At 36.7% G+C, this 57,671-nt stretch carries 48 protein-coding genes and 2 tRNA genes (1 of these 50 running past the window's edge); 17 read left to right on the top strand and 33 right to left on the bottom strand.

Features of this window, described 5'->3' with window-relative positions; translation table 11 throughout:
- From PVV59_RS07050 to PVV59_RS06995, 12 genes are all read right to left on the bottom strand, one after another.
- Positions 1-1,000, bottom strand: partial view of a DNA polymerase gene (locus PVV59_RS07050; RefSeq protein WP_273755449.1) — the 5' portion only. Its footprint begins 308 nt before the window's first position; 1,000 of the gene's 1,308 nt are visible here — the first part of the coding sequence; its start codon is at positions 998-1,000; the stop codon falls past the left edge of the window.
- Entirely contained in the window at positions 1,000-1,899 is a 900-nt protein-coding gene (locus tag PVV59_RS07045) for a hypothetical protein (protein ID WP_273755448.1), read from the bottom strand. The genes PVV59_RS07050 and PVV59_RS07045 overlap by 1 nt, the downstream gene beginning before the upstream one ends.
- A gap of 222 nt (positions 1,900-2,121) precedes the next feature.
- A complete protein-coding gene (locus PVV59_RS07040) occupies positions 2,122-2,577 on the bottom strand; it encodes a hypothetical protein (RefSeq protein ID WP_273755447.1) in 456 nt (151 codons plus the stop codon).
- A gap of 273 nt (positions 2,578-2,850) precedes the next feature.
- Entirely contained in the window at positions 2,851-3,678 is an 828-nt protein-coding gene (locus PVV59_RS07035) for an aminotransferase class I/II-fold pyridoxal phosphate-dependent enzyme (protein WP_273755446.1), read from the bottom strand.
- Positions 3,679-4,269: 591 nt separating this feature from the next.
- A complete protein-coding gene (locus tag PVV59_RS07030) occupies positions 4,270-5,508 on the bottom strand; it encodes a DUF2087 domain-containing protein (RefSeq protein WP_273755445.1) in 1,239 nt (412 codons plus the stop codon).
- 9 nt (positions 5,509-5,517) lie between these two features.
- The gene (locus PVV59_RS07025; RefSeq protein ID WP_273755444.1) at positions 5,518-5,847 is read right to left on the bottom strand and encodes a hypothetical protein; all 330 of its coding nucleotides are present in this window, start codon (positions 5,845-5,847) and stop codon (positions 5,518-5,520) included.
- Positions 5,848-6,057: 210 nt separating this feature from the next.
- Positions 6,058-7,251, bottom strand: a complete 1,194-nt coding sequence (locus PVV59_RS07020; RefSeq protein ID WP_273755443.1) for an MFS transporter — start codon at positions 7,249-7,251, stop codon at positions 6,058-6,060.
- Positions 7,248-8,261, bottom strand: coding sequence for a hypothetical protein (locus PVV59_RS07015; RefSeq protein WP_273755442.1), 1,014 nt, complete (start codon positions 8,259-8,261; stop codon positions 7,248-7,250). Before PVV59_RS07015 ends, PVV59_RS07020 begins: the two co-directional genes overlap by 4 nt.
- Before the next feature lie 254 nt (positions 8,262-8,515).
- Positions 8,516-8,644 carry a hypothetical protein gene (locus PVV59_RS07010; RefSeq protein WP_273755441.1) on the bottom strand — a complete coding sequence of 43 codons (129 nt, stop codon included), beginning with the start codon at positions 8,642-8,644 and terminating at the stop codon, positions 8,516-8,518.
- A gap of 392 nt (positions 8,645-9,036) precedes the next feature.
- Complete coding sequence (locus PVV59_RS07005; RefSeq protein ID WP_273755440.1) at positions 9,037-10,125, bottom strand: DUF3792 domain-containing protein; 1,089 nt, start codon at positions 10,123-10,125, stop codon at positions 9,037-9,039.
- A 792-nt stretch (positions 10,126-10,917) separates the two neighbouring features.
- Positions 10,918-11,271: a hypothetical protein gene (locus PVV59_RS07000; protein WP_273755439.1), complete on the bottom strand. Its 354-nt coding sequence runs from the start codon at positions 11,269-11,271 to the stop codon at positions 10,918-10,920.
- A complete protein-coding gene (locus tag PVV59_RS06995) occupies positions 11,271-11,609 on the bottom strand; it encodes a phage tail assembly protein (protein ID WP_273755438.1) in 339 nt (112 codons plus the stop codon). The genes PVV59_RS07000 and PVV59_RS06995 overlap by 1 nt, the downstream gene beginning before the upstream one ends.
- A gap of 648 nt (positions 11,610-12,257) precedes the next feature.
- On the opposite strand from PVV59_RS06995, the gene PVV59_RS06990 reads away from it, so the two are divergent.
- From PVV59_RS06990 to PVV59_RS06980, 3 genes are all read left to right on the top strand, one after another.
- The gene (locus tag PVV59_RS06990; protein WP_273755437.1) at positions 12,258-13,454 is read left to right on the top strand and encodes a multidrug effflux MFS transporter; all 1,197 of its coding nucleotides are present in this window, start codon (positions 12,258-12,260) and stop codon (positions 13,452-13,454) included.
- A gap of 252 nt (positions 13,455-13,706) precedes the next feature.
- Positions 13,707-14,438: an alpha/beta fold hydrolase gene (locus PVV59_RS06985; RefSeq protein WP_273755436.1), complete on the top strand. Its 732-nt coding sequence runs from the start codon at positions 13,707-13,709 to the stop codon at positions 14,436-14,438.
- Positions 14,439-15,665: 1,227 nt separating this feature from the next.
- Positions 15,666-16,472, top strand: coding sequence for an N-acetylmuramoyl-L-alanine amidase (locus PVV59_RS06980; protein ID WP_273755435.1), 807 nt, complete (start codon positions 15,666-15,668; stop codon positions 16,470-16,472).
- Positions 16,473-17,758: 1,286 nt separating this feature from the next.
- Here the strand turns inward: PVV59_RS06980 and PVV59_RS06975 are convergent.
- On the bottom strand, positions 17,759-18,973 hold the full coding sequence (locus PVV59_RS06975; RefSeq protein WP_273755434.1) for a porin: 1,215 nt from the start codon (positions 18,971-18,973) through the stop codon (positions 17,759-17,761).
- 311 nt (positions 18,974-19,284) lie between these two features.
- Here PVV59_RS06975 and PVV59_RS06970 point away from each other — a divergent pair.
- Positions 19,285-19,375: transfer RNA gene (locus PVV59_RS06970), tRNA-Ser, on the top strand.
- A gap of 1,526 nt (positions 19,376-20,901) precedes the next feature.
- Here the strand turns inward: PVV59_RS06970 and PVV59_RS06965 are convergent.
- The 3 genes from PVV59_RS06965 to PVV59_RS09880 are packed head-to-tail and all read right to left on the bottom strand — an operon-like array spanning position 20,902 to position 22,987.
- Positions 20,902-22,119, bottom strand: a complete 1,218-nt coding sequence (locus PVV59_RS06965; RefSeq protein WP_273755433.1) for an MFS transporter — start codon at positions 22,117-22,119, stop codon at positions 20,902-20,904.
- Positions 22,120-22,638 (bottom strand): ThiF family adenylyltransferase, encoded by a 519-nt coding sequence (locus tag PVV59_RS06960; protein ID WP_273789665.1) that lies wholly within the window; start codon positions 22,636-22,638, stop codon positions 22,120-22,122.
- A gap of 7 nt (positions 22,639-22,645) precedes the next feature.
- The gene (locus PVV59_RS09880; protein ID WP_342753282.1) at positions 22,646-22,987 is read right to left on the bottom strand and encodes a ThiF family adenylyltransferase; all 342 of its coding nucleotides are present in this window, start codon (positions 22,985-22,987) and stop codon (positions 22,646-22,648) included.
- A 1,055-nt stretch (positions 22,988-24,042) separates the two neighbouring features.
- Here PVV59_RS09880 and PVV59_RS06955 point away from each other — a divergent pair.
- Together PVV59_RS06955 and PVV59_RS06950 are read left to right on the top strand one after the other, a co-directional pair.
- Entirely contained in the window at positions 24,043-24,540 is a 498-nt protein-coding gene (locus tag PVV59_RS06955) for a hypothetical protein (RefSeq protein WP_273755432.1), read from the top strand.
- 659 nt (positions 24,541-25,199) lie between these two features.
- Entirely contained in the window at positions 25,200-25,388 is a 189-nt protein-coding gene (locus tag PVV59_RS06950; RefSeq protein WP_273755431.1) for a hypothetical protein, read from the top strand.
- Positions 25,389-26,095: 707 nt separating this feature from the next.
- On the opposite strand, the gene PVV59_RS06945 is transcribed toward PVV59_RS06950, so the two are convergent.
- The 8 genes from PVV59_RS06945 to rpmH all read right to left on the bottom strand — a co-directional run bounded on the left by PVV59_RS06945 (position 26,096) and on the right by rpmH (position 32,891).
- A tRNA-Leu gene (locus tag PVV59_RS06945) sits at positions 26,096-26,180 on the bottom strand.
- Between the two features lie 114 nt (positions 26,181-26,294).
- A complete protein-coding gene (locus tag PVV59_RS06940; protein ID WP_273755430.1) occupies positions 26,295-26,915 on the bottom strand; it encodes a 2,3-bisphosphoglycerate-dependent phosphoglycerate mutase in 621 nt (206 codons plus the stop codon).
- 28 nt (positions 26,916-26,943) lie between these two features.
- Positions 26,944-27,756: a 4-hydroxy-tetrahydrodipicolinate reductase gene (dapB, locus tag PVV59_RS06935; RefSeq protein ID WP_273755429.1), complete on the bottom strand. Its 813-nt coding sequence runs from the start codon at positions 27,754-27,756 to the stop codon at positions 26,944-26,946.
- Positions 27,757-28,919: 1,163 nt separating this feature from the next.
- On the bottom strand, positions 28,920-29,612 hold the full coding sequence (locus PVV59_RS06930; protein WP_273755428.1) for a glutathione S-transferase family protein: 693 nt from the start codon (positions 29,610-29,612) through the stop codon (positions 28,920-28,922).
- Positions 29,613-29,751: 139 nt separating this feature from the next.
- Positions 29,752-30,396, bottom strand: coding sequence for a ribosome biogenesis GTP-binding protein YihA/YsxC (gene yihA, locus PVV59_RS06925; protein ID WP_273755427.1), 645 nt, complete (start codon positions 30,394-30,396; stop codon positions 29,752-29,754).
- The gene (yidC, locus tag PVV59_RS06920) at positions 30,393-32,255 is read right to left on the bottom strand and encodes a membrane protein insertase YidC (RefSeq protein WP_273755426.1); all 1,863 of its coding nucleotides are present in this window, start codon (positions 32,253-32,255) and stop codon (positions 30,393-30,395) included. Before yidC ends, yihA begins: the two co-directional genes overlap by 4 nt.
- On the bottom strand, positions 32,245-32,637 hold the full coding sequence (gene rnpA / locus PVV59_RS06915; protein ID WP_273755425.1) for a ribonuclease P protein component: 393 nt from the start codon (positions 32,635-32,637) through the stop codon (positions 32,245-32,247). The genes yidC and rnpA overlap by 11 nt, the downstream gene beginning before the upstream one ends.
- A 119-nt stretch (positions 32,638-32,756) precedes the next feature.
- On the bottom strand, positions 32,757-32,891 hold the full coding sequence (rpmH, locus tag PVV59_RS06910; RefSeq protein WP_005864709.1) for a 50S ribosomal protein L34: 135 nt from the start codon (positions 32,889-32,891) through the stop codon (positions 32,757-32,759).
- Between the two features lie 609 nt (positions 32,892-33,500).
- On the opposite strand from rpmH, the gene PVV59_RS06905 reads away from it, so the two are divergent.
- Positions 33,501-34,562, top strand: a complete 1,062-nt coding sequence (locus PVV59_RS06905) for an Mrp/NBP35 family ATP-binding protein (RefSeq protein WP_273755424.1) — start codon at positions 33,501-33,503, stop codon at positions 34,560-34,562.
- A gap of 852 nt (positions 34,563-35,414) precedes the next feature.
- Here the strand turns inward: PVV59_RS06905 and PVV59_RS06900 are convergent.
- The 8 genes from PVV59_RS06900 to PVV59_RS06865 form a co-directional block, all read right to left on the bottom strand.
- A complete protein-coding gene (locus PVV59_RS06900) occupies positions 35,415-36,206 on the bottom strand; it encodes a pyrroline-5-carboxylate reductase (protein WP_273755423.1) in 792 nt (263 codons plus the stop codon).
- A gap of 55 nt (positions 36,207-36,261) precedes the next feature.
- A complete protein-coding gene (locus PVV59_RS06895; RefSeq protein ID WP_144753644.1) occupies positions 36,262-36,507 on the bottom strand; it encodes a hypothetical protein in 246 nt (81 codons plus the stop codon).
- 104 nt (positions 36,508-36,611) lie between these two features.
- Positions 36,612-36,980: a YraN family protein gene (locus PVV59_RS06890; RefSeq protein ID WP_273755454.1), complete on the bottom strand. Its 369-nt coding sequence runs from the start codon at positions 36,978-36,980 to the stop codon at positions 36,612-36,614.
- A 16-nt stretch (positions 36,981-36,996) separates the two neighbouring features.
- Positions 36,997-37,887 carry a 16S rRNA (cytidine(1402)-2'-O)-methyltransferase gene (rsmI, locus tag PVV59_RS06885; RefSeq protein WP_273755422.1) on the bottom strand — a complete coding sequence of 297 codons (891 nt, stop codon included), beginning with the start codon at positions 37,885-37,887 and terminating at the stop codon, positions 36,997-36,999.
- A 295-nt stretch (positions 37,888-38,182) separates the two neighbouring features.
- On the bottom strand, positions 38,183-39,844 hold the full coding sequence (locus PVV59_RS06880) for an electron transfer flavoprotein-ubiquinone oxidoreductase (RefSeq protein ID WP_273755421.1): 1,662 nt from the start codon (positions 39,842-39,844) through the stop codon (positions 38,183-38,185).
- Between the two features lie 3 nt (positions 39,845-39,847).
- Entirely contained in the window at positions 39,848-40,009 is a 162-nt protein-coding gene (locus tag PVV59_RS06875; RefSeq protein ID WP_273755420.1) for a hypothetical protein, read from the bottom strand.
- A 3-nt stretch (positions 40,010-40,012) separates the two neighbouring features.
- On the bottom strand, positions 40,013-40,933 hold the full coding sequence (locus PVV59_RS06870) for an electron transfer flavoprotein subunit alpha/FixB family protein (protein WP_273755419.1): 921 nt from the start codon (positions 40,931-40,933) through the stop codon (positions 40,013-40,015).
- Positions 40,934-40,980: 47 nt separating this feature from the next.
- On the bottom strand, positions 40,981-41,727 hold the full coding sequence (locus PVV59_RS06865; RefSeq protein WP_273755418.1) for an electron transfer flavoprotein subunit beta/FixA family protein: 747 nt from the start codon (positions 41,725-41,727) through the stop codon (positions 40,981-40,983).
- Between the two features lie 538 nt (positions 41,728-42,265).
- On the opposite strand from PVV59_RS06865, the gene PVV59_RS06860 reads away from it, so the two are divergent.
- The 3 genes from PVV59_RS06860 (at position 42,266) to PVV59_RS06850 (ending at position 45,057) form a co-directional block, all read left to right on the top strand.
- Positions 42,266-43,138: a hypothetical protein gene (locus tag PVV59_RS06860; protein WP_273755417.1), complete on the top strand. Its 873-nt coding sequence runs from the start codon at positions 42,266-42,268 to the stop codon at positions 43,136-43,138.
- Positions 43,139-43,318: 180 nt separating this feature from the next.
- Complete coding sequence (locus PVV59_RS06855; RefSeq protein ID WP_273755416.1) at positions 43,319-44,245, top strand: sulfite exporter TauE/SafE family protein; 927 nt, start codon at positions 43,319-43,321, stop codon at positions 44,243-44,245.
- A gap of 2 nt (positions 44,246-44,247) precedes the next feature.
- On the top strand, positions 44,248-45,057 hold the full coding sequence (locus PVV59_RS06850; RefSeq protein ID WP_273755415.1) for a TIGR02186 family protein: 810 nt from the start codon (positions 44,248-44,250) through the stop codon (positions 45,055-45,057).
- Between the two features lie 23 nt (positions 45,058-45,080).
- Here the strand turns inward: PVV59_RS06850 and PVV59_RS06845 are convergent, their stop codons facing one another.
- Positions 45,081-45,362, bottom strand: a complete 282-nt coding sequence (locus tag PVV59_RS06845; RefSeq protein WP_273755414.1) for a DUF6460 domain-containing protein — start codon at positions 45,360-45,362, stop codon at positions 45,081-45,083.
- Between the two features lie 605 nt (positions 45,363-45,967).
- Here PVV59_RS06845 and PVV59_RS06840 point away from each other — a divergent pair.
- The 7 genes from PVV59_RS06840 to PVV59_RS06810 form a co-directional block, all read left to right on the top strand.
- Complete coding sequence (locus tag PVV59_RS06840; protein WP_273755413.1) at positions 45,968-46,315, top strand: hypothetical protein; 348 nt, start codon at positions 45,968-45,970, stop codon at positions 46,313-46,315.
- A gap of 145 nt (positions 46,316-46,460) precedes the next feature.
- Positions 46,461-48,086, top strand: a complete 1,626-nt coding sequence (locus PVV59_RS06835) for an ABC transporter substrate-binding protein (RefSeq protein ID WP_273755412.1) — start codon at positions 46,461-46,463, stop codon at positions 48,084-48,086.
- An 895-nt stretch (positions 48,087-48,981) separates the two neighbouring features.
- Complete coding sequence (locus PVV59_RS06830; RefSeq protein ID WP_273755411.1) at positions 48,982-50,613, top strand: ABC transporter substrate-binding protein; 1,632 nt, start codon at positions 48,982-48,984, stop codon at positions 50,611-50,613.
- A 923-nt stretch (positions 50,614-51,536) separates the two neighbouring features.
- A complete protein-coding gene (locus tag PVV59_RS06825; protein WP_273755410.1) occupies positions 51,537-53,168 on the top strand; it encodes an ABC transporter substrate-binding protein in 1,632 nt (543 codons plus the stop codon).
- Positions 53,169-53,566: 398 nt separating this feature from the next.
- Positions 53,567-54,997 (top strand): exodeoxyribonuclease VII large subunit, encoded by a 1,431-nt coding sequence (xseA, locus tag PVV59_RS06820; RefSeq protein WP_273755409.1) that lies wholly within the window; start codon positions 53,567-53,569, stop codon positions 54,995-54,997.
- Complete coding sequence (locus PVV59_RS06815) at positions 54,975-55,601, top strand: DNA-3-methyladenine glycosylase I (RefSeq protein WP_273755453.1); 627 nt, start codon at positions 54,975-54,977, stop codon at positions 55,599-55,601. Before xseA ends, PVV59_RS06815 begins: the two co-directional genes overlap by 23 nt.
- Before the next feature lie 1,212 nt (positions 55,602-56,813).
- Positions 56,814-57,671 (top strand): ABC transporter substrate-binding protein (locus PVV59_RS06810; RefSeq protein WP_273755408.1); only part of this gene is annotated, 858 nt, incomplete at its 3' end.

Below are 57,671 nucleotides of genomic sequence, written 5' to 3'. Positions count from 1 at the left end.
GTTTGCGGAATTCTATAAAACAGAGTTTTCCTGATATAAAGAAAAATCTTACATCCTGTGCATTCTTTACAAAAGGTATTAAGAAATACCCGGAAGAAGAAGTTGAGATCAGATTTCCTATACTCATGGCATGTTGCAATCCATCTGATTTAATGACACCAAATCCCATTCCTGAGCCTATGGGTTTGAAAATAAAGGATTCATATTCTGATGAAATAAAAGATATGATTGTAGGTACTGTTTGCTTGTGATAGCCACATATCGTGAATGGAAGGACTGGAGCTCCTAGCTTACGTGCTAATGCCATTTGCGCAATTTTATCCCATTCAAGATTTTCTACTCCATAAATGCATTCATTAAGAAGGTGAATACCACTTACCCTAAAATAATTTCTTAATGTGAAACTGATGGCTCTTGCTTGTGGGTTGAGATCTGCTTTGGATAAAATATATGCTGAATAATCTGGATTTAGCGGGACACCTTGATATAAAAAAATAAATTCACCTGTATGATTTGCTTTGATGAGGCAGTCTTCTAACTTTAAAAACTGAAATTCGATGCCTCTTTTATTAAACTCTTCTTTTTTTAAATCAGTGAAAGTTTCCATTATATTTTTTAAAGAAGAAGAAAATAAAGGTAATGAATCTATAAGAGTAATTTTTTTTGTACCAAAAGTTAATACTGATTTTAAAATTTTGTCATTAGGTAAAATAAAATCTTTGAATTCAGGAACAATTGAATTTTTTTCATTAAAATGACACCAAGATCTTATGATCGCATAATCATAACTTAAATTATGCGCATAGAATTTAGTATTTTTTTCTGAACTTTTCATAAAATTTAAAAGCAATTCTACGACATCCCCTTCATTTATTGTATATATTCTATTAAATTTCACTCTTTTTAGATTTACTATTGACACCATATATGGAGTAACAGGTTCTGATATTGTTGCTTCAAAATCAAAAGTGAATATTTTTTCTAAATTTAAAGTTGACATTAATTATCCCAATTATTTTCTCCAATTGAGCTTTTTTTACTAATTTTTTCTTTTAAGGTTTTAACAAATTTAGAAATTTCATTATCATATTCATTAATTTTAAAAACATCATGATACTTTGTCGAAATGATATCTGATAATGCTTGTGATATTGATTTCAACATACTAGGTTTATCTTCTCCAATTATAAAGAGATGATAAAAATCAGTAATTGAATATCCTTTTTTATAAAGATAAAAAGACATATATTGACCTTGTTTTTTAATCCAATTTTCTAATTCTGGTAATCCACTTAATTTTGCAACATCAATAAAAGATTTGTGATATTTAAGACTAAATCCTTTTAAATCACTTTCTTTAAAAAATTTTTTTTTACTTTTAATTTTTTTTATTTTTGATATTGATATTGTTATATCGGATAGATTTTTTTGTACTGGTGTTGGTAATGTATCATATTTTTTATACATATCTTTTTTCTTAATATAATGTCTTTTTAACATATCTGATATTATTTGATCTTTAACTTTAAAAAAGTTTTTAGAAAATCTTACCTTTTCATTTTCTTTTATGATTACATTTCTTTTTAATTTTTTTAGATATTTGTTAAAGATTTCAAGCTGTTTAGGTGTCTCAGGATATGCATTAAATTGAAATGCATTATTTGGTACAATTTCATTAAATTTTAATGCTCTCATAGAAAAATTTTCTTTTTTTTGTTTAAATTTTTTTTCTTCTTGCCATTTCTTTAATTCTCTGCTAATTCTACCAATATTCTTAACTGTAGCAGGTTCACTAGGTATAAAAACATCCATTGTTTCAATACCAAGTGTTGTGTTAAGATGTGAGTTTGCATATTTAATTCGATTTTTTAATTTGGTTAACTCATGTTTTTTTGACATTGCTTCTTACCCAATGTTATATCCCCTGCTTTAAGCCCTCTGTCGTACCAGAGGGCTTTGTTTATTTAATTAAAATTTATATTTTCTTTCTCTATTTTTTTATTTAAAAGATAAATAAATTTTTTTTGATCAAAACATGGAAATATTAAGTTTTTATCAGTTACATAGTAAGTTTCATTTGATTCACAATCTTTAATTTTTAGTGTAATGTAAAATTTAAATTCACTCATTACCTACTCCGTGAATTTTTACTATATAGTAGGATTTATCTTTATTTTTTGCCATTTTTACTGATAATTTTAATCCTCCGTTTTCGCTTGGTGTTCCAAATTTTGAAATAATATCAAAAAAGTTTCGTAATAAAGTTATTGCAGAGGCAAATAATACACGACCATCATCAAGAAAAAAATATGTTGCTGTTTGTAAGGTAGAGTTGTGTAAATTCGGATATCCAACAACTTCATATCCAACAACTGTCATAGGAAAATCGCCTTGATTATTTTTTGACCATTCATCCATTGCAGTTGCTAAAGTAATACTACCTTCTTTTGTAAGGTTATATGCTTCATATTTGTTTAGCTTTACAGAACAAACATCATATGTATATTCTGAATAGGAATATTCTATATTCTGTGCGTTTGCATGTTCTTCTTGCGCAACAATCCAATAAAGTTTCATCGTTAAATCCTTTTCATGACGACATTTGATAGAGAAAAAATATTTTAATTTTTTCATCAATTTTGAGAATGTATGAAGCCTCTAACGATTGATATTGATGGCGGGTAGCATTTCTTTATTATTTTAGTCATGAGCGGATTAAAACGGCCTTTTTGTTTTGCTTGCGTTTGCATGATTTAGAAGAAATCTTTTCAATATGCTTGTTTAAAGGTAGGGGCTTTACTGGTAATCCATTTATGCAATACCTCTGCTTTTTAATAAATCGTGATCGTTTCAGTGAGCAGAGGAGAGCTCTATCAATTCATTCATATTTGCCGCGAATATTTCGAGATCATGTTGAGTATGCGCTGCTGATATTGCCACACGAATAATGCTTTTCTTTTTAGCCACTGTTGGGTACATTGCCGCTGTAACCAAAAAACCGCGCTTTCTTAAATTATATGAGGCTCTTATTGCTTTGTCTTCGGCTCCCATAAAGATGGATCTAATGGGGCTCAGCCTTTCCTGTACCGCAACGTTGGAGACTCTTTGATCAAAATAAGAGATATTTTCGTGCAGTTTACATTGAAGTTGGTTAATTTCTTGTGAAAGATGAATATCTGCAGAAGCAAGGCAAGCTGCTATTCCTGGGAGAGAAGGTGGACCACTGAAAATATAGTTAAGAGCATATTTCTTAATAAAAGATGCAGCTTCTTTGTTGCTAAATGAAGCTGAACCACCATGGGAACCAAATGCTTTTGACAGGGAAGAAATTAAAATAAGATTTTCTTTGTATTCTTCTAGTAAATGCAGTGTATAACCACAGCCATTTTTTCCGATAATTGAGGTACCATGTGCATCATCTGCATAATAGTATCCGTTGTACAGCTTCGCTAATTCTGTTAACTTTCTTATATCGTTTGCTCCTCCCATAGAACCGAGAGAGTCAGATACCAAAACAGGTGTTCTATTTTGTAATTTACTTTCCTGTAGCCTTTTCTTTAGTGCTGTAATATCTTTAAATGAAATTCTTATATAATTGCCAAATTGTTCGAGTATACCACGTAAGATTTGCACTGACGCGTGCGTTTCTTTATCAACAATCCATAAAATTCCATTCATTTTTATAGGATATCCTGGAAGCTCTCCTGAACCTAAGATAGGCATAACCGCAAGATGGGTTGCACCTACGGAATAATATGACAGAATGGGAATCGAGAAAAATGGTATTTAATTTTAACTCACGTTCATCAAATAATATACATTTTGCACGCGTTCGCGCGGCTGCATATTGCACACCAAACTTCTCTATAGAAGATTTTACGGCATCACTTAATGCTGGATGACATTCTAACCCTAGATACGAACACGACATAAAATCAACATAAGTCTTCCCTGACTTAGTAACAACACTGCGCCCTGATGTTCGTGCAACAATCGTCAGGTCATTGAGACCTTGATCCCATATCCTCTCCTGATGGTTTTGACTGTTCCTAATCCTATTTGATAACTAATTGATATTCCGCATTCTTGCTCCTCCCCACTCAATCTCTTACGAAGAGGCTACACTGATTGCTATAGATTGTCATAAATGATTTTATAAGTTTTTTCATGAAATGAGATTTTTTCGTGAGCGGTGATCACTTCTCTTGAAGTGTAGACGAAAAATGATTGAGTTCACTAATTGTCATTCAATTCTCTCTTCTTTTTCAATTACACGCGTTGATATTTGCCACCATGGCGTTGTAAAAATCCCCTCTCAACAAGAGTGCGTCGTAATCTGGCAAAATCTACCGTAAAGAGGTTGCATATGTTGGAAATTTCCCTTTCGCTATAAATTTTTTCCTTTTGAAAGGCTTGGGCAATTTTTTGCAGCATTTCTTCTGTTTCTAAGTGGCGGTCGTTTAAATTTTCTCTCTTGCGCACATTTTTATCTTCTAGTGATTTCCAGAGTGTTCCTTCGGCTAGAAATCCTTCTGTTGTATTTTGAATAAGACCAAGATTCAAAAGACGGTTGATGGATTTATGAATGGTTCTGGCATCACAATCGACAGTTTTTAGGATATCAGAAAGATTTTTTGCACCAAGGATAATGGCAGCGTAAACAGTCCGCAATGTCGGTGAGGTCATGGCAGAGATCAGTGAATTGCGGGTATTGCGTTTGTGAAGAGTTTCTTGTCCCATGGGCAAAAGATCATTGCGAATGGGCAGTTCATTGATTTCTATGAGTTCTGCTTGGAGTGATTGTGCGCGTACAATTTGTTCTGCAGGGGAGCGTTTGCGAATGATACCAAGACCACTTTGGCGATATTTGTGGTTTTCTGGGAGTGTTAAAGCCTCATAAGATCCATCAAGGCGGTAGAGAATTTCCTCCCACAAAGGGGTTCTGACGCGGCGAACGCGTTGTTCACCATTGAGGGCAACCGTTGTTGTCATGGTTGGTTCATGCAGACAGAGATAACCACCAGCGGTGATGTGTTTCCAAAGCGTGGTAACAAATCGCACATCATCTGCGGGCGTTCCAGCATCAATCCAAGCAAAATCTATTGGTCCCCAAGATTTGAGCGTTTCATCATCAAGAGAAAAGAAATTCTCATGGATAAATGTTACCATGTCTTTTTCAATACGCTCGTCTTGGAGCAGTTTTTGCCATGCTTGTTCGGCGGACTGACTGTCTACTGAAAAATCATCAATGGTGATCAATCGTGGTTGATAATTCTCAAGGACTCCTGAAGGGTCAAGTAAAGCTGTACGTTCTTCCCAAGTGGTAGATCTTAAGAGTTCTTTATCCTGTTGCCATGCTTGTTTTGCTTTTTGCAGTGCTTTAGCAATCAAGCATGTGCTATCCCCCGCACCGATTTCAAGGACGGTACGTGGCCTAGCCATTTGAATGAGCGTGTAAAGAAGTTCAATACTGTTTTCTGTTCCCATACCAGGTCTTATCAGGGGCATCTTTTGATCCTATCCTTTTACCAATCGCAGCATTCCTGCTTTGATAAAAAATGTCGCTGTTTGTTCTAGGGGGCGTTGAAGATGTATCTCTGTTGTGGCTTTTTGCAAGAGAGGTTTGGTTTTTATTATTTGTATATCCTTTATCCATTGAACCCGTGATAGGGGGGCTAATTTACGTAGGTAGACAGCGAAAGAATTGATGGCTATGGGCGGCGTTGGTTTTTGCAATTCAAGCGTGTGGATGTTTTCATTCAAGTCATGTTGCATGGTGTCTGCAAGTTGCCATACATAACCGCCTGTTCCATTGTAAAAGTTTAAGCCTATAGGGTCTTGTTGCATGATGTTATCGTTTTTTTACTTTAAAATATCAAGTTTTGGGGAGGGTTGTTAGTTTCTGCTTCATACAGAGTAGTTTATCAAAGTTTCATTGGTTGGTAGGGGTATAGGAGAGATAATGATTTTATCGAGGGGTGATTGAAATTTGATTGGGTGGTGATTGTCATGTCTTTTTGAGTATGGTTTGCTTGGGAGAATAGGTGGCAAAGTCTGTTAGGCATGATCCCCTTCCTTTTTTTGTAGAGCGTTGTTTACGATAAAACCTAATATACCTGCGATCATGGTGGCGATGCCGATAATAAGGAGTGTGTATTGGGTGTGGTGCACTTTTACAAAACCTGCACTGATAAAACCAATGCACACGGCTGTTTGTATGATGAAAATATAGGCGGGCATTTGACTGTTCCGCTGTTCTTTTTGAATGGCTTTCATCATAAAACTTGCCATCAGGGCATTTTGCACACCGTTTGCACCCCCAAGTATGAAAAATGATAGCATCATGAGCCATACAATGTGTGTGAGGGAAAAGCAGAAAATTGCAAAGCCAATGGTTGCAGCAGCCAATGATGCACCAGCGGCATTGCCAAAATGATGAAAAAGGCTAGAGAAGCAGAGTGGACCAACCACTAAGCCTAGGCTTAGCATACTTGTGATCACCCCATAGGTTTGTGCACTAAACTCTAGCTCAGTGCGGATGCGGACAATCGATAAGACGTTGAGAGCAGAGGTGAGGATGATGGTGATGATGAGGGGAGAAAGAGCATAGACAACATTTTTTTTATGCAAGAGACCCGTTAAATCTAGCCCTTTTTTGCTTTGCTGCACTGTGTTTGTTGTTTGCGTATGAATTTTTAAACTTTTAAAAGAGCAGAGAGTGATAAAGGCAGCAAGAAGCACCATGATTGAAAGCGCAAACAATCCTTTTTGTCCGTTTGATAGACCATATAACATGCCACCTAACAGTGGTCCTGCAATATAGCCAAGATTACGGACTGTTTGGATAATGCGGTTGACACGATCTAATTGGTGATCAGTCTTTGCGAAGTCAGGTACAGCAACAAGGATAGCAGACCAAAAGAGTGAACCAGCACAGCCCAGTGTAAAAGAAAGGGCAATATAAAGCCAAAACTGGTTGGCGATTGCAGCTGTGGCTATGAAGAGTGCTTCAAATAATAAAACAACAGTAATTGTGTGCGCTGGCTGGAAGTGATGCAAAAGACGCGGGGCAATGGGTCCTGCGCAAATTCCTCCTGTAAGTCCTGCAAAAAGCAGCATTGAAATAGAAGCTGTGCTTTCTGCTAAGTGTAGAGCAAATGTAACTTGCGCTGTTTCATCAGCAAAGCTGCTAAATCCCAAAACGAGGAAAAGTCCGATTTGGGCGAAAATCATAGATTTTTTCTTTGTCACAATGCTCCCCAAGATGCCAACGCTTTTACAGCTTTTAAAATTTCCTGCTGTGCATATTTATAGGATTTATCATTTAATTTTACTAGATCTAGTTTTTTTCCTGATGAAAGTTGAGAAAGGAAATGCTCTAGATGAGAGCTATATTCAAAGCTTGCACAATGTCCGTTTGCTGCGATGAGCAGTTCTTTTGTTTCAGTTAAGGGTACCCATTGGAGGGTTGCAGGTGGGCGAAGAGTGATTTCACTTTCAATTTCAGAGACGTCAACAAGGGGGCGTCCGACGCATAAACGTGAACTTGTATCGCAAATTAATTGAGAAATCAGCATATGGCGTTTTAAGGTACTATTTGCGATGGCAGAGTTTAGTGCGAAGTGTTGAAAAGCATTATCAGGGTTTAAACTTGCTCTTCCTGATGTGCGGATATCATGCCGTGTTCGATCATCGAAATAGAGTAAATGCGTGACATAATTTCTATGGTGTTGTGCATCGTGTGCTGTTTCCCAAAAAGCGATATTGATATTTACAGCAACCCTTTCTCCCGTTTCAGCGACATGGAAGGCATCATGAGGGAAGTAAGCAACACGATCTGTACGATTTTGCAGTGCAATTGCTGTTGATTTATGCTCTTCATATTCAGGATATTTGAGTCCTTGAAGGTCTTTTCGTGTGTTGGTCCATGCAAACATTGTTTTACCGTCCTGTAGAGTAAAACCAAAATTATGAGCGTGATCCACATGGATCCCAACATGGGTAGAAGAATACCGGCCGATAAAGTAGTCAATATCCACGCGTCCACCAGGTCTAAAACCTAAAGAATGTGCCAATTGATCTGCAAACTGCTTTGCTGCATCCCACAATACAGGAGTCGCAGCATATAAGCCATAATACATTACTGCCCATTCTTGCTTTTCGGCATATTGATCAACGCGAGCAATATATTCTTCTATCGTTCTATCCGTATCTAAAACAAGAAAATTTGGAAGAGGATGTGGACTCCGTACTCCATTCACTACTGTTACGACTTCGGATTTAGGATTAAGAGTTTATGAGGATGTAGAGCGTATTGTCTTAAAGCATCCAATACATCCCTTTCATTGAAAGGGATGTATGAAATTGACAATTCAGACGTTTGCTTAGCCTAAACTTTTTGAGAAAAGCCCTCTGAAAATAATTCAAACATGCACTTAAATATGCTTAATTTTAAAAGTTACATGTATAAATAGATTTGTATCAACAATACATTATCAAAGTTTCAGTGAACCATTCATATTAAGCTATCTTGATAAACTTGAACATCACTGATTTGAGCGTATTTAACGCCTTCCCTTACTGGATTAAGCTCATCAGCAGCTAATTCAATAACATCTTTTACTTCATTAAGTGAAATACTCATATATTTCCCCCCTTATAGTTGATAAAAAACAATGATAACCAAAATAAAAAATTATCATGCTTCTATACCTCGTATGTTTTCTCTTAAATGCCATGTTGATTGAATATATTTCTTATCCTTTTGAAGAGAGACACTTCATGTAATGAAGAGTGCTATGTGTTCTTATTAAAAAGATAGACTGTTCTTTTTGAGTTTTTGATTTGTAGGGGAGATGAACACAATATATTCTCATCATTCATATATTCTGTTTTCAAGTTTGAACTTAGAAAGATGTTGTCTGGATGTAAGGTAGTGTATAGATTTTCATGTATACAAAGAGCTTTTTGAGCAGGTGTAAAAAAAGCTGGACAAAGTGTACAGCTTTTTTAAGTGTTTGTTTTATGGGGTGGCTTTTAAAGCTTGAAAGCATCCTTACGGCTTCTGTAGCCATAATAGCCAAAAACACTGGAAATTATAGCGCCAATCAGGCTGCCTAAAAAGCCCCACCAGCCGATGTTTGAAGCTGTTTTTGTAGCTTTTTGGGCAGTGTTTTTTGCTCCCTTTATGGTACTCTCAAGATTGTCTGAGAGCGTTTCAGCCTGTTCTTCAAGCGCTTTTATCGCTTTTTGCGTTTTTTCCTCTGCCCTTTGATAAACATGAATGGCTTCGTTAGCTGTTGTTTGTGCATTGGCACGTGTCATGCCATCGTGCATAAGGGCATTGATAATATCGTTTTTATTAAACTTTGCAGTAAGGACTTCTAGACGATCAGAAAGGCGATCACCAAGATTTTTCAAGTAGGTGCGATAGTGAGAAGGATCATTTTTAAAAGCTGTTATCGCTGTACCAATATCTTTTAAGGCGCTTTGATAGGATTCTTTTAAGCGTTCAGGATTGAGAGCAGGGATGTCGCTCTTGTTGAGAAGTGTACGCAACTCATTGCCCAGTTTATCAAAATTGATACCATTGTCGCTGTTTTTGACCAAAAACTTTTCCAAGTTTTCGCCATTGAAATTTTCAAGCAGGGGAGCAATCTTTGTTTTGAAGCTGTCCACGGTTTGTTGAAGCGTGGAGCTGTTTTCTAGGGCTGCTTTAGCGCCTATTTTTGCTGTGCTTGAAACCACATGTATGGCTTGAAGGGTCATCAGCAGTGTTATGAGAGCCCAAGTGAGAAAGCCATGCAGTGTTCCTGAGGATTCAGAAAAACGCCCAGCAACAAAACCTCCCAAGGCAAGGCTGATGAGTGTTACGATAAGAGATCCCATGCCAAAAGAGAGGAAAGAGCCTTCAAAAGGGGTTGAAGAAGTGAAATCCATTTGGCCCAAGCCTAATGCTGCCACCAGAAAAGAGAGGCAGATTGATGTGGCAAGAGCTGTCACCAGTCCAGCAAAAATTGCAGACCATGAAATGGGTGGTTGGAAAAAAGGATATTCTGTTTCTAAGGATTGTTCTCCTAGAAAATGCGTATCGAAGGGTGTGTCTTCAGGAATGCGGGTTTCCATGTTTTTATCTCCTTGAATGATGCTGGAGATAGAATGCTTGCTGATCCATTATGTTCCCACAGAGACGGATAGAAGCTAAAATGAATAGAAAAACACTGCAATATTTTATGAGAGGAAAAATGTTGAATGTACAAATTCTAAAGATCTAATTTATGCTTGAGGAAAGATGTGTTCGTGTGATCATTTTATCTCTTATGAGATTTTATGAGACAGCATAATTTTTAATTGCACCTCGTGTTGTGTGGGAGAGAGAAGCTGTTCAAGTTGTTGCTTTTGCTGTAGGCTGTGTGTGGGGGCAATGCTGCAAGATCTCAATTGTCTGCCAAGGTTTTTTTATGCTCTTTGGACCTCTTAGGGTGAAAAAAACGAATTAACCAAAGCAAAAGATTATATATCATCAGAAGATTTATTTGCTTTTGAAGTTTTTGTTTAGAGCTATTCATGGAGTCTTTTGTTGAGCGTCTAAGGTGCAAACAGATTGAACGTTTTTTTACATTATGCTCTGGTTGTGCAAAATGATGACATCAGCTTGTTTTATTAGGGCTCTGTTGGAAAATTTAAAAAGAGTGTTTTTACGATAATGTTTTGATCAACATATAATCAGCAACATCAAGGGGGATATTGATGTTTTAGGCGCATATTATGACGAATAGTATGTTATTGATGATCAATAATATTGATATCCTTCAATTTGAAAAGCTTTTAAAAGCTGAGATAAGTGAAGAAGAGAGAAGATCGTTTGATTGTACGTTTTCCTCCTTGTTTTTTTACTTAGCAATAATGCTCGAAAAACTATTTTAATCTTTTGAGTAAAAACTCCCAACACCAAGAGGGCAGATTCAAAATTTTTGAGGCAATGTCTAACGATTTTAAGATTATATCCAACGTTGATTTTTTTGTTTTGTCTTCACCTTTTTGATAAGATGTAATATGCATAGTTCCTGATGGACTATTTTGTACGAAGGTACCATAATTTATAATGTTTATTTGAATCTGTGTATTAGAAGGGGTACGTGCTGTTATTGGTGTATAGTCGCTAAAGATTTCCTCTTTTATGTCTTTTATATTCTGTGTTTTAAATATATCTTTATAAAAACTGTTTTTGCATTTTTCCGATATGATGTTGTTGAAAATACAGACACTCATTATTTTCCCATGTATATTTTTAGGCTCTTTATTTCATGGTTAAAATTTTTAAGATAGTTTGTGAATGGATTTTTTAAAGCTATTTTCAGATTGTTACTAATGCTGATTATTTTGTCGAACACTTCTTTTAATGAGGAGTCCAAAATATCTTTGATATTTGAAAAGTCGCGCTTATCAAGTTTGTTGATCATATCATAAGACCATCCCGAAAAAGAGGCAATCATTTCTATTGTTTGCTTGATATCTTCCTTTATGCTTATCAATTCTAAATCTTTAACTTTTGTACGCCGTAAACTGATCTCTGTATATGTTTTTCCTTCAACTGTAAGAGGTACCAATAACGGAATAGATTTTATTTTTTATGCACATTTACAGCTCCTATAGGTAAATTAAATAATTTTTAACTATATCATATTTGTCAATAAGTTATACAGTTTTTTGATTTTTTTATCTTAAGTAGAAAGTTTTATGAAATAAGTGTAATATATTGGGTTTTAGGTGTTTTGCAGAAGTCTCATTATACTCTATGAGCTGATAGAGTTAAACTCTTTACAATAATGATTTATGTTGATAGGGACTTTAAATTGTTGCTCTGTTTATACCATAGCGATTTTGGGGAGGAGGCGTCAGAGGTTGTTTTTCTGCTTTGCATTTTATTGATCAACTTTGATGGATCATGTATAAAAAGTGTGATTTCTACTGTGAAGAGGGGTTTTGCTTTTTCTTATGCTATCAATGGAAAAAGCAGCGGAAGATTGTGGCAAAGTGTGTGTAAAGGAAAGATTCTTCATGGATTGAATTTTTGCATGTGAAGCATAGAGAATAGAATTTTATTTATAAAAAAAATAATATAAATTTAATTTCATAAGTTAAGATAATAACACTTTTAATCATTATTATTTATCTATATAAGAAAAAATATCATTATATTTTTATTTTCAATTAAATACTAATTAGTCTCTAACTTTAAAAGTGTTGTTTTATTTATGAATCGTAAATATACATTACCATTTATTATACTTATCGTGTGTTTGTCGACCGGAGGTTTGATTTCTACAGATATTTTTCTTCCGGCACTTGGAGAAATGCGTCAGTATTATCAAGTGACTCAATCTCAAATTCAAAGTGCAGTGGCTGTTTTTTTGTTTGCTTTGGCACTTGGACAGCTCATTTATGGACCATTGAGTGATAATTTTGGGCGTAAAAAAACACTTCTCTTTGGTTTGTTTCTATGGTTGTTTACCACGATAAGTGTAATTTATACGGTTAATATTCACGCTTTTCTTATCTTACGTTTTTTACAAGGTCTTGGAGCTTGTGCCGGAATTGTTTTAAGCCGTGCTATTATCAATGATTTGTTGGATAAAAAAGCAGCAGGAAAACTTTACTTAATTGTTTTTCCCTTTATTGGTATGTCGCCAGCACTTGCACCTTTCATTGGTGGACTTTTGATAGAAATTTTTCATTGGCAAGCTACTTTTATCTTTTTAAGTGGTTTTATATTTTTGACCATTTTGCTCTGTTATTTTGTGCTCACTGAGACCTTGCCTGTTCAAAAACGACAACCTTTTTCTCCGATAGGGTTTATGAAGGTATATTGGGCTGTTCTCAGAAATAAACAATTTATTTTTTATGCACTTATTCCGTGTTTTTCTTACGCGGCCTATTTTGCTTATATTGTAGAATCGCCTTTTTTACTCACGACTTTGGGTTTATCACCGATACATATTAGTTATAGCTATATTGGTGTGTCATTACCCTATATTTTGGGAAATTTTTTGGCGCGGTGGTTTTTTGAACGCGAGTCTATGGAAAAGACTGTGGGGAGAGGGTACGTTATTTTTGTGATAGGCGGTGTGCTTTTTGCTTTGCAAATGTATCTAAGTCCATGGCCCCTTGTGACAAGTTTTATGGCGATTGCTGTTCTTACTTTTGGCAATGGTTTTTTATTACCTTTAGGCACAGCGTTGGCTATTTCCTCACATCCACAAGCGGCGGGGGCGGCTTCTGGTGTTATGGGCTCTTTGCAATTGGGAAGTGCAGCACTCAGTGCGGCGGTTATTGGAAAGATGTCTGGTCATAGCCCGCGGGCTATGGCAACTTTATTAGCAGTGTGTTGCATGATTGGTTTTATCATTTATATTCAAAAAGCGCGTCATTTTATGACCTCAGAAATAAGTTGAGTAAAATGATAGAGAGTATTATGCAGAAATATTTCTGATGATTTACACGATTGGAACTCTGTTATTGAGTGATTTTTTTATTCAGTTGTTTGATCGAGTAGGTAAAATTGATCATAAACTTCGTTTGAATTTAACAAATAAGTTGTTATGGGGGAGACGTAAAGTTTCAACATACCTTTGTATTTTTATGACATTTAAGAGAAAGAATTTTGACTCTAATCCCTATTTAAAAGCAAGAGAAGCGATTGATCAATGAGCTGTCCGGTTGTTATTCTTTCTCCTGTCATGCCCATTTGGGATGAGGGGGCTTTTTGTGCTTCTTTGACAAAGCTTTGCGCGACAAAAGGATTCCAAGTAACACTGCTGGATACACTCTCGCTTTTTCCTAAGAGTTCTCATTTTCTCAATCATTCTGCTGTCGAAACTTTATCTTTTATGATAGGAGAACTCGAAAAATATTTTAAAAAACCTGCGCTGCTAGTAGGATTTTCTATGGCTGGAATGTTGGTACAAATATTGGCATCACGGCTTCCTAATGTTCGGGCTGTACTTGCTGTCAATGCACCTGGCTATCCAGATAAGATTTTGCAACGGCGCCTTGGAGATATTTTGATACACTTAGAAAATAATGATTTGGCGGGAGCTTTGGAAACACTCAATGTTTTTATGCATTCTCATGGCGTAATTAAAAAAAGAGTTGCCTTAGAAATTCCGAAAGATCAAAAAAGCATAGCCATTGAACGGATGACAAGAGGATTTAAACTCTTATTGGCATTGGATGCTAGAGATGAGATTGTTAAATATACGGGCAAGTTTTTAGCGTTGGTGGGTGAAAAATCGCAACTTGCAACGGTTGATAATCAAACAAAAAGTCAATGTGTCAATCATAAATATCGAATAATTTCTAGGGCTGGTACGTGTTTATGGGATGATAATCCTGTTATGACGAATGCAATCGTTAGCGAATGGATGGAGGGATTATGAAAAAGAAAGTTCTTGTGCTCTTGGGTAATGGGCGGGGACCAGAAATCCACGAGGGGCATTGAAGGTTTTAGAGCCCATAAAAGTTGTTCATTGAATTCACTTATGGTGGTATAAGATGGGAATGTTGAAAACATGAAGGGGGGGTGTCTTCCTTAAGCAATTTGGTAAAAAAATTTGGTAAAAATTACTGAATGCGATGCTCTTTTGCTTGCAGTTGTTCCCCGTTAAGGAAACGTAGCAAAAGAGTTTGTCCCTCATTTAAGAGAGCGTCGATTTCTATATCTTTTTCCCGTTCTTCTCTCGTGCTAAAAGTTAAGTCTGTTTGCTGATAAATATTCCGTAAGATACATCATTGGTTTTTAGCGGCCTTTTCATTTTTATGTTATCAAAAAAATATTGAAGGTCTATGTGCTGGATTGGATTTTCGCGGTGTCACTTTTCTAGCGCACAATGTTCCAATAGATTTTGCTCTTTAGATTAAGAGGATGAGATACATGCATCATACGATGTTGTTTTTATCTAGCCATTAATCTCTGCAATTAATCTCTGCTTTTGATGTGAAAATAAATGGTTTTTGATTAATTCAATAGAAGAGGATTTATCTGGTTATTCTATCTAAAATGCAAAAAAAAAGATTAATAGTCATTGTAAATTAAGATGTTATCTTTCATTCGGAGCATATGAAGAAAATTCAGAGATTTTGTGTTCCCCAAGCGTTTTTAATAATCGTTATTTTTTATAAATCAGAAAGAGATATTGTGAAAAGACAGAAAACAGTATCATTGACAGAACAGCTTTATAAATTTTATTGAAAAATATATTCCGTGAAGTGTTGATTGCGAATATGTGCTGTTTAGTTATTTGGTCTTAACTTGCTGTAAAAAATTCATAAAGTGTTTCCTTTATGCTTTTATTTAGATTGCATGATAGTTGAGTGCCCGCTTTGAGAAAATGTTTTCCAATGGGATAGCAGGAACAGTTCTTTTTTCTGTAAGATGTGAAGATTTAAGAAATGATTGTTTAACACTTTTATTTTCTTTTCAATTGATCATTGTGAGAGAATTTTTGTGAAAAATATTTGATACGGTGCGTTTGTTGATGTTGTCGGTAAACAAATTTTTGACGTAATTCATCTTGATAGAAGGTTCGTTGCAATTTTTTCAACGGGTTGTGTCCTCTCTGTTGTGATACATGGTGTTTTTTTAGTGCAAAAAAGAAAGGGCTTTTATGTATCGGATTGATTACAACAGTTATCGTTCTGTTAAGAGTTTTAATCGCCGGGTTCGTTTTCTTGTCATGCATTATACGTCTATTGATTTTAAAGCCTCGGTCATGGCCCTTACAGGGGAAAAGGTTAGTGCACACTATCTTATTCCTGACCCTTCAGAGCAGACATATCGTGAGGCTGGATTTAAGGATATGCGTATTTTTAATCTGGTTGATGAAAACGAGCGTGCGTGGCATGCGGGTGTTAGCGCATGGTCTGGGCATAGTCATCTCAATGATACATCTATTGGGATTGAAATCGTTAATTTAGCAACAGGTTATTCTGAGTCTTCAGACGAGACCGCTGATTTAATGAATCATCATGGTGAGGAATTTAATTTTCCTCCTTATAATCCAATACAAATTGATGCCGTTAAAGAGCTTGCATTGAATATTCTTCAACGGTATCCTGATATTATGCCAACGGATGTTGTGGGGCATAGCGATATTGCTATTGGAAGAAAAAGTGATCCCGGAGCAGCTTTTCCGTGGAAAGAACTTTATAAGGTCGGGATAGGGGCATGGTATGATGATGAGCCCAAAAATCACTATCAAGAACAATTTTCTAAAAGCTTTCCATCTAAGGAGGAGGCTTTGGCAAAGCTGAAATGTTATGGGTATGATATTTCAGCGGCATCTACTGAAATAGGATATAAAAATTTAATTCGAGCTTTTCAACTTCATTTTCGTCAAGAGAACTATGATGGGATTCTTGATGTTGAAACAGCGGCAATTCTTTATGCATTGGTTGATAAATATTTTTCGTGAATTCAGTTCGTTTGAATTAAAAGGTATTTTATGATGACGTGTGAGCGCTTGTTTTTGTTGATTGGTTTCATATAAAAAAGAGTGTTTATCGTTTTGAAAATTGTATGTTGGTATAAGGCGTTTTATGGAAACATAACTCTAAGGAAGACTTTATGGTTTATAGAGATGAAGTTTTACTGTTTCTTTTTCTTATTCCTTTAAAAGCATCCAAAGTTAAGATGTTGTTATAATGGGATCATGCAAGATAGAATGCCTCAAACAAAAAGGACTTCTATTGCGTGTTTACCTGTTTGTTTTAGATTTTTTTTGGTGTGTATCACACACATATTTTATTAACGGTATTCGTAAAGAGTATAGAATTTTCTGTGGAGATATATCGTCTATTGTGCATCATTATTCTTATGCTTAATAAAAGAGAAAGCCGGCACTATTCTACACTTTTCTCCCTTTTAATATTGCACGACAGTCTTTGACATTTGAAATGATTCATAGGTATTTGTCGTTCTTTTTTATTCAGCTTTTATTGCCAATCCTCTTTGTGACGAGTAAGGAAATAATTTTTCTATGACAACATAGAGGAATTGGGAATGAGAGAATCTGATGGTATTCAGCTTTCTTATTCAAGTTGAATAAAGGTAAATTATCATTATAAATCAATATCCTGTCTTGCTTCAATGTTTTATTCTATTATGCTGTAAAATACCATCATTGAAGGTCAAGATACAAGAGATATAAAGAATACAAAATTAAATTGAAGTATTTTAAAAATAAAGATGGGCCAATATTTAGGATGGGACTTGTCTGTAGCCTCTTATACAAATGAATCATAAAGATCCCCTTCAAGTTCCTCCCCAGAGCAATTGAATTATTTACAAACTGATGTTGGTAGGTATTTTTGTGCTTTGAGAGGCGTGAGGTTTCTTGTTCAGTGCAGTTAAACTGAATATTCAGGGTAGAACTTATCTGAGAAGATCATGCCTTAAATTACAAAGGTTAGATTGTAATTTACCAAAAAAAAGATCAATTGGGTAATAAGGCAATCGATGGCACGCTTTAAAGAGCAAGAAAGAAATTGTTTGAATTGATGGCTAACATCCTATGAAGTCGTTTTTATCAAGCTTATAAGGTTAACGTTTTGATAATATTTTTGTAAAATTAAGTCATTTTTGTCAGAAGGATTGAGAAAATAAGTATCCGGAAAGGTTGCTCATGATATTTGATTGCAAAAATAAAAACTGGCAACTTATGTCGCCAGTTTTTCAAATCTGTAGCTTAGCTTAATAAAATTAGAATGAACGCTGTAAACGGATCATACCTTGGAACGCACTTTTTCCATGAAAGAAAGGTTTTTCATTATCATGTGCATCCTTTATAACGCGATCATCATTCCAAGAAACGTAGGTCAATTCAGGTGTAATCACAAGACCTGGAACCAGCGTGTATGCAATATTGACAGACGTTGCAAAGGTTTTTACAGCACTATAAGAAATTTGAGCATTCAAATCCGCTTTTGGCGTGAGTTTGTAAGTGGCACCAGCCCAAGCGGCCCATTTACCACCCCAGTTTGCATAGATCGTTGTGCTGCGTCGTGATAACTCACCATCTGCATTTTCTGTGTAGTAATCTACACCATTTTTATAACCAGCCATTACCCATAGGTTGAAACGATCGTTAACATTAAAATCTGCACGTACTTTGCCAGCCCACTTTTTGTAGTAAGCATCATATGCGGCAACGGCTGAAAAACCACCCCATTTTTGCATAAACTTTATACCCAAAACCACATTAGGGGTGTAGTTTTTAATTGCTTTACTTGGAAGAGTATCTTCTGTGATAGGAATAAGCTTCCCATCTTTCTCAATATAGCTGTCTCCTATTGCTTTTGCTTCTTTTGCGTAAGGAAGAGAATCTGCATCATTGCCCACTTCAACTCCGATAATAGCAGAAAAGCCGGCATCACCGTTAAAGGTATAGGAAATAAAATTGGTGCGTGTTGTACCGGCAGGCGCTATGCTATCATCATTGAGAACATTTCCATAACCACCAGTCCAGCTGTTGAAAATGCTATCATCAAGACCTACACGAAATCCACCAAGCTCAATATAAGCAGCTGAAAGCTTCGCTCCAGCTTTATCTTTACCATCTCCCCAGCTTGAGAAAATTCTCGCATATGAACGAAGAGTTCCCATTTCTGTTTCAGAAGCGGCTTGAAAAACAAGGGTGAGCCGCGATGATGAGCCATAGGTTTTTCTTTTGTTGTTTAGTTCAGCTTCGGTGGTTGCATCAATATTACCACCGCCGACAAAATCAGCACGAACACTTCCTGATAAACGCATGCAGGTTTCTGTTCCAGGGATATAGAAATATCCTTTTCCGTAGGCATCACAAACGCGAACATATTCTATGGGTTCAGGTTCGGCAACAACTTTTGAAGCAGCATGTGCTCCAGAAATTGCTAAAAAAGCTGCTGTAGAGCTTAAAAAGAGGGATTTAATATTCATATGGGATCTCCAAGGTCCGTTTAATTTTCTTCTAAAGAACATCCTTGCCTAATGCATCAAAGACAAAGGCATAAGTAAAATACGCGGTACTCATCATTCTAGCTATACTAATATTTTGAGAGTTTCAAATATGAAATGAACTTTTTGTAATGTATCCATGTACTATTCGAGAAGATGTGATAAAAAAGACACAATTTTTATTTCATTAATTTGGGGTCCCTATGGAGTCAATCAAGAAAAAATTTCAGATAGTTGGGAAAAAAATAGAAAATGTCTTGAACTTTCTATTGATACCATTTATGCCTCTCCTTGGAGAGGTGGCCGAGTGGTCGAAGGCGCTCCCCTGCTAAGGGAGTAGGGCTCAAAAGGCTCTCGAGAGTTCGAATCTCTTCCTCTCCGCCATTATTCAGTAAAATCAGTATATTATATAATAAGTTAGGAAATTTTGCTTTCTTTGGTTCTTTTAACTTATCTCTCTCTTTATCCTACCCCAATTTTTTGTTGTTTTTTTAATTGTTTCTATTGTTAGATACTTTCTATCAATTGTTTTGATAGAGAGCGATGCTCTTTTATTTTCAGTTCAGCTAAACAGTGCTTTTACTCGCAAAACCTTATTAGTGTTTACATGAGCCGCGCGTATTGCTACTTGTTTTCTTAATCCTTTTTCTTAATTTTTGTGTTGATTTTTTTATACCTGCGGCTTTCTATATTTCATGAAACAAATGACAAAAACAGCTTTCTAAGGGTGAAAATTAAAGCAAAACCAATAAGAGATGCTTCAAACTTAATCGATTTCATGAAAATCGTTATGCCAATTTGTATTAACGGATATTAGATCGGTTGTGGAAAAAATATTGTGAGAAAGTCAAAGACCTTGTTTCAAAAATTCGAATGTTTCTATTGATTAAGGCAAGGAAAAGCCCTGTCTTCACATTGACGTTTCATATTTTTAAGTGAAGTATTGCCTGTGGATTTTTATAAATATAGGAAGCAGCACGTATAAATATAGGAAGCAGCACGAACGCTTATAAGAATTAAGTAGGCGTCAAGTTAGATGCATTACGGATATTGTTCCACAAAGTGTTTTATATCCCTATATTTCTCCAATCTATTGATGGCATATTTGTTGTTTTATAATGTTGTTTGCTTAAATTTTTGCTTTTTCTATGGCGTGTCAATCAATATAGACTTCTAACACAGCGGCGTATATTAAGATAAATATTTAAGATAGTTTATTGTTTTAACCATTGTATCAGCTTTTATAGGCCAACTAGAGAAAAAATATCCCTCTTATCATCACTCATCACCTTATGAATTCAACCTTTACAACTTTCATAAATCTTTAACAGTTGTGTCCGTGAAATAATGAAAATCATGGGGATTACGTTTTGTCTATTCTGTTTGGGATTACACCCTTAATATAATACGAATATTACCAATTTATGCACTGGTTTTAAAGATATCTCTCTTAGCACTTTCAAGTTTATTTCGCTATGAAACCTGTGAATGGGATAGAACGCAAAGGCTTCTGTGAATTATATAAAGCTTACAGAGCATATCATTTTTATACTTATGAAGAAGCAAGGTGCATATTGTATATTTGTTATATATTTATCTCCATGTTGCTAGCAGACTTGGCATTGAGCGTTCATAAAAGGCTTCTTTCCTTTCTAAATCGTTTTTACCCATAAGGCTCTTTCCGCTTATGATGTGGAGGAAAATGATTTTGATTGATTCAAGATAAAATAGATTTGAAAAACCTTACGATATTTGAGTTCGGTCGATGATCGTTATAAATTATTGCGTTATGGAGATGTTGTCTGTTGAAAGCTCGATGCATCAAGGGGCAAAAGAAGCCTTGATTGCTTTTAGAAGAAATTTTTTTAGAAAAAAACTTTGTGGGTAATAATTTCATGGTTTTCCGCTCATCAAGACTTTTGAGAGTGTTTTATCCATTTCATGATGACCAAACCACACGTGAAAAAAGTAATGGTCGGTAAGATGAGGTAATAAGATGGTGAAACTTTTGCAGGAAGAAAAGAAATAATACTTAATACGGTAATTGAAAATAGTCTGCCGCTAAAAGATACAGCACCAACAACACCAGAAATATGCTGCGTTTGTGTTTGGTTTAGCTCTGAGAAAAATAAGCTTTTTGCTCCTATCGGGACAGTGCAAATAAATCCATGGATTAAAGAGAACGCAATGACTGATGCAACTGTTTGATTGTTATGAACGAAAAAATAAAGCGCGATGCACATCAGAGAAGAAAAGAAGGAAAAATATTTGATAGAATTCTTATATTTTTTATCAAGGACATGATACTTAGACATCAGTAAATTTGAAAAATACTGTGCTGAAAAGGCTCCAATATGACAGCACATAAGGACTAACATTTGCGAGCCATTGAGGTGATCAATTTTTTCCCCTACAAGGATAATTGGTTGCCAAAAATGATAAATAATCTGAATTCCAGCGCTAAAAAGACACATGAGGAAAATAAACCATGCTCCTCCCACGGTGTTTTGAAAGATCCAGAGCGTTTCCTTGGCATTGTGTAAGATTGTCTTTGTTTTGTGTGTTTCAATCACCGATTTCTTTTCTTCAGGAACAATAAGGAAAACCAAAAAAATAAATCCCATCATGAGGCATGAGATAATATATCCCATAAAATATTGTCCAGAATAATAAATCGTTCCAATGCCTACAATTCCACTGAAAATACTCCCGAAAGAGTTCACTTGGTAATAAAGATGCGCATAATGCGAAAAGTGATCGTGTTTATCACCAAGAGAATGGTAAATCCATCCGTCAATGGCGCTAACAATAATGCAAATGCCTGCTGCATAGAGAATTTGTGCAATAATGAGCGCCGTCATATTAGGGGCTTGAAGGCAGAGAAGATAAAACACTCCCGTCATAAAGACACCAGCTATAACGGAATATTTACGTCGATATCTGTCTGCTAAAACAGCGCAAGGAAAATCAAGCAGGAGAATAGTTGTGGAAAAGACAACTTGAAGTAGTGCTAATTGCGCGAGACTCACCCCCATCGACATTAAAAAAATCGCATGGTAGACACCAATGAGCATGCGTACGGCATTATAGGAACCATAGGTGAGAGCAAGGGTGCGTGGTCTGTTCATTTATGTTGTTCCACAAACCTTACAGTGAGGATTTTTCTTGAGAGAGCGTTCTTCTATGAAGAGCTGGCTGCTCCATATTCCCACGCTTTGATCAGTGGAAAGAAGGCTTCCATAACCACCCAAAAATTTAAAAGCATCGTTGGCACACATGGCGGCTGAAAGAGCATTCACAGGAGGAAATGTAGCAACTTTGAAGTTATTATTAATCATAACACAAGCGTCATAAATAAGATGTTCACTTTTTGCTGGAAGATTGCCTATAGATGAGCTGCATGCGTAACAACCAGTTTGCCCAGGTATGTAAAATGGACCAAAGACAGCTATATCATTAACATAACCAGAATTTATATAGGCTTGTTTATTTTTTACACACCATTCATTGATCCATACTCCTAGCTGATCAGGAGAATCAGCAGAAATAATCCATAAATCAGCTTTGGGGTGCTTTTTAATATCCTCTTTTTCAGTCATCAACATTTGTAATTCATGAATTTCACTTTGGCTGTTTCTTCGTAGCAGTTCACGCTTAAGAACTTTTGTTTTCGGAAGACCTAGTATCTTCTTCAGTAAAAAGAATTTGCCTGGTAAGATTGGTCAACTCGATTACATCATTGTCAACAAGAGTCAATTTCCCAACACCAGAGGCTGCAAGCATTGCTGATACATGATTACCAATCCCACCACGGCCTAAAATGACGACACTTTTTTGCAAAAGAGTATGCTGAACGGAGGCTGGATGCATACCATAACTTTGGTAATGGAGATGACTTCTCGAATAGCGATTATTGAGAATATTGTCTGATGTTTCAGCTTGGACAAGAATCAGCTTGGACAAGAAAATGATTAGAAACAAGAAAATTAAACGCACGATTAAAATTTTCTTTTAGCATAACAGACGATAGTGAATTATAAACCTCATCTACAGAGTCTTTTTTTTGATCCATTGTGCTGCAATAAGGACTAAATTATCCCAAAATTTCTTATCATTGATAATGAACTGTTTTGAACCAGCACCGAAAATAGCATTTCTTCACGAACAACAACACGTGTGTATTTTCCTAAAATATATTGTTGTTTCATTTTTCCTCCCCACTTATAGATCAAACCAACTTTTCCCTAGAAAATGATTCTAGGGAAAAGAATTTTCTTTAGCCATTAGTTACATTCTGTATGACTATGACTTCCCCCCCTTTAATGTATGTTTTCATAACTCATATTCATCACTTAAGTGAGAGAGTAAGGATGTAAAAAAGTAATTATTGTCAATGACTTTTATGATGTAAAGTGAATATTTTTACAAAAAGTATTTATAGATGAGTATTGAGAGAAAATCAGGATAACACTCTATGATCCTTATTAACCTAAAAAATGTAGCAATAAAATATACTATAGCAAATGAATAAACTTCAATTTTTGTAAAAAACGCATTTTTTATGGCTGCGGATAAAAAACAAATCCACATTAAAAGTAATCTTTATACCATTCAAGACCATTGATTATTTTTATCCATTTTTATATATGCTCCATTTTATGGGGGAAGTATAATTATTAATTAAAATATTAAATTTGAGTGATTTATAGTATTATAGTCCTTTGTTAATTCATGTATAAAGTGATTAAATTTTTTCCATGGTTATATAGAGCTAAACAGAAAAGTTTATAAATACTCTGTTGAATAAATTAGTTTTTATAGATTTATTTTTTTGTGTAATTTATCCTTTTTATTTTTATCGTAGATTACTCTAAAGAGATTGAATAAATTTCAATTCGAATCTTTTGATGAGAATTTAGGTATTTATTTTAAGGTATTTTGTACGAGAAAATAGAAAAATGTTTACAAAAAAAAATTTGTTGAGAGAAAGCTTATTGCTTATCATATTTTTGCTGACATATCTTGTTTCCTCCTCGCATGGTTATACGGGCGTGGATAAATTATTTTGTTCCCAAGTCGTTAAGGAGCGGGATGAGGCTGTTCAGAGGTTGGATTCCGTTGAGTTTGAAAGGCAAAATGCGCAACGGGGATGGAATGATACAATGAAGGTATTAGGGATAGCGGTAGAGGATTTGAAGAGAAGTGCGTTTGAACAGCAGGAACTCTATTTGGCGTTGCTGAAAACGATGCCAAACAACAAACAGCTTACTTATAAATATGAGATAACGCAAAAACGAAACGCTGCAATTTTTGAGCGGCTTGAGAAGGTTCTTACTCTATTTGAGCATGTTGAGAAAAGAACAGAAGCCTTTCGCGTTTTAAACAAAGTTGATCAGCTTAAGGATCAGTCTCAGTCATTACATACTTTAGAAGTGATTTCTAAACATCATGGGCATATTGATAGACTCAATAAAGAACTTGAAAGGCTCGATCACGAAGTTGATCGTTTAAACAACAAACTTCAAAGTTTGAAAAAAATATCGCGATAAGGAAACAGAAGGTTGTTCATTGATGCGATGGGGAAGAATGCATGAGATGATCCAAGAACGATGTCATTGAAAAAGGAATAAACGGTGGAATTTGCGATAGTACTCATCATATCCGTTATGGTTACTATAGGGACTCTTTGTTTTTTGTGTAACAGGAATTGTGAAAGAGCGGAAAAAGAAAGATGGAAAAGATATGGAAAGGCGCGAGAAACACACTCCGAAAATGAAGAATCAAATGAGACCAGCATGAAAAGAAACACGACCAAAGAAACATAACCATTGCATGAGACACTTCAAAATCCAGATCATAAAGTTTCGAGAGTCTCTTTAGCATTTGACACAGAAGCTAGAGTTTTAGCGTTTAAAGAAGCTATGGAACTTTCATCGAAGGATTATAAAATAATCTTTTGCATATTTATAATCAATATGGCTTTAGGTTCTGTTATCCGGATGTTGGGTGAGGCCGATAGAGAGTTTGATATTTTTACTCTTATATGCATTTTTATCGTATTCATTTTCTTATGTTTTTCTATAGCTTCTCCGATTATTTTAATTTTACACATACGATTGACAAAGAAATTGAAAAAAACACTTCAACAATTAGAAGATACTTTTGAGCAGCGAGATAAAGCACTTACAGCACAAAAAAGGAGAAAAAAATGACGGTTTTTATAATATTGTTTTTTCTCGCTACAATAATTATTAGTTGTGTTTTAAACATAGCAATTATCACGCTTTATTATTCTTTTTTTAAGCGTTCAAAATTGTATAAAAAGGTTGTGGCAGAATTAGAAGAAGTGACTAAAGAACGAGATGTGGCACTCGAGGGATTATTCGAGAAAGAATAATAAAAGCGGTACAGGGTTTCAAATTTTTTTGTAGTACCCGTTTTAAAGCATGGAGATGTGTCATACTGATGATTGAATAGATTGTTTCATGTTTTTAGCTAGAATAAAAAAAGAAGGTTCAAAAATAAAACTCAGATGTGTCTTTAGCATTTTATCTTCTGTTGAGATTGGTAAAAGTCTATACCTATATTGGTATGGAAGCCAAAATCATAGAGCTCTTAGATCAAGAAAGGGCTTTTCTTTTTAGAAAATAGGTCTCTTTTTCTCGAAAGAATTCCACAATCAAACTTTCTAACTCTGTTGCAACATGAAATTGTTATCACGTGTATGAGTGTTTTAAATGGTTTGACTCAAGAGAGCTTCCCAGCACTCAAAAAATTACTAGAATCTGTCTAGAACAGACTCTGTAGAGGTATGTTAAAAAAATTTATTTTCTCAATTTTATTTTCGTATCCCTTACGTTTAAAAATAACAAATTATACGCAATAAAAAGAGCATTCTGTTCTAGAGAGATCTTCAAAGATTTTGATTTTTTAGAAGTGTAGATCCTTTGGGCTTTAAGAATGGCAAAATATCTTCAAAAGAAGTCTTGATTTTAAATAACTGAGGGACGTGTTAAAAAATCCTATGCCCTTATGTTTATTGGCATGGCTCTCACAGAAAAGAATGTATATAAAATAAAAAAGTTACTGTTGATAAAAAACAGATGGTGCCCGGAAGAGGACTCGAACCTCCACGCCTTGCGGCACAGGTACCTGAAACCTGCGCGTCTACCAATTCCGCCATCTGGGCTTATAAAAATCATCTAAGCGCATGAAGCAATTCTGTCAATAAAATTATAGAATTTATTTTCTCTGTTTAAAATGATTGAATTAAACTTTTGGAGGGCATCATGGTTTTTAAAGTTTAAGGTGTGATGATTGTCTTTGATGCAATGGTTGAATCGGGATTAAAGGTGTAAAGAATAGGAATGCCAGTCGCTAATTCTTGAGATATAATTTCCTCACTGGTAAGACCTTCAAGCGCCATAATAAGAGCACGAAGAGAATTTCCATGTGCTGCGATCAAAACAGTTTGAGAGCGCAAAATATGAGGCTGGATATGATAAAGATAATAAGGCCAAATGCGTGCACCGGTATCGCGTAGACTTTCTCCATTTGGGGGGGCAATCGTATAAGAGCGGCGCCACATTTGCACTTGCTCTTGCCCCCATTGTTGACGCACTTCATCTTTATTTAAACCAGCGAGATCTCCATAGTTACGCTCATTTAATGCAGAGCTTTTGATCACTTCTAAATTTGATTGTCCCATTTGCTCTAAAATGTGCTGAGCTGTTTTTTGGGCACGCTGTAAAGCAGATGTATATGCGATATCAAACTTTAAACCAGATTCTTTTAGTTTTTTTCCTGCTGCTATCGCTTCAGCATGACCTTTTTCTGTTAAATCAGGATCTTTCCAACCCGTAAAAAGGTTTTTGAGATTCCATTCGCTTTGTCCGTGACGGATGAGTACAAGTCTGCGTCCCATTATGAATTGCCTCTATTTTATTGATTGTTTAAAATTCATCATTTAATCCCAAGACATCGAGCATTGAATAAAGACCATTTTCATGGTTTTTTGCCCATAAAGCTGCTTTTAATGCGCCATTGGCAAAGATGGAGCGTTCTTGCGCTGTATGGGAAAGAACAATGCGCTCATGGGAACCGGCAAAAATGACATTGTGTTCTCCAATAACTGTTCCACCCCGTGAGCAAGAAAAGCCAATGGAGCCTTTTTCGCGTTTCCCTATATGGCCATTGCGTTCGTTGACACGTACATCTTGCAGCATGACATTTCGACCTTCAGCTGCTGCTTGTCCAAGAAGAAGGGCTGTTCCAGAAGGGGCATCAACTTTGTTCGCATGATGCATTTCGTAAATTTCAATATCAAAATCATTGGCTTCTAATGCTTTGGCAGCTTTCTTTACAAGGTTGGCTAAGAGATTTATTCCAAGGCTCATATTTCCGGATTTGACAATTGTTGTATGTTTCGCAAACTCTGCAATTTTTTCTTCTTCTGTTTTGCTAAATCCTGTGGTGCCTATAATATGGACAAGTTTTCTTTGAGCAGCATAGTGAGCATAAAGAATACTCGCTTGGGGTTGTGAAAAATCTACAATTCCTTCTGTGTTTGAAAAAGCTTTTTCGGGATCATCCGTGATGCAAACCCCAAGAGAATCTGAACCAATTAAGGTAGAGGCATCTTCTCCTACAAAAGGTGAGCCTTTGCGTACAAGAACAGCACAAAGCTCTACATCTTTTCTAAGCCCGGTTGCTGTAATGAGTTCACGTCCCATTCTTCCATTTGCACCAACAACTGTAAGGCGCATTTTTATCTCCTTATGATACTTTACTATCCCGTAGTATAGGCAAATTCTTGACTTCTTTCCAACCGTTCTTTTTCGTTATAGGAAAAAATTTTTCCTACTTTAATTTATCTTTTTGTGCTGTAAAATTCTATCGTTTAGGGAAAGTGGTATAAGATTTATAAATTTAAAGAGAGATATTTTTTGTTAGATCATGTGATGGATAGAGTAAAGCTTGCTTGAAAAGCCTAATAGTGGGTGCTCGTTGCTTGATGCTTTTATTTTTCTCGTTCTTTTATGGGGCACGTTCTTCATGTAAAATAGAATATTTCAAACAAAATATACTTAACTTATACGCTCGTCTTAAAGAAATAGGATCTCAATGCTCTTAAAGCTCGTTTTATGATGGTGCGCTTGAAGGGTATAACGAGAAAATCTCCATGAATAATAAAATCTATTCTATACTGTTATGTTTCATAAAAGTGCAGATTGGCACCATCATACGCTTTGCTGGCCTTTGGACCTTGAAATGTTCATAGGTATTTTTATTCTTTTCTGAGATAATTTTTTTTACACACCAATCCCGCTTATCACGCATAAGAAACATATTTGAAGTTTATGATGCAATTTTAAAATTTATCATTTTAAATCAAAATGTTATCTATCAATAAAAACACATAAAAGGAGGGAAAGCAGAAAGATGTCTGAGAAGTTGAATTATTGACACACGGAGGCGTTGGTTGGATTCTTTATCTGTTAGGAAAGCGAGTTGGCAAAAATTGTTATTTTGTAAAAACACATGATAACGCCTTTTTATTAAGAGTAAGCCGTTATGTATGGGAGTGTGTTTTTTCATAGATTGGGAAGAATGGGGGTAACCTAAGCATTAAGTATTGTTTTTTATTGTCCTCACTTTCTAATGGTGCTGCAGCTCTTGTCTTTAAAGAGAGACTTTATACCCTTTTGTGAAATATTTTTATCTCTATACTGATCTTTTTGTAAAAATGATTTTGAGGGAGCATGATAAGAGAGCTTGAAATAAGAGAGTATGAAGGAGTCTTATTTTCTATTCAGTAAGATTATGAATCAATCTATTCTTGTATTTTTTATAGGCTGGCATAAAAATTTATAAATGGAGAAGTCTTCTTTAGATAAAATTTATTTTTACTTGTGTTTGTGAGAGGAGACTAGAAATCAAGGTCCGCATAGTGAGTACTTGCAACAATTCCGCGAACACGATCTGTTAAAAGAGAACGAAAAGAAGGCCGTGATTTAATCCGCATGTACCAGTCTTTGGCAGCTGGGGATTGTTCCCAGTCAATTTCCCCTAGAAAGTCAAGGACAGAAACAGCAGCAGCTGCTGCTAGATCAGCATAGGACAAGGAAGAACCCACTAAGCTATCGCGAGAGGCACACAACCAATTGAGATAATTCATATGGGGTGGAATATTGGCCCGTGCATTGCGTAAAATTTGTGAATTGGGAGCGCCACCGCCAATGGCGAGGGGCATTTCACGTTTATGAATTCGTTCTCGTACAATATGGCGCGTTGCTTCATTTTCAAATTTATTTAAAAACCAGTCATTAAGACGTCGTACTTCCGCACGATCTAAAGGATTTTCCGGAAAGAGTTTATTTTCTTGTCGTAAACTTCCATGGGTCTCATCTAAATATTCATAGATAACAAAGGGACCTGATAACGGAACTTCGTGATCATCGAGAAAAACAGGAACGTGACCGGCGGGATTGAGAGCAAGAAATTCGTGTCTTCGCGCCCATTCATATTCTTCAATCAGTTGAGTAGTTACACCATATTCCCCAAGAATGAGGCGTATGAAGCGCGAAGCAGTAGAGAGAGGAGAGTGAAAAAGTGTCAGCATAATTTACACAACTAAGTAGAGTGGATAAGAATTCTTTCAAGTCATCCTTTTTATAAAGATGCTTGATGAGAAGTACAAGATCATTAGCAGCCGCTAGCAATTATGCTTAATAAATTGTTAATAATATGAATACCTTCTCTTATGCAATGGTTTGCAAAATAGCAGCACGTAATTCTTCCAAACCGTATGCTTTTTCTGAAGAGGTCGCAAGGATCTCAGGATAAGCTGCTGGACGTTTGAGAAGTTTTGTTTGTGTGGTCATTATTAATTTTTCTAAAGTATTTGATTTTATTTTATCGCTTTTTGTCAAAACAATTTGGTAAGAAACGGCTGCCTTATCAAGGAGAGCAAGAACGTCTTCATCATTATTTTTGATTCCGTGTCGTGAATCAATCAAGAGATACACACGCTTTAGTGTTGTACGTCCCCGTAAATAGCTAAAAATCAAATTTGTCCAAGCATCAACCAGATTTTTAGGAGCAGCAGCAAAACCATAACCTGGCATATCTACCAATGCGAAAGGGGGAAGGTCTCCTTGTTGTCCACTGAAGCCATCGGGGACAAAATAATTAAGTTCTTGTGTGCGTCCTGGTGTATTTGAGGTTCGTGCTAAGGCTTTTTGCTGGACAAGTGCGTTGATTAAAGATGATTTTCCAACATTGGAACGTCCTGCAAATGCGATTTCTGGTGGCCCTTCAGGGGGAAGAAAACGTATTGCGGGGACACCACGAATAAAAACCCAATTGCGAGAAAAAATTCCAGAAAGGGAAGTATCTCTTGTCATTCTTGCGCTTCTTTTGAGGCCTGCACTTCTTTTTTAGGTGTTTTTTTCCACATGGCTTTCAAATTATCAAAAAGCTCAATTTTAACTCCTTGGCGCTTCATCATGATACCTTGCTGAATAATTGACAATATATTGTTCCATGCCCAATAGATGACAAGACCAACAGGGAAGGAGGCGAGCATAAAAGTAAAGACAACAGGCATCCACGTGAAGATCATCGCTTGAGTCTGGTCTTGAGGAGCGGGATTCATACGCATTTGTAGAAACATCGTTATTCCCATAATCAAAGGCCATGCACCAATCATAAGAAATGCTGGCGTTGTATATGGCAAGAGACCAAACAAGTTGAAAAGAGACGTTGGATCGGGGGCCGCTAAATCTTGAATCCAGCCAAAGAAAGGAGCATGGCGCATTTCAATGGTGATATAGAGAACTTTATAAAGAGCAAAGAATATTGGAAACTGAACCAACATCGGCCAACAACCAGCAAGGGGATTTATTTTTTCGGTTTTATACAGTTCTATGATTGCTTGCTGTTGTTTGGTTCGATCATCGGGATATTTTTCTTTTATTTCTAGTAATCGCGGTTGTAGAAGTTTCATACGCGCCATGGATTTATAAGATTTATTGGCGAGAGGGAAAAGAAGTGTTTTTAAAAGCACTGTGACCAGAAGGATGGCAATACCAAAATTTCCTGTTTGCTTATAAAGAATATCAATGAGGGCAAACATGGGTTTTGTGATGAAATCAAACCAACCCCAATCAATTAAGAGAGCAAACTTGTTGATTTTTAGGTCATTTTGGTAGTGATTAATGATTTCAACTTGTTTTGCACCAGCAAAAAGACGATTTGTAACGGTTTTTGTTTCATTGGGGCCAATCGTTAAAGGCGATCCTAGCAAGTCAGATTGATAATGCGTTTGCAAACGATCAAAATAAATAAAACGGCTTGTATATTCTTTATCTTGCGGGGGAATAACCGCTACAGCCCAATATTTATCAGTAATACCAATCCAGCCTCCTGTTACTTTGGAAAAAGTCATGCTCTTTTGTCCATTATCAGGATTTGGATCAAGCTCTGCTAAAGTTTTATATTTTTCAGTTTTGAGCGAATCTCCAGCAATACCGATCATCCCCTCATGAAGCAAATAGGTGGCATTTGTATGTTCTGGTGGTGCTGCACGTGCAACGCGGGCATAGGATGAGAGATAAATCGGTTGATCACTTTCATTGCTGATAGAATCCACAATGGTAAACATGTAATGATCATCAATAGAAAGGGTACGGCGGAAGATTTGTCCTTGTCCGTTATTATAAATTAAAGTGATGGGTGTTGAAGGGGTTAGGGTTGTATTGTTCCCCTCTATTTGCCACTGTGTATCGGATTGTGGTAAGGCTTTTGCTGGCAAAGATGCACTTGTAAAACCAAATTCGGCCAAGTAGGTCGTTTTGAACCCTTTAGGATTCAGTAAATCGATTTCCGGTGATTTTTTATCGACGGTTACACGATATCTCTTAAGGAGAAGATCATCAAATTGTGCACCAACAAGATTAATAGAGCCTTCCAATTCATTGGTTTTGATCGCGACACGCTCTGTTTTGGCTAATACAGCTTTCCGGACTTCAGGAGTCATTGGGTGCTCGATGATCGATGTTGCTTGATGCGTTGAGGAATCGTCAGAAAAATTCGTCGTGGGAGTAGAAAGGGCTGACTGTTGTTTTGACAATTGCTGTTGTTGTGCGATGACTTGTTGTTTTTGTAACTTTGCTTGTTTGGGAGCAACATGAAGAAATTGCCATGCGATGAGCACTACGAAAGATAAGCCAATAGCGATAAAGAAATTGCGGTTATATTCCATTCGTATTCCCTTGTTGTCGTTGCTGATATTTTGTTTTTGGTTTTATTCGCCGATTTAATTCACTAATCAAAGATGTGAAAGGCGCATGTAATGCATCACGATACGCTACAATGACATAGTCAGTCCCTGCTTCCATGTGGTTTGTTACACCAACTCTCACCGCTTCACGCAAGCGCCTTTTGATACGATTACGCTTTACAGCATTACCGTTTTTACGGGTAACAGTGAAGCCTACACGTGCAACAAGAGAAGATTTTCTTTCTGTTGTTTGTTCACGAGATTTAACTTCGAGTAAAAATAAAGGACCACGTCGTTTCTCTCCTGTACGGACAGCCAAAAAATCTGCTCTTTTGCGAATAGGGCAGGGATGTTTTTTCTTCATAAAAGAACATTTCGCAATTTCACTAAATGCTTGGTTGACCAAGCAGTAGAGGTTCATAACAAAAGTTTCACAACGAAGAAATAATGAGCAATCCTCAACGGTTGTGAAAATTTAAATGGTTAAGCAGAGAGCCGCTTACGTCCACGAGCACGTCTTGCAGCAATAACTTTACGTCCTCCAGCTGTTGCCATGCGTGCACGAAATCCATGGCGGCGTTTACGGACAAGTTTAGATGGTTGGTACGTACGTTTCATTTATTTAAATACCGCGGAGTGCGGCCCTTCTTAATCTTCGTTTTATGAGCTGTATCTTCATTTTATGAGCAGTTCTGCGCGTGATGAACAATTTTATCCTATCAGACAGCTGTTAACTCATAAGAAAAAATATGAAAAAAGTCAATCTCAGATTGTTTTTCTCTCACTTGAAAAAATATAAAACACCTTATAACTATTTGTGACACTTTGTTTATGATACTTTAAAAATGTAAGAAAATAGCGATTGAGTCTAAAAAAATAAATCACAAGGGTGTTAAAGACTTACAAGGAAGCATAACAGATTATTGTATGCTTAATTTTAAAATACTTTAATATTAGAGTTTTTCTCAAGTTTTTTGTTTTGTAAAATCCTTATTAGAATATTTATTAAAGTGTTGGCGTACAGACGTGGTTGATAGTCTTTTAATAGCAGATTTTATGTCTGAGTTTCTTTATTTAAGGGTGGTTTTGTATTTTTAAAGAGATAAAATATAAGTCATTTATACTTTATAACTCTTAAATTAAAGTCGTAAATGTTAAGTGATGAACCTGTCAGTATTTTTCGTTCTTATGCTTGTATTTGTTGGTATTTTATAGAGAGGAAAGAGCGTGGATCCTATCACAAGTGAGGTTGTCCGTAACGTGCTACGTAAAATTAAAGGACCAGATCTTGAAAGAGATATTGTATCGTTAGGGCTTCTTTCAGAAATATTAATTGCTAATGGCAAGGTTTTCTTTTCCATTACAGTTCCTGATGGACGTGTGCAAGAATGGGAATCATTGCGCCGTTCTGCGGAAGAGCTGGTGTGTGCTTTGGAGGGGGTCCAATCTGTTGTTGTTACGCTTACAGCAGAAAAAACAACAAAGGGAGTACCTCGACGCAGAGCGAATCTCTTGCCCGTGAAAATGCCTATAGAAGGTGTACGTCATGTTATTGCTGTTGCTTCTGGAAAAGGGGGGGTGGGAAAATCGACGATGGCGATCAATATCGCCTTAGCTTTACAAGATTCAGGTTTCAAAACAGGGGTGATGGATGCAGATATCTATGGTCCATCTTTGCCACGTTTGACAGGACTTGTTAATCAAAAACCAATGCTCATGGGAGAAAAAAAGATTCAACCTCTTGAAAAATTTGGTCTTAAATTGATGTCGATGGGATTTTTGGTTGAGGAAGAAAAACCGGTGGTATGGCGTGGTCCTATGGTTATGGCTGCTGTAACACAATTGTTACGAGATGTTGTATGGGGTCCTTTGGACGTTTTAGTCGTCGATATGCCGCCGGGTACAGGGGATGCACAATTAACGCTTGCACAGCAGGTACAATTAACGGGTGCACTGGTTGTTTCTACGCCGCAGGATCTTGCTTTAGTTGATGCCCGTAAAGCGATAGAAATGTTCATGAAAGTCAATGTTCCTATTTTAGGACTGATTGAGAATATGAGCTATTTTATCGCTCCTGATACAGGAAAACGCTACGATATTTTTGGTTATGGTGGAGCGCGGGGAGAGGCGGAACGTCGAGAGGTCCCGTTCTTAGCAGAAATACCGCTTGATGCAGCTTTACGATTTTCTTCAGATGAGGGGATGCCTATTTTTGTTACTCAGCCTGATGGCGAGCATGCTCAACTGTATCGTACAATTGTTGATCAAATAAAAAATAAACTCTTTTGAATGTATGTTTGTTTAAGAGAGTTTGCTAAAACACAATGATGAAAGACATCAAAATAGTTGCTCCTTTGTAAGGAAAATATGAATTCTAATCCGGAAAAAATAATTTTCTATCATCATCTTTTTATTCGGTTTTTCTACGTTCAAAAGCATCGAAAGAAAGATCTTTAAAAAAGTGAAGACGACGCATTCTTTCACGTTTTTTCATTTTTCTTGGTTTTTATCAGGATATGCTTTTTATGTAACAACAAAATTCTCAAGAATATATTTGTGTTTCTTATGCAAGGTTTGTTTTAAAAAGAATATTCTTCAAAGCGGCTTAACCGTCTCACGAGAGGGTTTGTGAATGGTATAACGCAAAAACTTTTGTGAAGTGTACAGATCTCATACCATTTTTACTTCAATAAAAGAGATAAGCCATATCCATTATGTTTTTGCTCTCTGCAAAGTTTTTTTCGATTTTTGCATAAAGTTAGAAAGCCTATTTACGTCTTCTTAAACGATTTTATCTCAATGTTGTTTTTCCTTTTAATAGACAAACAAACATTTTTTATTTCATGATAAGAAAAAGTAAAATGGGAAAGATTTTGTCAGTACTTTCATTCAAATGTTAAAGGATGAATGAGCTTTCTATAAGCGATTTTGTACTATAAAAATATCTTGAAAATTAGTCAAAAGATTTATTTCTATTCATGTCTATTAAAGGGATGGTGAAATTAAAAAAAGGTATTTTAAAAGCCCGTTTGTCCTGCTCTTGAAAGATTTATAGCAGACAATTTTATCAATTCATGTTCACAAAAAGCTAAATCGATCGATCCATAATTCTCTCTTAATTGAGATGAGAAAAAATGTTGGTCAAGTCTTTTTAGAAGCGTTCATTTTTTGTAAAGTTGCCTCAAGAGCCATTGTTAAAGCTCTTCCTCCCCCTTGATGAGAAAAATAATTTGACAAAAATTCATTTGTTCCCCCCTTTGTTGAAAACTCTTTTTCAAGTAGTGCAAAATTAAGAGGGGTAGAACGATCCGTTGCTATAATTTTACGCATTTCGTCCGTAAGATTTCCAAACATCATGGTAAGAAACTCTACTGATTGCTGTTTTTCCAACCCTTTTGTTATAAACCATTGATGCGCTGTTTCTATAAAATTAAAATATACGCCCATCAGAGAGCCCGCTGTCATAAAAAGATTAAACTGTTCTTCCTCCTCTAGTACCAATGTTCCCCCCAATGTATCAAATAAGGTGCGTAAAAAAGGGTGATCGGGATAAATGGGTGTCAAATTTTTGCACTCTGCGACAAAAGGTAACGGAACAGCACGATAAACTTTATGGTTAATCCACGCTTCCACTTCTGCTGCTTTTGCCATAGCGAGAACGGAAATAACCAGTTGTTCTGGACGAAAACGAAGAGAGCGCAAAATGCCTTCTGCAATTTGGTTTGGTAAACAAAGAAAAACACACTCACTCACATCGAGCAAAGCTTGGTTATTTTTAGCAATCATAACCTTATCATAAGTATGTGAAAGACGCTCTGCTATTTCAGCATTGCGCGGTGAAACAATAATGGAAGAAACATTAAAGGCGCTTGTCATGAGGCCATTGATTATGCAAGCACTGATTGTACCTGTTCCCAAAAAGCCAAGTTTCATTTTTATTCCTCAGTTTTACCTTTTAAAAGGAATCTCAATCAACAGCTGAGATGTTTTAACTAACATAAATGCTAATTGAAGAAGCAACGCAGAGCATTGCTAGAATAATCAACCCCAAATAGATTTTGGGCTTGTCAAACAGAACGGCAAAAGCAGAAAACCAACCCACAACAGCTGCAGCTAATGCAAATAAAAAACCTGGTTTATTCATCAGTACAATATGCATTGCCATTAAACCACCAATAATCAGCGCTCCAAAAACAATGAGCAAACCTGTTGCAAACTTTTCATAATCATCCATATTTCACTCCTTAATAGCGCTCAAACGGTTATAGACTTTTTAACGCATATACACATAAAGGAGAAATGTTTTTTATTGAGTATGGTTAAAACGTAGCTCGCCTCTTATTGATCAGAGGTAAAAAATGCCGGAATATGCTGTGGCAAACGCCAAGGTAAAATTGCTATCAAATCAAAGCGTACAGATAAAAGGGCATAATCTTTTTGTCGTGCGAGCCAAATATCGGCTGCTGCCTCAATTCGCCTTTCATTTATACGGGAAACCGCTTCCATTGCTTCTGCCAACGTTGAACGTGCTTTAACTTCAACAATTAACACAAGATTTCCACGTCGTGCAATTAAATCAATTTCCCCACACTTTGTTTTAAAACGCATTTCGGCTATGTGAAATCCTTTGAAACGCAACCACCAAGCAGCTAACTTTTCTGCACGAACTCCCCGATAAAAAGATTTTTGTCTTTGTTTTTTTTGTATGGTCTTACGCATTATTTTACATATTTTTTAGAAAAATTAACCGCTGAAAAAGTTCCTGCTTTTTAAATCCAGTCTTTTTTGCAACCAAAGCTGCGGCTTGAGCCGTGGAATGTGTCTGTATGTGTTCTAATAACATTTCATCAACTTCTTGATCACTTATTACATTTAAAGAAGGAGATGATGACTCTCCAACAAGCACGACAATTTCTCCACGAATCTGTGTCTGTTTTTTATAACTTTCCAACAAACTTCCCAAGTTAGAAACGTCTATAGTTTCAAACTTTTTTGTTAATTCACGACAAATGGCTGCAGGTCTATCTGCTGAAAAAAGAGAGACCATATCTTGTAAAGTTTCAATAAGTCGATGCGGTGATTCATAAAAAATCAAAGTTGCTGGAATCTCTTTTAATTGTTTCAATCGTTTTTGACGCTGTGCCTTGCGGGCACTCAAAAAACCTGCAAAGAAAAAACTGTCGGTTGGAAGTCCTGTCGGTATCAGAGCAGCTAAAAGAGCGGAGGCTCCAGGGATTGGAATAATTTTATGACCTTCCTTACGGGCTTCTTCGACTAATCGAAATCCAGGATCAGAAATAAGCGGTGTTCCCGCATCTGAAATGAGCGCTATCGTTTTATTTTCTGCTAAAGCTGCTAAGAGCTTTGGACCTGCTTTTTGCGCATTATATTCATGATAGAGAAAAGCTTTTTTTTGAATACCGTAACGTTCCAACAAAACACGTGTTACCCGCGTATCCTCACACGCTAAAATATCAACGCCTGCTAGAACTTGCAGAGCACGAAGCGTAATATCTGCAAGATTTCCAATAGGCGTTGCTACAAGATAAAGCCCAGGCTCTATGATGGGAGCTGAATAAGCATGCGCACCTATAAAATATGCTTTTTCACACATGCTCTTTTCTCTTCATCAAATTCCCCTTACCACAATAAGATTTTTATCCATACTCATAAGTTATTTTTACTCACTTTTTACCAGCACGTTTTTATCATTACAACGGCTTATTTGCTCGTGCCTCCTTACTTAAATAGTTGGTCACTTCACAATAGGATAACTTTTTGTATTGTAAAAAAGCTTAATGTATGAAGGTTATCGATAGATTTCTGATCTTAAGGGAAATATTTTGATCCATTGTATTTTGTCTATTTCAATTTTAGGAGAATGAACAATGATGATATTGGGGGAGAGGTTACATATTGGGATAGAAGGGACCTTCGCTGCCTTGCGGACAGGTCCAGGTGATATTTTGGTTTGGATCTTTGAGGTCGCACGTTTTACAATGTATACAATTTGAAGCGTTGATCCTATACGTTAGATGATCGTGGGACTCTAGCCATTCGTAGACAGCGGCGGGGCAATAGCGTGTAGAAGGTCCTCCATAGATTACATATTCGGAGTCCTTTTGTTTTTCTAATGAGGCTATTTTTAAATGACAAGGTTGATTTTCTTCATGGTGTATATTGGAAAGGGCAACACTTGTAAGGCGATCAAAAGTTATAATACCATCGGGTTTTGGGTAAGTAATGGGGTGAAATTTTTCTGCTGGTTCAAGACAGGCATAATCTTCCTTGCCATGGGAGAGTGTTTTAAATAAGGAAAATCCGAACAGTTGTTGCCACCACATATCAAAACCGGCAAGTTTAATCCCATATTTTGTGCCATATTTTGCCCATAGCGGTTTGGCATTTCGCACTTTATAAAGATCTTTGCCAATAGGGCCTTTTCGCCATTGTTCTTCGATTTCTTTGACTTCATCATGGGCACGACCTTGTGCAAGAGCGGTAGCAATTTTATCGGCTGCTAATATGCCCGATAAGATGGCATTGTGTGATCCTTTGATACGAGGAACATTGACAAAGCCAGCAGAGCAGCCAATAAGAACTCCACCAGGAAAGGTGAGTTTGGGTACAGATTGCCACCCTCCTTCACTGATCACACGTGCCCCATAGGAAAGACGTTTTGCCCCTTTGAAGATGTCATAAAGTTTTGGATGGGTTTTAAAACGTTGAAACTCTTCAAAGGGAGAAAGATAAGGATTTTTATAATCTAAGTGCATAACAAAACCAATGGAAATGATATTGTTTTCTTGGTGATAAAGAAAACCACCCCCGCCGGTATTATTATCTAAGGGCCAACCGGTGAAATGTTGAACTAAACCACGTTGGTGTTTTTGCGGTTCAATTTCCCAGAGCTCTTTGAGACCAAGACCAAACTTTTGCGGTTCTCGATTTTTGCTAAGGTTGAACGTTTGTATCATTTGTTTTGCAATGGAGCCGCGTGCGCCTTCCGCAATTAGTGTATATTTTGCCAATAATGCCATACCAGGCATATAATTTTTTCCAGGGGTTCCATCTTTATTAAGTCCCATATCGCCGGTGAGGACACCAATGATGGCTCCGTTCTCATTCTGGATGGTCTTTGTTGCGGCAAAACCCGGATAAATTTCGACACCCAGTGCTTCGGCTTTTTTGCTTAGCCAGCGGCAAACATTCCCAAGTGAAACGATATAACATCCGTCATTGGATAAGATTTTTGGGTGCAAAATATTGGGCAATCGTGTCGCTTTTTGAGGCTTTAGAAAAAAAAACTGGTCACGGGTAACAGGGGTTGTGAAGGGATGGTCGTGATCACTTCTCCATTTTGGTAAGAGTGTATCAATACCGATGGGGTCAATAACGGCGCCAGAGAGAATATGGGCTCCAACTTCAGCCCCTTTTTCAACAATTGTGACAGAAAGCTCGGGATTAATTTGTTTCAGACGAATGGCCGCAGAAAGCCCTGCAGGACCTGCCCCGACAATGACGATGTCAAACTCCATACTTTCACGCTGTTCATGCAGAGGTGCTTTCATGGCTTATAAAGTTTTCTCCAATTCTGGAACAGTTTGGTGTGGATTGCCCACAAGAGGTAAAACAACGATTTGCATGGCAAAAAGTTCTATTGGTGTTAGCTCTGTTTGAACAATGACTTTGTTAAATTCCATCTCTTCATGTTGAGAATGCTGAGAGGCATTCATAGCTTATAAAGCTTTCTCCAATTCTGGAATAATTTGGTGGAGATCTCCGACAAGGGCGTAATCGGCAATTTGCATGATGGGGGCTTCTTCATCTTTATTAACAGCAACAATAATTTGTGCATCCATTATACCGGCTAAATGCTGGATTGCACCGGAAATGCCAACAGCGATATAGAGTTTAGGGGCAACGACTTTTCCTGTTTGTCCAATTTGCCAATCATTGGGAGCATAGCCTGCGTCAACTGCTGCGCGGCTGGCGCCTAAAGCCGCATTTAATTTGTTTGCAAGAGGAAGAAGAAGGGACATAAATTGTTCTTGTGAACCAAGACCCCGCCCACCTGATATAATAATACGTGCAGAGGTAAGATCAGGACGATCACTTTTGTTGGTTTCTGCTTTTACGAAAAATGAAAGATTGGGATTGGGCGCTGGTGTTATTGTTTTAATGGGTGCAGAATTACTTTGGAAAGGTGTTGGTGTGAAAGAGGCTGTGCGAACGGTGATAATCTTTTTGTGATCATGGCTGCGGACAGTTTCAATTGCATTGCCTGCATAAATGGGGCGTTTGAAGGTATCAGGTGAAAGAACGGCGGTAATATCTGAAATTTGCATAAGATCAAGAAGGGCTGCTACGCGCGGCATCACATTTTTTCCAGTACTGCCGGATGGCGCCATGATCACATCATAATCATTGGCGAGTGTGACAATTGTATTGGCCATAGGCTCGGCAAGTTGATGGGCTAAATAATCAGCGTCAGCGATAAGAACTTGCCGCACACCATTAAGTTTAGCACTCTTTTCTGCTATCGTTTGAATATTTTCTCCGCAAACTAAAATATCGATATCACTCTTAAGTGCGTGGGCAGCGGTGAGTACTTTTGCGGTTTCTTCTGTATTATGATCGGCTAATAAAAGAATTGCCATAATTTTTTTACCCTTTTATGTGCGTATTGCTTTTACTTTAGAGAATATTAAATGCAGTTTTTTTGTTTTAGTGCGCTGACAAGCTCTGCTACATTAGCAACTTTAATTCCAGATTGACGGGGTTTGGGCTCTTCAACACTTAAAATTGTGAGGCGTGCTTTCGTGTCGATGCCAAGATCAGCAAGAGCTTTTTGTTCAATGATTTTCTTTTTTGCTTTCATGATATTGGGGAGAGAGGTGTAACGCGGTTCATTGAGCCGTAGATCGGTCGTCATAACCATGGGAAGGGGAAGACAAAGGGTTTGTGTTCCATTATCAACCTCACGTGTAACGGTAGCATGCCCATTTTCTATGTTAAGATGTGAGACAAAGGTTGCCTGTCCCCAACCAAGAAGAGCGGCGAGCATTTGTCCTGTTTGGTTGCTATCATCATCAATTGCTTGTTTTCCTAAAAAGACCATATCGGGTTTTTCTTCATCAACAATGGCTTTGAGAATCTTAGCGATGCTTAAGGGTTCAAGTGTTTCATCTGTTGTGACAAGAAGTGCACGATCAGCCCCCATGGCAAGTCCTGTTCGTAAAGTTTCTTGGGCTGCTTCTGGTCCAATTGAAACAAGAACAACTTCTGAAATTTTACCAGATTCTTTTTGGCGAATTGCCTCTTCAACGGCTATCTCGTCAAAAGGATTCATAGACATTTTTACGTGAGACAGATCAACGCCTGTATTATCGGGCTTGACGCGTATCTTGATGTTATAATCAACAACACGTTTAACAGCGACAATTATTTTCATGATGATCCTCTTTGTTTATCTGATTACAAATTTATAGCAATACTTCATAAGAAACCAAATTGTTTAGAATGAAGTCTTCATTTATAACTTGTGTTCTCTTTCATATAATTTTTTTATGTTTACGTGTATTTTCTTATCATCATTTTCAATCGTCATTTCTTTTGCATTTTTATAATTGCCTTATTTGCTTGAATAAAAAGTAAAAAAAATTAATCTGTCTTGGGAGAATATTCTTTTTTTGTTTTATAGGCTTTGTTTATGATGGTGCAATAGGAACTTTATACGATGAAAAATGAAGCAAAAAAATAAAAATGGGGGAATGATTTGACACTTCAAACCTTAAGAGCAGAAAAATTAAAGATCTTTCTTTCAAATAGTTGGGATGAATATTAGACAAATATTTTATATAAAAAGTGGGAAAAATATTTCTAATAAAAATTTTGAGGGAATTCTTAAAGCTCTATTTACTAAAATAGAGCATACTTTCTAATCATTTCTTGTGATTCTTTTCAAAAAGGTTAATGAGGGGTAGACGTTTGTGAATACGAAGGGTCATACGATCGACCAGGCTGCCAATCAGGTTCGGAGTGATCAACCTTCTTCTTTTATTAAGCAGAAGGGGAGAGTGGATACGCCTGTGGAAGTAACAATGTCGGATATTGCTCAAAAATTACGTACTGTTTATGCACAAATGCAAATGAAACACTCGTCCCGTTCTTTGAATCAGCAGGGAGTTGCCGAAGAACATTTTAAATCTTACTTAGATGATATTAGTCGGGCCATTTTGGCTGAGCATTATATTCGCCGTCAAAGGGAAAAAAGAATTTTTGAGTCTTTAGAGCAGATTAAGGCCCTTGTTCAAAGTTTGCAGAGTGAAAAAAAAAGCTTAAAAAAAGCTGCAATAACACGACGGATGCCTCATTCAAAATTATCTGATTCCGTTGTACAAAAACTCGCTCATATGGAATATGAAGAAAATCAAGAACACTTACTCCTTCAAAAGGCGCAAAATTTTTCAGGACAAAACAGTATAAGTCAACTCCAAACAAATGTTGAAAATGTGTTACAGCAAGAAAATAGAAACTCTCTGCCCAGTGATGCATTTTTGACCAAGAATACACTTTTGCCAAGTGATGCGTTGAAGTCTTCTTTAAAAAAGGCTGAAGGAGCAGCGGAGCATACTGCAATAGAAGAGAAGGATATAAGGGAGCCAGCATCTAACCATTGTCCAGAATCTCATCATTGCGTTGAGAATGATTTTTCTTCTGCCTTAAAAGCACAGTCTCGCAGATATGTCTCTTTTTTATCTTATTTTGTAAAAAACAGTGTCCTTTGTTTTTTAACCGTTGCATTTATGGGTGCGATAACGTTATGTTTTTATAGCTTTTTAAAAGGAGCGCGTTTTTTTTAGCTTTTATGCTGTTGATGTTAATAGATGTGAAGTGTATTGCGCATTCGTAAATTGTGCGAAAGCGATAGCAATTAAAATTATCCTTTTAAACATGCAATAGAGATTATTGAACAAAGAGGATAAGTTGGAGAAAGATTCTCCAATTGTTAAAAGCCTCAAATTATCTTAAAGGTTCTGCCTGTGAGTATTTATTTGCCAATTGCTGAAATGTCACTCAATATGCTGATCTTGATTGGTATGGGAGTCGTTGCAGGTTTTTTTTCAGGTCTTTTTGGTATTGGGGGTGGTTTTCTCATCACGCCTTTATTGATTTTTTATAATATTCCTCCTGCTATTGCTGTTGGAACAGGAGCTAACCAGATGATTGCATCATCTGTAACGGGAGCGATTACACATTTTAGACGACGGACTCTTGATATCAAACTTGGTATTATTTTGGCGGTTGGAGGAGGGATTGGTTCATTAATCGGGATTCAGATTTTTTCTGTTTTGAAAAAGTTAGGTCAACTAGACCTCATGATTTCGCTTCTTTATGTGATTCTTCTTGGAAGTATAGGAAGCTTGATGATTGTTGAAAGTTGGTATGATATGATGCGCAAGCGTAAGGCAGGAAAAGCCAGTGTTCGTCTTGCAGGTCGGCATCGACATAACTGGATTCATCGCTTACCGCTAAAAATGCGTTTCCGGACATCTATGATCTATGTTAGCATTATTCCAGTGTTAGGGATTGGCCTTATTGTGGGATTGTTGTCTTCTATTATGGGCATTGGTGGGGGTTTTTTCATGATCCCTGCATTGATTTATCTTTTGCGTGTTCCAACCAGTGTTGTGATAGGGACTTCACTTTTTCAGATTACATTTGTGTCTTCTTTCACGACAATTTTGCAAAGTATGACTCATCAGTCCGTTGATATTGTTTTGGCTTTTTTGTTAATGCTTGGAGGAAGTATTGGTGCACAATATGGAACACGGGCTGGACGGAAGTTAAAGGCTGAACAATTGCGTATGGCTCTTGCATGTTTGGTGTTGATTGTATGTATGCGTCTTGCTTTTCAATTATTTGTACGCCCTGATAATCTTTTCTCTCTGGATATTCTTATGAGATAAAAATGGGTAAATTGTTTTCTTTATGCATTATTACAGGTTGCTTTTGTTTTGTTTCTTTTTCTACATGGTCACATGTTGGGACTACAGCAGCATTCATTGATCAAATTGATCACGAAACTGTCCAAATTATCGTCACAACGAATACGATTACGGTGGATGCAAATTTTGCTGGTCGTGATCTCTATATTGCGGGTGTTTTGGAAAATATTGATCCATTATATTCTCAACAGAACCGTTATGATGTTATTGTAAGCTTGGAAGGACAAAACCGCCCAATGGTCATGCGGGAAAAAAAACGCAATGCTGGTGTATGGGTTAATGCGGACTCCCTTATTTTTAAAAATGTTCCTCTTTTTTACTCTATGGTCACAACGCGTGAGATTGATGATATTACAAGTATTGAAGATTATAAACGTTTGGGGTTAGGGGTATCCTATTTGCCATTGCAGACAGATGAACAAGATCAGAAAAAAGTACAAATCTTTCGTGATGAACTTACAAAACTGCAAAAAGCTAAAAGTCTTTATTACGAAGAAGTAGGTGGTGTTCGTTTTGGTTCTGATAAACTTTTTATAGCACATTTTCGCTTACCTGCCAATATTCCTGTTGGACATTATAAGGCTCGTGCTTATCTTTTTCGTGATGGACAGTTTATTGATAGTGCAACAACTACTCTTGAAATTGTTAAAGCGCATATTGCTTATACAATTTTCTATGCAGCGCACAAGCATCATTTCCTCTATGGTATTGTTGCGGTGATTATTGCTGTAAGCACAGGATTTTTATGTCGTTTTATTTTTCGAAAAGATTAGTGCAAGAAAGATATTTAAGGCGTTTATTTTTTATGAAAAATACGCAAGACAAGAAAAATAGGCACAACAATGATAGCACCCATCATGGTTATGTGGAAGAAGTTTGTAAGTGTTATAAACCCTGTTTTCCATAAAGATTGAAGAAAATCTATTATTTTCTGTATGAGGTTGTGAGGTGTCCATCCAAAAAATTTCATTATAATACCCATGAAGAATGAAAGAATAAGTAACTTTAGACTGACACGGCTGAATGTTTCTTTAAGAAATACATGAAAAGAATGTGACATTTTTTTCTTTCGGCTCATTTAAATATACTTTCGAATCTCTAGAGTTTTTTTGTATTATCATTGGACAGTAATATTGTTATCATAAAGGAAAAACATTTTCTCACTTTTTTCACCACTTTTGTACTGGTGTAATGTCGATGCTTATCGTTGGAATACACGCGTGCTCTAGTGTATTTTTCGCGCTACTTTCATGGAACTTCCTTTATTAGATAAAAAATCCTTTTCCTCTAATAATTTGTAAGGGAGTTTTTAGAACATTTTGGTATTTTGCATCAGAGCGAAAGTTTTCGTTCGTTGAAGATTTTATAACGAACTTATTATTATCCCCTGTATAGAAATAATATTTCAAGAAAATTTACTTAAAAAAGACTATCTATTCTTCTAATGCTATGCTTATATAGGTATTATATTTAGATGTTTCAACCTTAGTGAATTGAAAAGATATTTTTTTCTGAAAAAATACAAGCAATGAAATACAAGCAATGAATTGAGTATTGTTAAAGGAACAGAGGTATTAAAATAGGATGTTGAAAAAAGTTTTGTGCTCTACGAGTGTATGAGCGAATATCAGGGGGGCTCGTGCTCTTTTTGTTTTGAAATAAGATATAATGAGGCGCTTGTTATTGAGTGGAGAATTAAAAGTTCATTTTGTAGAAGGCAGAGAGGTGCTTAATATTAAAAAATGGGTGAATTTTTCTGTTTTATTGAAAGAGCAAATTATTATTAAGGCTCTTTATTATCAAGGTGCTTGCGCTAACAGGAGGAGTGCTTTGATGATGGAAAAAATGCTAGAAGAAAAAAGAAGAGACGAGTTTGCTCGACAAGAGAGAAAAAATTTCTGTCTTAATCGTTTTAATGATAAACGTTGTGATATCAAACATTGCTATATCATCAGTAGATTTTGTTATCGGTTATACCATTTATTGTATATTAAATTGTTTTTCGGTGCATATGGGAAGGATAGCTTATAAGTGTGGCAGGAAGAGTGCTTAGTCAAGGAGTGTTGTTTGAATTTTTAAACCTTGTTTCTCAGAACCTATGGTTCATCTAATCTTGTTATTTTACACGTTCTTATTGCGTGGGGAATGATACAATAAACGTTAAAAGGAAAAGTCTATGAACTTGAAAAGAAAAATCTTGAAAAGAAGCAGCTCTCTTGTTTCTGCTTTTATGGTACTGGGAATGGTTGTACAGCAAGTTGCAGCGAAAACACCGGCGAATACCCTTGTTATGGCTTGGAATCTCGATGCGGTTAGTACGTTTGATCCGGCTCAAATTAATGATGTTTATGGAAGTGAAATTATTGGAAATGTTTGTGATAACTTGGTCAGTACTGCGGCAGATGATCCAACGAAAATAGTTCCATCTTTAGCAACACACTGGGATATTTCTGGGGATGATCACAGTACGGTGATTACCTTTCATTTGCGTGATGGTTTGAAGTTTAATGATGGTAGAGCAGCCAACGCTAATGATCTTGTTTGGGGGATGAAGCGGCTTGTCAAATTAAAAATGGCCGATGCGGCAACTTTTAATGAATATGGCATTACAGAAAAAAATATTGATGATGCTTTGCAAGCGCCTGATGAAAAAACGGTGGTGATGAAATTTGATAAGCCTTATCCAGCAGAGCTTATTCTTAATAATGTTGTTGCAAATCAAGTAACGGCTTTGCTTGATCGTGAGACCATTATGAAGCATGAAAAAAATGGCGATCTGGGCAATCAATATTTGAAAACACATGCTGCTTGTGTTGGTCCTTATCAGTTAAAAAGTTGGCGCCCTGGAGAAGCTCTTTTGTTGCGTGCAAGCTCTCATTATTGGGGAGATGCACCAAAATTGAAGCAGATACTCATTCGTCATGTTGCAGAACCCGGAACACAACGTTTATTGTTGCAAAAACATGATATTGACGTTGCTCGTAATTTGACCCCTGAAGATCTTGCAGATCTACAAAAAACAACAGATGTTAAAGTGGAAAAGGTATTGATTCCAAGCATGATGTACTGGGGATTCAACATGACAAATCCCATTTTTGCTAAAGAAAAAGTACGCTTGGCGATGCGCTATCTCATAGACTATGAAGGTTTTGGTAAGAAGCTTCTCAAAGGGGTTGGTATTCCACGGGCAAGTTTTATTCCTCTTGGCAACTTTGGGGCTTTGGATGAAAAAGAAGGGCAACCCTTTAAGCTTGATATTCAAAAAGCCAAGAAACTTTTAGCAGAAGCTGGTTATCCGAATGGATTTGAAGCAAATTTTCTCGTCTCAAATACTCCTTATACTTTAGCTCTTGCTCAGTCTCTGCAAGATAGTACTGCACAGGCGGGGGTGCATCTTAAAATTGAACGTGTGGCAGGGACACAGTTGTTTTCAAAGGTAGATGCCCGAGCTTTTGATACAACTTTTATCGGATGGAATAGCGGATCTACGGATCCTCATACAATGGCTTCACGTCTTGTTTATAATCCGGATAATCGGTTTGAGGCAAAAAATACAGCCTATCCTAGTTGGACGCATGGGTATTTTGATGCAGAGATGAATCAAAAAGTTGAAGAGGCTTTATTTCAAAAAGATCCACAAAAACGGGCACAACTCTATGCTGATTTACAACGTGAATTGATGCAAAAAGGCCCTTATGCGTTTATCTATCAGAAATATAGTGTTATCGCGATGACACCTGATGTCAAAAAATGGGTTTGGAATAGTGCTCCACAAATTTTTTATAATAAAATTGAAAAATAGGTATCTCTTCAATGCTCTCAAATAAATAAAGAGTATTATCATGGTATATTCGGCGTTTTGCATAAGTTTTCGAGTTTTACAATACGTCGAATTTATGGATGATGGGTGGGTATGTTGTTGAATATCTTTTCAAGACATTCGAAGAGTTTTTCTCATTGAGGATATGTTTGTGTGGATATTAAGACTGAACATTTCAACTTCTCTGAATTGAAAAGGGGCAATTTATTTGCTGATTATTTGCTGAAAAAATCAGTGCAACCAATGTTGAATAATTTAATATTGCTAAAGAATAAAAGGATTTACATGTTGAAGAAAAAAATCTTTATGGAAGTATATTGGGAGGGTGTGGAATATTAGTTTTTTATGGTGTCCGTCTTTTCTTTGCTTTGAAAGATGATGAGATGACAATTGGAAGGTATTGTTTTACAGTACGTGAAGCAAAAGCTTGAAGAAGAAATAAAAGTCGTTGTGCTTAGCAAATTAACGATTTTTCCTGTTTTACCGAAGTTTCAAATTCTTATGAAAGCTCTTTTTTATTAAGGGATTTGAGCTAAGAGGGGATACTTTGATGATATTCAAAAATGTTAGAAGAGACAACCTTTCTCAGTAAGAGAGGAAAGGAATCTTAGTCTTATAGACTTCAATCGTAGACATTAAGAGATCATGAATGGCTCTGTTATTGGTGGGGTTTCATCGTATATCAGTGTATTTTCTTTTGTATGGTTTGGTTTACAAGTATGGACAAGAGGAATGATGAACAAGAGTTTTTTGGGGAAAGGTTTTAAAGCTTTATCTTTCGGTGCTTATGGCTCGTTCCATTTTATTATTTTGTTATTATTTTGCGTGTTTTTGCAATGTGGAAAATTTATATAATAAACTTTAAAGGAAGAAATCTATGAATTTAAAAAGAAAAATATTAAAAGAGAGCAGTCCTTTTGTTTCTGCTCTTATAGCTTTGGGGATGGCTGTACAACCAGTTTCAGCAAAAACACCGGCTGATACCCTTGTAATGGCTTTAAATCTTGATTCAATTGAGACTTTTGATCCTGCGCAGATCAATGAACGTTATGGCAATGAAATTATTGGCAATATTTGTGATAATTTGATCGATTCTGCAACAGATGATGCTGCTAAAGTTGTTCCTTCTTTGGCAAAAAGTTGGGATGTTTCGGATGATGGCAAAGGGACGGTACTTACTTTTCATCTGCGTGATGGTCTGAAATTTAATGATGGTCGTCCTGCTGGTGCCCATGATCTTGTTTGGAGTATGAAGCGGATTGTTAAGTTAAAATTGTCTGCAGCGGCAATGTTTAACGAGTATGGAATTACAGAACAAAATGTTGATTCTACTCTTCAAGCCCCAGATGATAAGACCGTGGTGATGAAATTTGATAAGCTTTATCCAGCACAGCTTATCCTTAGCCATATGGTTACGCTTCGTCTTGCTGCTTTGCTTGATCGTGAGACAATTATGAAACATGAACAAGATGGTGATATGGGAAATCGCTATTTGGCAAGTCATGCGGCTTGTGTTGGTCCTTATCAGTTAGTGAACTGGCGCTCTGGAGATGCGATTTTGTTGCGGGCAAGCTCTCATTATTGGGGAAAGGCACCCAAGTTGAAGCAAATTCTCATTCGTCATATTGCAGAGCCTGGTACACAACGTTTGTTGTTGGAAAAACACGATATTGATGTGGCCCGTAATGTAACGCCAGAGGATATAACCGATCTTCAAGCAACAACAGATATTAAAGCCGAAAAAGTGTTGGCACCGTCCATGATAATATGGGGCTTCAATGCAACAAACCCCATTTTTGCCAATGAAAAAGTACGTTTAGCGATGCGCTATCTTATCGATTATGATACTTTAGGAAAGACTCTTCTTAAAGATGTTGGTATTCCGCGGGCAAGCTTTATTCCCATTGGGAATCTTGGGGCATTGGATGAAAAAGAAGGGCAACCCTTTAAACTTGATCTTCAAAAAGCTAAGCAGCTTTTAACGGAAGCAGGTTATCCGAATGGTTTTGAGGCTAATATTTATGCAGGGACTTCTCCCTATCCTTTTGCTTTGCCTATTGCTCAGTCTATTCAAGACAATGCAAAAAAGGTAGGTGTGCGCTTTAAGATTGAACATTTTGTGGGGACGCAGTTGTTTTCAAAACTTTATGCACGCAGTTTTGATACAATTTTTGTTGGATGGAATAACGATTCTGCGGATCCTCATACAATGGCTTCACGCCTTATTTTTAATCCCGATAATCGGTTTGAAGCTAAAAATACGGGTTACCTTAGTTGGTGCCTTGGGTATTTTGATGAAGATATGAATAAAAAGGTAAGGGAAGCCTTGTTTGAAAAAGATCCACAGAAACGGGCACAAATGTATGCTGACTTACAGCGTGAATTTATGCAAAAAGGACCTTTTGCCTTTATCTATCAGACATATAGCATTATCGCTATGACACCTGATGTTAAAAAATGGGTGTGGAATAGTGCACCACGTATTTTTTATAATGCCATTGAAAAATAAACACGTTTTAAATGTTGTAACATAACGATGAATGTAATGACGATATCTTCGATGTTTTGTGCAGGGTTTAAAAGCTTTACAAAATATCGAAGTTTATCGGTAAAATGCATTTAAAATACATTACAGAATAATTTTAACATACTCTTTTTAAAAGAAGGGCTATGCATTTTATGAAAAGTCCTATACATAAGTATTAGGATTGGAAATTTCAATCTTAAGTGAAGTAAAAAATAATAAATTTATTTGTCCAAGAAACGGGCATACTGAATATAAGAAGAATTTAGTATTTTTTAGAAAAAGCGGGGACCTTAAAATGTGCTGTTGAGAAGAAATTGGGTTATGTGCAGGTGCATTGGGGGAATATGAGGTTATTGTGGAGCGAATGCTTCAAATTTACCATCTTTCCTTAAAAAATGATGAAATGCTGGAGATCGCCCAGGGATTATCCTTTGTGTATGGGGTCATGGAAGCTCAAATTTTCTTGTGAGGAAGGAGAAGAGTGGCCATTGTTGGGGAAACTATGCTTGTGAGGATTATCAAAGTATCAAAGGGTGATTGAGGTTTTAAAACAACCGAAGTCAGTGCTCTGAAGGCTATTTTGGGAAAATCACAAAAAGATTTTTAAAGCAGAAGTTCTGTTTGATGCGATAAAGAAGATCTTTGGCTTGTATCTTCAAAGTTACAGGTGTTGTGACATCGCCAATAGATGCTGTCATTTGTGGTATCATGCATCGTTTATCAGATCATTTTCCGTTGTCTCTTTTGTTTTAGCCTACCAATATCGCTCTCAAGCGGTGGTTCTTGCTGTTTAAAGGTTTGATATTTTGTCTTGAGGAGCTGTGTTTTAAAAGCCTGATCTTTTTATTTTTGCACGTTTTTATTGCGTGAGGAATTTATATAATAAACTTTAAAGGGAAAAATCTATGAGCTTAAAGAGAAAAATATTAAAAGGGAGCAGTCCTTTTGCTTCTGTAATTATTGCTTTTGGGATGTTGGTGCAACCAGTTTCAGCAAAAACACCGGCCGATACCCTGGTGATGGCTTGGGATCTTGATGCAATTAGTAATTTTGATCCTGCGCAGCTCAATGATCGGTATGGTGCTGAAATTGTTGTCAATGTTTGTGATAATTTAGTCGATTCTGCTAAAAATGATGGAAGTAAAATTGTTCCTTCTTTGGCAAAGAGTTGGGATGTTGCAAGCGATGACCAGAGTACGGTGATTACTTTTCATCTACGCGATGATTTGAAGTTTAATGATGGTCGGCCTGCTGGTGCTCGTGATCTTGTTTGGGGGATGAGGCGAGTTGTCAAATTGAAGCTGTCTAATGCAGCAACTTTTAATGAATATGGTATCACAGAACAAAATATTGATGAGGCTTTTCAAGCACCCGATGAGAAAACGGTAGTGATGAAATTTGATAAACCTTATCCAGCAGAGCTTATTCTGAGCAATATTTCCACTAATCGTACTGTTGCTTTGCTTGATCGTGAGACACTGATGAAACACGAACAAGATGGTGATATGGGTAATCGCTATTTGGCTAATCATGCTGCTTGTGTTGGTCCTTATCAGTTAGAAAGTTGGCGTCCTGGAGAAGGAATTTTATTGCGGGCAAGTTCCCATTATTGGGGAGAGGTACCCAAATTAAAGAAAATCTTAATTCGTCATATTGCAGAGCCTGGAACACAACGTTTATTGTTGGAAAAACACGATATTGATGTGGCTCGTAATTTGACACCAGAAGATATAGCTGATCTTCAATCAACAACAGATATTAAGGTTGAAAAAATATTAGCTCCATCTCTGATTGTCTGGGGATTCAATGTGACAAATCCTATTTTTGCAAATGAAAAAGTACGTTTGGCGATGCGCTATCTTATCGATTATGACACTTTGGGAAAGACTCTTCTTAAAGATGTTGGTATCCCACGGGCAAGCTTTATTCCTCTTGGTAATTTTGGAGCTTTGGATGAAAAAGAAGGGCAATCCTTTAAACTTGATCTTAAAAAAGCTAAGCAGCTTTTAACAGAGGCAGGGTATCCGAATGGTTTTGAGGCTAATATTTTTGCTGGAAAATCTCCTTATCCTTTTGCTTTGCCTATTGCTCAGTCTATTCAAGACAATGCAAAAAAGGTAGGTGTGCGCTTTAAGATTGAACATTTTATCGGTACGCAGTTGTTTTCAAAACTTTATGCCCGCAGCTTTGATACAATTTTTATAGGATGGAATAATTCTTCTTCTGATCCTCATACAATGGCTGCACGTTTTATTTTAAACCCTGATAATCGGTTTGAGGCTAAAAACACAGGCTATCCTAGTTGGTGCCATGGCTATTTGAGTGAAGATATGAATAAGAAGGTGAAAGATGCCCTCTTTCAAAAAGATCCACAGAAGCGGGCGCAAATGTATGCTGATTTGCAGCGTGACTTCATGCAAAAAGGTCCCTATGCTTTTATCTATCAGACATATAACATTGTTGCTATGACACCTGATGTGAAAAAATGGGTGTGGAATGGTGCACCACGTATTTTTTATGCTTCCGTTGAAAAATAAACCTATTTTCAATGTTATAACTTATAAAAATACGATCACGATATCTTCGACGTTTTGCATAGGATTTAAAATTTTTGCAAAACGTTGAAGTTTATCGCTAACAAATCGATCTGTTGTATAGGGAAGGCTTTCTCAAGATATAGCTCTTTTAGAAAGATATTTTTTTCTCATTAAATTTTTATGGATGTTGAGATTGAATATTTTCACTGTCGTTGATAAAATTTTGGATGAAATAATCAGTATATTAAAAACCTTGATGATTTTAGTCATCAGTTTGAGACTAAGGATAGAGGTTGTTTTCTTATTGCTACCACGGATATGGGGTGAAGCGATAAGTTAAAAAATTAAAGATGCATTGTTTTGAAAAGAACCACAAAATAGGCGTAAAGAATTGAAGAATGGTAGGTTTATTTGGTGAAAATACAACTGCAACGAATGTTGCAGAATTTACTGTTTCCGAAATAGCAGGTGCTTTAAAGCGTGTTGTGGAAGAAAAGTTTGGGTACGTACGGGTACGTGGGGAGATCTCGGGTTACCGCGGTGCTCATGCTTCGGGACATGCTTATTTTTCCTTAAAAGATGATAAAGCGCGGTTGGAAGCTGTTATTTGGCGCGGGTTTATGGAAAAGCTCAAATTCCCTCCTGAAGAAGGGATGGAAGTTGTTGCTGTCGGTAAGCTTACGACTTATCCAGGGTCATCGAAATATCAAATTGTCATTGAGGCTCTTGAACCAACAGGGGTTGGTGCTTTGATGACTCTTCTTGAAAATCGTAAGAAAAAATTTGCAGAAGAAGGCTTATTTGATGAAGCAAAAAAAAAGCCTTTGCCTTATATGCCTCGAGTTATAGGTGTTGTAACATCACCAACGGGGGCTGTTATTCGCGATATTATTCATCGTATATCTGATCGTTTTCCGTTGCATATTTTGGTTTGGCCTGTCCGTGTTCAAGGGGAAACAAGTGGGAGTGAAGTGGCTGCTGCTGTTGAAGGTTTTAATGCGCTTACTTTAGGAGGACCAGTTCCAAAACCTGATCTGCTTATTGTTGCACGGGGAGGGGGAAGTTTAGAAGATTTGTGGGGGTTTAATGATGAAGCTGTTGTTCGTGCTGTTTATGGTTCTGACCTTCCCGTTATTTCTGCTGTTGGGCATGAAACAGACTGGACTTTGATTGATTATGTCGCTGATTGGCGTGCGCCAACCCCTACAGGAGCCGCAGAAAAGGCTGTTCCTGTTAAGCTTGATCTTGAAGTGAGTGTTGCGTCACTTGGGGCACGTTTGCGTAAAGGACTTGCGCGTTCTTTTGATTTTCATGAACAAAAGCTGCGTGCAGCTAGACGAGGTCTTCCTACTGTCGACCAATTGTTTGCTCTACCGCGGCGTGGTTTTGATGAAATTTCAAGTCGGTTACAGCGTGCTCTTTGTGTGAGTTATGATAAAAAACGTTTTTCTTTTCATGCCCTTCATCTCCGTCTTTCGCCCCGTTTATTAAATAGTGAAAAAGCACATCGCCATACAAAGGAATATACGGCACGCCTTCATCGTGCTTTTGTGCGCAGTGTAGAAAAACAACACGCGGCGTTAGAGTTGGCATGTAGGCTTTTAAAAAGTACTTCTTATCAGAATATTTTAGAGCGTGGTTTTGTTTTGGCTTTGGGGCAAGATCATAAGCCTATTAAACGGTTGGCACAGTTTCCTGAAAATGGACAAATAAATTTACGCTTTTTTGATGGAGATATCTGTGTTGCAACACAAGAGCCTGTTTCCCCGACACGTTCAAAACACAAGAAGATAAAATCGCCAAGTGATGACCAAGGAACGCTTTTTTAATATGGTAAATGTGGTGCTTGATGAAGGACTTCTTAAGGGGAGGGATGGAAAAGTTCGTTGCGCATGGGCAGGAACGGATCCACTTTATTGTGCTTATCATGATAACGAATGGGGAAAACCTGTTTTTAAGGATATCCCTTTGTTTGAAAAAATTTGTCTTGAAGGTTTCCAAGCGGGGCTTTCTTGGTTTACGATTTTAAAAAAACGTTCTTCTTTTCGAGAGGCATTTGATTACTTTAATTTTGAAAAAATCAGTCATTATAACGCGCTAAAGGTACAAACGTTGATGCAGAATAAAGGCATTGTTCGTCATCAAGGAAAAATTCGATCAGTGCTTAATAATGCCTTGAGAGCACAGGAAATTATAACCGAGTGGGGAAGCTTATCTCACTATTTCTGGTCTTTTCAACCTCCACAATCGGAGCGTTATGAAAAGATAGATTTTCAAACATTGTTGGAAAATCCCATCACTCCAGCTTCTCTTCGCCTTTCTCAAGATTTAAAGAAGCGCGGCTGGACGTTTGTTGGTCCCACGATTTGTTATGCCTTTATGCAGTCTGTAGGGATTGTCAATGATCATCTTGAAGGGTGTTTTTGTCGATAAATTGGTAAAATTTCTGACATAAGAGCTGTGATCGATAGGATAACCATTGAATTGTTTCATAAATGTGTGATTACAAAACTCAATTATATAAGATAACTGAAACATGCAAATGATACAATAGTAATGATTCTTTTTAATTGTTGCTGGTCATCAAAACGATAAAAGTATAGTTTTGAGAATGAGGAAACAAATGCAAAAAAGAATAATATCTTAACTATTCTGTATTTGGAGTTAGATAAGGGTGATATTTTATATATAAAGCAAGGATGTCATTGGGTTTCTAATTCACGTGCTTTCTTTAAAAATATTCCGCTCCTAAGCTCATTTTTTGACGGTCTTGGTGAATGGTATAACAGTGAAGTTATTGAGCATCACTATCTTACGCTTATGAAAGAATGAGCCGGTAGCATCACACACATTTTGCCAACTCTAAAATATTGCGATAACGCTTGGCATTTGAAATGGCTTAGAAAAAAGGTATTTTATTCATGTTTATTGATGAATGAAAGTGGTTGTTAGATGGGTGCTGTTGTTACATTGCTATACTTTGCTTGGGTTGTATGATCGTTCGTTTATTTGTGTGGTGATCGATTGCTCAAGACCAGCCTAGATAATACAAAATAAAATGCCGCGATGAAAAATTGACATTAAATAACTCAAGCTACTTGTGTTCGTTTTTTTTATCTGATAACTTCCTACCATTAGAGAGGGGGTTTGTTGTGCGTATGAGCTCCAGTTTTGGGAAGCATACTTAAGCTCAAACAGACGGGTATTTACTCCATTGCTTCGTTAAGTCTCTATATGTTGCTGTTTGGAATTAAACATTTTATTACAGCATGTTGTTTGTTATTCTATTTTTATAACAGCAAAGCAATGATGCAAATTAAAGTTTAGAATGATGTATATTTGTTATGTATTTGGGGCAAATTGTATAGTAAATTTTGTTTTTATGATAAATTAGGGGGATAGAGCTTATTGTCGCGTGCAAAGAGATATTACGAAAAGAATGTGATAATGGTTAGCAAAAAATGCATTCTATGTTTGCTATCGTTTGATTGAGACTGTCAGTCAATGAAGTTATAAAGTGGATGAAACTTTAAAGTAGGCAACTCTGTATAGGTGATGGGAAAATATTTGTTTCAATCTTTATAATTATAAATTTGCATATCATTTCATTGTCATTCATTGATAAAAAAATAAAGGGGAAAATTTATGAACTTGAAAAGAAAAATCTTGAAAAGAAGCAGCTCTCTTGTTTCTGCTTTTATGTCACTGGGAATGTTGGTACAACAAGTTTCAGCAAAAACGCCGGCGAATACCCTTGTGATGGCTTGGAATCTCGATGCAATCAGTACGTTTGACCCCGCACAATTCACAGATGTTTATGGAAGTGAAATTATTGGAAATGTTTGTGATAACTTGGTCAGTACTGCGACAGATGATCCAACGAAAATAGTCCCATCTTTAGCAACACACTGGGATATTTCTGGAGATGATCACAGTACGGTCATTACTTTTCATTTGCGTGATGGTTTGAAGTTTAATGATGGTAGAGCAGCCAACGCTAATGATCTTGTTTGGGGGATGAAGCGGCTTGTCAAATTGAAAATGGGTAATGCGGCGATTTTTAATGAATATGGCATTACAGAGAAAAATATTGATGATGCTTTGCAAGCGCCTGATGAAAAAACGGTGGTGATGAAATTTGATAAGCCTTATCCTGCAGAGCTTATTCTTAATAATGTTGTTGCGAGTCGTGCGACGGCTTTGCTTGATCGTGAGACCATTATGAAGCATGAAAAAAATGGCGATCTGGGCAATCAATATTTGAAAACACATGCTGCTTGTGTTGGTCCTTATCAGTTAAAAAGTTGGCGCCCTGGAGAAGCTCTTTTGTTGCGTGCAAGCTCTCATTATTGGGGAGATGCACCAAAATTGAAGCAGATACTCATTCGTCATGTTGCAGAACCCGGAACACAACGTTTATTGTTGCAAAAACATGATATTGACGTTGCTCGTAATTTGACCCCTGAAGATCTTGCAGATCTACAAAAAACAACAGATGTTAAA

Source organism: Bartonella sp. MM73XJBT.G (genome assembly GCF_028618435.1).
In the GTDB taxonomy this organism is placed as follows: domain Bacteria; phylum Pseudomonadota; class Alphaproteobacteria; order Rhizobiales; family Rhizobiaceae; genus Bartonella.
Note: the sequence above shows the minus strand (reverse complement) of the source record. Positions and strands in the feature narration are given on the sequence as shown.

Bases quoted from the DNA above. Each gene is read 5' to 3' on its own strand.
- PVV59_RS07045 (WP_273755448.1), bottom strand. From the start codon at position 1,899: ATGTCAAAAAAACATGAGTTAACCAAATTAAAAAATCGAATTAAATAT.
- PVV59_RS07040 (WP_273755447.1), bottom strand. From the start codon at position 2,577: ATGAAACTTTATTGGATTGTTGCGCAAGAAGAACATGCAAACGCACAG.
- PVV59_RS07035 (WP_273755446.1), bottom strand. From the start codon at position 3,678: ATGAATGGAATTTTATGGATTGTTGATAAAGAAACGCACGCGTCAGTG.
- PVV59_RS07030 (WP_273755445.1), bottom strand. From the start codon at position 5,508: ATGCCCCTGATAAGACCTGGTATGGGAACAGAAAACAGTATTGAACTT.
- PVV59_RS07025 (WP_273755444.1), bottom strand. From the start codon at position 5,847: ATGCAACAAGACCCTATAGGCTTAAACTTTTACAATGGAACAGGCGGT.
- PVV59_RS07010 (WP_273755441.1), bottom strand. From the start codon at position 8,644: ATGAGTATTTCACTTAATGAAGTAAAAGATGTTATTGAATTAGCTGCT.
- PVV59_RS07005 (WP_273755440.1), bottom strand. From the start codon at position 10,125: ATGGAAACCCGCATTCCTGAAGACACACCCTTCGATACGCATTTTCTA.
- PVV59_RS07000 (WP_273755439.1), bottom strand. From the start codon at position 11,271: ATGAGTGTCTGTATTTTCAACAACATCATATCGGAAAAATGCAAAAAC.
- PVV59_RS06990 (WP_273755437.1), top strand. From the start codon at position 12,258: ATGAATCGTAAATATACATTACCATTTATTATACTTATCGTGTGTTTG.
- PVV59_RS06985 (WP_273755436.1), top strand. From the start codon at position 13,707: ATGAGCTGTCCGGTTGTTATTCTTTCTCCTGTCATGCCCATTTGGGAT.
- PVV59_RS06980 (WP_273755435.1), top strand. From the start codon at position 15,666: ATGTATCGGATTGATTACAACAGTTATCGTTCTGTTAAGAGTTTTAAT.
- PVV59_RS06975 (WP_273755434.1), bottom strand. From the start codon at position 18,973: ATGAATATTAAATCCCTCTTTTTAAGCTCTACAGCAGCTTTTTTAGCA.
- PVV59_RS06965 (WP_273755433.1), bottom strand. From the start codon at position 22,119: ATGAACAGACCACGCACCCTTGCTCTCACCTATGGTTCCTATAATGCC.
- PVV59_RS06950 (WP_273755431.1), top strand. From the start codon at position 25,200: ATGACGGTTTTTATAATATTGTTTTTTCTCGCTACAATAATTATTAGT.
- PVV59_RS06940 (WP_273755430.1), bottom strand. From the start codon at position 26,915: ATGGGACGCAGACTTGTACTCATCCGTCACGGACAAAGCGAATGGAAT.
- dapB (WP_273755429.1), bottom strand. From the start codon at position 27,756: ATGCGCCTTACAGTTGTTGGTGCAAATGGAAGAATGGGACGTGAACTC.
- PVV59_RS06930 (WP_273755428.1), bottom strand. From the start codon at position 29,612: ATGCTGACACTTTTTCACTCTCCTCTCTCTACTGCTTCGCGCTTCATA.
- yihA (WP_273755427.1), bottom strand. From the start codon at position 30,396: ATGACAAGAGATACTTCCCTTTCTGGAATTTTTTCTCGCAATTGGGTT.
- yidC (WP_273755426.1), bottom strand. From the start codon at position 32,255: ATGGAATATAACCGCAATTTCTTTATCGCTATTGGCTTATCTTTCGTA.
- rnpA (WP_273755425.1), bottom strand. From the start codon at position 32,637: ATGAAGAAAAAACATCCCTGCCCTATTCGCAAAAGAGCAGATTTTTTG.
- rpmH (WP_005864709.1), bottom strand. From the start codon at position 32,891: ATGAAACGTACGTACCAACCATCTAAACTTGTCCGTAAACGCCGCCAT.
- PVV59_RS06900 (WP_273755423.1), bottom strand. From the start codon at position 36,206: ATGAAACTTGGCTTTTTGGGAACAGGTACAATCAGTGCTTGCATAATC.
- PVV59_RS06895 (WP_144753644.1), bottom strand. From the start codon at position 36,507: ATGGATGATTATGAAAAGTTTGCAACAGGTTTGCTCATTGTTTTTGGA.
- rsmI (WP_273755422.1), bottom strand. From the start codon at position 37,887: ATGTGTGAAAAAGCATATTTTATAGGTGCGCATGCTTATTCAGCTCCC.
- PVV59_RS06880 (WP_273755421.1), bottom strand. From the start codon at position 39,844: ATGAAAGCACCTCTGCATGAACAGCGTGAAAGTATGGAGTTTGACATC.
- PVV59_RS06875 (WP_273755420.1), bottom strand. From the start codon at position 40,009: ATGAATGCCTCTCAGCATTCTCAACATGAAGAGATGGAATTTAACAAA.
- PVV59_RS06870 (WP_273755419.1), bottom strand. From the start codon at position 40,933: ATGGCAATTCTTTTATTAGCCGATCATAATACAGAAGAAACCGCAAAA.
- PVV59_RS06865 (WP_273755418.1), bottom strand. From the start codon at position 41,727: ATGAAAATAATTGTCGCTGTTAAACGTGTTGTTGATTATAACATCAAG.
- PVV59_RS06850 (WP_273755415.1), top strand. From the start codon at position 44,248: ATGGGTAAATTGTTTTCTTTATGCATTATTACAGGTTGCTTTTGTTTT.
- PVV59_RS06845 (WP_273755414.1), bottom strand. From the start codon at position 45,362: ATGAGCCGAAAGAAAAAAATGTCACATTCTTTTCATGTATTTCTTAAA.
- PVV59_RS06835 (WP_273755412.1), top strand. From the start codon at position 46,461: ATGAACTTGAAAAGAAAAATCTTGAAAAGAAGCAGCTCTCTTGTTTCT.
- PVV59_RS06830 (WP_273755411.1), top strand. From the start codon at position 48,982: ATGAATTTAAAAAGAAAAATATTAAAAGAGAGCAGTCCTTTTGTTTCT.
- PVV59_RS06825 (WP_273755410.1), top strand. From the start codon at position 51,537: ATGAGCTTAAAGAGAAAAATATTAAAAGGGAGCAGTCCTTTTGCTTCT.
- xseA (WP_273755409.1), top strand. From the start codon at position 53,567: ATGGTAGGTTTATTTGGTGAAAATACAACTGCAACGAATGTTGCAGAA.
- PVV59_RS06815 (WP_273755453.1), top strand. From the start codon at position 54,975: ATGACCAAGGAACGCTTTTTTAATATGGTAAATGTGGTGCTTGATGAA.